50 protein-coding genes and 1 pseudogene (2 of these 51 only partly in view) are annotated in these 57,494 nt (G+C 63.3%); 37 read left to right on the forward strand and 14 right to left on the reverse strand.

The features are described from left to right. From RFM40_RS13580 to RFM40_RS13610, 7 genes are all read left to right on the forward strand, one after another. Positions 1-846: the 3' portion of an alpha/beta hydrolase gene (locus RFM40_RS13580; RefSeq protein WP_320277666.1), read on the forward strand. It extends 183 nt beyond the left edge of the window; 846 of the gene's 1,029 nt are visible here — the last part of the coding sequence; its start codon lies off the left edge, out of view; its stop codon occupies positions 844-846. Positions 847-2,160: 1,314 nt separating this feature from the next. After that, entirely contained in the window at positions 2,161-4,533 is a 2,373-nt protein-coding gene (locus RFM40_RS13585) for an arylsulfatase (protein WP_320277667.1), read from the forward strand. A 73-nt stretch (positions 4,534-4,606) separates the two neighbouring features. Continuing rightward, the gene (locus RFM40_RS13590; RefSeq protein WP_320226088.1) at positions 4,607-5,017 is read left to right on the forward strand and encodes a hypothetical protein; all 411 of its coding nucleotides are present in this window, start codon (positions 4,607-4,609) and stop codon (positions 5,015-5,017) included. A 66-nt stretch (positions 5,018-5,083) separates the two neighbouring features. Continuing rightward, positions 5,084-5,527 (forward strand): YidH family protein, encoded by a 444-nt coding sequence (locus RFM40_RS13595; RefSeq protein ID WP_320223864.1) that lies wholly within the window; start codon positions 5,084-5,086, stop codon positions 5,525-5,527. A 144-nt stretch (positions 5,528-5,671) separates the two neighbouring features. Continuing rightward, complete coding sequence (locus tag RFM40_RS13600; protein ID WP_320226200.1) at positions 5,672-6,586, forward strand: formylglycine-generating enzyme family protein; 915 nt, start codon at positions 5,672-5,674, stop codon at positions 6,584-6,586. A 7-nt stretch (positions 6,587-6,593) separates the two neighbouring features. After that, positions 6,594-6,950 carry a DUF1622 domain-containing protein gene (locus tag RFM40_RS13605; RefSeq protein WP_320226090.1) on the forward strand — a complete coding sequence of 119 codons (357 nt, stop codon included), beginning with the start codon at positions 6,594-6,596 and terminating at the stop codon, positions 6,948-6,950. 236 nt (positions 6,951-7,186) lie between these two features. Continuing rightward, on the forward strand, positions 7,187-8,350 hold the full coding sequence (locus RFM40_RS13610; protein WP_320277668.1) for a hypothetical protein: 1,164 nt from the start codon (positions 7,187-7,189) through the stop codon (positions 8,348-8,350). A 341-nt stretch (positions 8,351-8,691) separates the two neighbouring features. Here RFM40_RS13610 and RFM40_RS13615 read toward each other — a convergent pair whose 3' ends face one another. The 4 genes and pseudogenes from RFM40_RS13615 to RFM40_RS13630 all read right to left on the reverse strand — a co-directional run bounded on the left by RFM40_RS13615 (position 8,692) and on the right by RFM40_RS13630 (position 12,427). Continuing rightward, a complete protein-coding gene (locus RFM40_RS13615) occupies positions 8,692-9,762 on the reverse strand; it encodes a DUF5681 domain-containing protein (protein WP_320226092.1) in 1,071 nt (356 codons plus the stop codon). A 17-nt stretch (positions 9,763-9,779) separates the two neighbouring features. Beyond that, positions 9,780-10,250, reverse strand: coding sequence for a DNA methyltransferase (locus RFM40_RS13620; RefSeq protein ID WP_320226201.1), 471 nt, complete (start codon positions 10,248-10,250; stop codon positions 9,780-9,782). Then, a pseudogene (locus tag RFM40_RS13625) lies at positions 10,237-11,115 on the reverse strand (DNA methyltransferase); the annotation flags it as partial. The gene RFM40_RS13620 and the pseudogene RFM40_RS13625, both read right to left, overlap by 14 nt. Positions 11,116-12,250: 1,135 nt before the next feature. Beyond that, positions 12,251-12,427 carry a hypothetical protein gene (locus RFM40_RS13630; RefSeq protein WP_320226093.1) on the reverse strand — a complete coding sequence of 59 codons (177 nt, stop codon included), beginning with the start codon at positions 12,425-12,427 and terminating at the stop codon, positions 12,251-12,253. Here RFM40_RS13630 and RFM40_RS13635 point away from each other — a divergent pair. The 3 genes from RFM40_RS13635 (at position 12,417) to RFM40_RS13645 (ending at position 16,729) form a co-directional block, all read left to right on the forward strand. Further along, the gene (locus RFM40_RS13635; protein WP_320277669.1) at positions 12,417-15,260 is read left to right on the forward strand and encodes an autotransporter outer membrane beta-barrel domain-containing protein; all 2,844 of its coding nucleotides are present in this window, start codon (positions 12,417-12,419) and stop codon (positions 15,258-15,260) included. The genes RFM40_RS13630 and RFM40_RS13635 overlap by 11 nt on opposite strands. Positions 15,261-15,555: 295 nt before the next feature. After that, positions 15,556-15,891, forward strand: a complete 336-nt coding sequence (locus tag RFM40_RS13640) for a hypothetical protein (protein ID WP_320226096.1) — start codon at positions 15,556-15,558, stop codon at positions 15,889-15,891. Between the two features lie 121 nt (positions 15,892-16,012). Further along, the gene (locus RFM40_RS13645; protein WP_320277670.1) at positions 16,013-16,729 is read left to right on the forward strand and encodes a DUF2161 domain-containing phosphodiesterase; all 717 of its coding nucleotides are present in this window, start codon (positions 16,013-16,015) and stop codon (positions 16,727-16,729) included. 41 nt (positions 16,730-16,770) lie between these two features. On the opposite strand, the gene RFM40_RS13650 is transcribed toward RFM40_RS13645, so the two are convergent. Next, entirely contained in the window at positions 16,771-17,718 is a 948-nt protein-coding gene (locus RFM40_RS13650; protein WP_320226098.1) for a GlxA family transcriptional regulator, read from the reverse strand. Positions 17,719-17,805: 87 nt separating this feature from the next. On the opposite strand from RFM40_RS13650, the gene RFM40_RS13655 reads away from it, so the two are divergent. The 7 genes from RFM40_RS13655 to RFM40_RS13685 all read left to right on the forward strand — a co-directional run bounded on the left by RFM40_RS13655 (position 17,806) and on the right by RFM40_RS13685 (position 24,932). Next, positions 17,806-18,513: a DJ-1/PfpI family protein gene (locus tag RFM40_RS13655; RefSeq protein ID WP_320226100.1), complete on the forward strand. Its 708-nt coding sequence runs from the start codon at positions 17,806-17,808 to the stop codon at positions 18,511-18,513. A 124-nt stretch (positions 18,514-18,637) separates the two neighbouring features. Continuing rightward, entirely contained in the window at positions 18,638-19,369 is a 732-nt protein-coding gene (locus RFM40_RS13660; RefSeq protein WP_320226101.1) for a FadR/GntR family transcriptional regulator, read from the forward strand. Beyond that, positions 19,366-20,568 (forward strand): PLP-dependent transferase, encoded by a 1,203-nt coding sequence (locus RFM40_RS13665; RefSeq protein ID WP_320277671.1) that lies wholly within the window; start codon positions 19,366-19,368, stop codon positions 20,566-20,568. Before RFM40_RS13660 ends, RFM40_RS13665 begins: the two co-directional genes overlap by 4 nt. Positions 20,569-20,595: 27 nt before the next feature. Then, positions 20,596-21,873, forward strand: coding sequence for an ABC transporter substrate-binding protein (locus RFM40_RS13670; RefSeq protein ID WP_320226103.1), 1,278 nt, complete (start codon positions 20,596-20,598; stop codon positions 21,871-21,873). Positions 21,874-22,089: 216 nt separating this feature from the next. Next, positions 22,090-23,013: a carbohydrate ABC transporter permease gene (locus tag RFM40_RS13675; RefSeq protein ID WP_320226104.1), complete on the forward strand. Its 924-nt coding sequence runs from the start codon at positions 22,090-22,092 to the stop codon at positions 23,011-23,013. Then, on the forward strand, positions 23,013-23,861 hold the full coding sequence (locus RFM40_RS13680; RefSeq protein WP_320226105.1) for a carbohydrate ABC transporter permease: 849 nt from the start codon (positions 23,013-23,015) through the stop codon (positions 23,859-23,861). Before RFM40_RS13675 ends, RFM40_RS13680 begins: the two co-directional genes overlap by 1 nt. 3 nt (positions 23,862-23,864) lie before the next feature. Next, positions 23,865-24,932 carry an ABC transporter ATP-binding protein gene (locus RFM40_RS13685; protein WP_320226106.1) on the forward strand — a complete coding sequence of 356 codons (1,068 nt, stop codon included), beginning with the start codon at positions 23,865-23,867 and terminating at the stop codon, positions 24,930-24,932. A 9-nt stretch (positions 24,933-24,941) separates the two neighbouring features. On the opposite strand, the gene RFM40_RS13690 is transcribed toward RFM40_RS13685, so the two are convergent. From RFM40_RS13690 to RFM40_RS13700, 3 genes are read right to left on the reverse strand one after another with little or no spacing between them, the layout of a single operon-like run. Further along, a complete protein-coding gene (locus RFM40_RS13690) occupies positions 24,942-25,787 on the reverse strand; it encodes a TIGR01459 family HAD-type hydrolase (RefSeq protein ID WP_320226202.1) in 846 nt (281 codons plus the stop codon). A 2-nt stretch (positions 25,788-25,789) separates the two neighbouring features. Continuing rightward, positions 25,790-27,064, reverse strand: coding sequence for an FGGY-family carbohydrate kinase (locus RFM40_RS13695; protein WP_320277672.1), 1,275 nt, complete (start codon positions 27,062-27,064; stop codon positions 25,790-25,792). A gap of 4 nt (positions 27,065-27,068) precedes the next feature. Then, positions 27,069-28,109 carry a class II aldolase/adducin family protein gene (locus RFM40_RS13700; protein WP_320226109.1) on the reverse strand — a complete coding sequence of 347 codons (1,041 nt, stop codon included), beginning with the start codon at positions 28,107-28,109 and terminating at the stop codon, positions 27,069-27,071. A gap of 208 nt (positions 28,110-28,317) precedes the next feature. On the opposite strand from RFM40_RS13700, the gene RFM40_RS13705 reads away from it, so the two are divergent. From RFM40_RS13705 to RFM40_RS13745, 9 genes are all read left to right on the forward strand, one after another. Then, positions 28,318-29,100: a DeoR/GlpR family DNA-binding transcription regulator gene (locus tag RFM40_RS13705; protein WP_320226111.1), complete on the forward strand. Its 783-nt coding sequence runs from the start codon at positions 28,318-28,320 to the stop codon at positions 29,098-29,100. Then, positions 29,097-30,473, forward strand: a complete 1,377-nt coding sequence (locus RFM40_RS13710) for an FGGY-family carbohydrate kinase (protein WP_320226112.1) — start codon at positions 29,097-29,099, stop codon at positions 30,471-30,473. Before RFM40_RS13705 ends, RFM40_RS13710 begins: the two co-directional genes overlap by 4 nt. Beyond that, entirely contained in the window at positions 30,470-32,014 is a 1,545-nt protein-coding gene (locus RFM40_RS13715) for a sugar ABC transporter ATP-binding protein (RefSeq protein ID WP_320226114.1), read from the forward strand. The genes RFM40_RS13710 and RFM40_RS13715 overlap by 4 nt, the downstream gene beginning before the upstream one ends. After that, positions 32,011-33,015, forward strand: coding sequence for an ABC transporter permease subunit (locus tag RFM40_RS13720; protein WP_320226116.1), 1,005 nt, complete (start codon positions 32,011-32,013; stop codon positions 33,013-33,015). The genes RFM40_RS13715 and RFM40_RS13720 overlap by 4 nt, the downstream gene beginning before the upstream one ends. Positions 33,016-33,098: 83 nt before the next feature. Then, on the forward strand, positions 33,099-34,037 hold the full coding sequence (locus RFM40_RS13725; protein ID WP_320277673.1) for an ABC transporter substrate-binding protein: 939 nt from the start codon (positions 33,099-33,101) through the stop codon (positions 34,035-34,037). Positions 34,038-34,105: 68 nt separating this feature from the next. Continuing rightward, positions 34,106-34,999, forward strand: a complete 894-nt coding sequence (locus RFM40_RS13730) for a sugar phosphate isomerase/epimerase family protein (protein ID WP_320277674.1) — start codon at positions 34,106-34,108, stop codon at positions 34,997-34,999. Positions 35,000-35,180: 181 nt separating this feature from the next. Beyond that, positions 35,181-35,666: a hypothetical protein gene (locus tag RFM40_RS13735; protein WP_320226119.1), complete on the forward strand. Its 486-nt coding sequence runs from the start codon at positions 35,181-35,183 to the stop codon at positions 35,664-35,666. A 232-nt stretch (positions 35,667-35,898) separates the two neighbouring features. Beyond that, complete coding sequence (locus RFM40_RS13740; RefSeq protein ID WP_320226120.1) at positions 35,899-37,338, forward strand: aldehyde dehydrogenase family protein; 1,440 nt, start codon at positions 35,899-35,901, stop codon at positions 37,336-37,338. A gap of 11 nt (positions 37,339-37,349) precedes the next feature. Further along, on the forward strand, positions 37,350-37,931 hold the full coding sequence (locus RFM40_RS13745; protein WP_320226121.1) for a DUF1349 domain-containing protein: 582 nt from the start codon (positions 37,350-37,352) through the stop codon (positions 37,929-37,931). Between the two features lie 64 nt (positions 37,932-37,995). Here RFM40_RS13745 and RFM40_RS13750 read toward each other — a convergent pair whose 3' ends face one another. The 3 genes from RFM40_RS13750 to RFM40_RS13760 all read right to left on the reverse strand — a co-directional run bounded on the left by RFM40_RS13750 (position 37,996) and on the right by RFM40_RS13760 (position 40,245). Beyond that, positions 37,996-38,394: a glycosyltransferase gene (locus tag RFM40_RS13750; RefSeq protein ID WP_320277698.1), complete on the reverse strand. Its 399-nt coding sequence runs from the start codon at positions 38,392-38,394 to the stop codon at positions 37,996-37,998. Further along, complete coding sequence (locus tag RFM40_RS13755; RefSeq protein ID WP_320277675.1) at positions 38,319-39,092, reverse strand: glycosyltransferase; 774 nt, start codon at positions 39,090-39,092, stop codon at positions 38,319-38,321. The genes RFM40_RS13750 and RFM40_RS13755 overlap by 76 nt, the downstream gene beginning before the upstream one ends. Positions 39,093-39,465: 373 nt before the next feature. Then, the gene (locus RFM40_RS13760) at positions 39,466-40,245 is read right to left on the reverse strand and encodes a helix-turn-helix transcriptional regulator (RefSeq protein WP_320271703.1); all 780 of its coding nucleotides are present in this window, start codon (positions 40,243-40,245) and stop codon (positions 39,466-39,468) included. Between the two features lie 110 nt (positions 40,246-40,355). Between RFM40_RS13760 and RFM40_RS13765 the strand changes: the two genes are divergently transcribed. The 8 genes from RFM40_RS13765 to RFM40_RS13800 all read left to right on the forward strand — a co-directional run bounded on the left by RFM40_RS13765 (position 40,356) and on the right by RFM40_RS13800 (position 51,109). Continuing rightward, the gene (locus tag RFM40_RS13765; RefSeq protein ID WP_320277676.1) at positions 40,356-42,497 is read left to right on the forward strand and encodes a hydantoinase/oxoprolinase family protein; all 2,142 of its coding nucleotides are present in this window, start codon (positions 40,356-40,358) and stop codon (positions 42,495-42,497) included. Positions 42,498-42,510: 13 nt separating this feature from the next. After that, positions 42,511-44,706: a hydantoinase B/oxoprolinase family protein gene (locus tag RFM40_RS13770; RefSeq protein WP_320277677.1), complete on the forward strand. Its 2,196-nt coding sequence runs from the start codon at positions 42,511-42,513 to the stop codon at positions 44,704-44,706. 6 nt (positions 44,707-44,712) lie between these two features. Continuing rightward, positions 44,713-45,219, forward strand: coding sequence for an acetone carboxylase subunit gamma (locus RFM40_RS13775; RefSeq protein WP_320271700.1), 507 nt, complete (start codon positions 44,713-44,715; stop codon positions 45,217-45,219). Positions 45,220-45,227: 8 nt separating this feature from the next. Further along, entirely contained in the window at positions 45,228-45,998 is a 771-nt protein-coding gene (locus RFM40_RS13780) for a glucose 1-dehydrogenase (protein WP_320277678.1), read from the forward strand. An 18-nt stretch (positions 45,999-46,016) separates the two neighbouring features. Beyond that, positions 46,017-46,844 carry an SDR family NAD(P)-dependent oxidoreductase gene (locus RFM40_RS13785; protein ID WP_320277679.1) on the forward strand — a complete coding sequence of 276 codons (828 nt, stop codon included), beginning with the start codon at positions 46,017-46,019 and terminating at the stop codon, positions 46,842-46,844. A gap of 81 nt (positions 46,845-46,925) precedes the next feature. After that, a complete protein-coding gene (locus RFM40_RS13790) occupies positions 46,926-47,864 on the forward strand; it encodes an ABC transporter substrate-binding protein (RefSeq protein ID WP_320277680.1) in 939 nt (312 codons plus the stop codon). Between the two features lie 93 nt (positions 47,865-47,957). Then, on the forward strand, positions 47,958-49,019 hold the full coding sequence (locus RFM40_RS13795; protein ID WP_320277681.1) for a quaternary amine ABC transporter ATP-binding protein: 1,062 nt from the start codon (positions 47,958-47,960) through the stop codon (positions 49,017-49,019). Further along, positions 49,016-51,109, forward strand: coding sequence for an ABC transporter permease (locus RFM40_RS13800; RefSeq protein WP_320277682.1), 2,094 nt, complete (start codon positions 49,016-49,018; stop codon positions 51,107-51,109). The genes RFM40_RS13795 and RFM40_RS13800 overlap by 4 nt, the downstream gene beginning before the upstream one ends. Before the next feature lie 130 nt (positions 51,110-51,239). Here RFM40_RS13800 and RFM40_RS13805 read toward each other — a convergent pair whose 3' ends face one another. From RFM40_RS13805 to RFM40_RS13815, 3 genes are all read right to left on the reverse strand, one after another. Further along, on the reverse strand, positions 51,240-52,727 hold the full coding sequence (locus RFM40_RS13805) for an amidohydrolase family protein (RefSeq protein WP_320226140.1): 1,488 nt from the start codon (positions 52,725-52,727) through the stop codon (positions 51,240-51,242). Further along, the gene (locus RFM40_RS13810; RefSeq protein WP_320271693.1) at positions 52,720-53,385 is read right to left on the reverse strand and encodes a flavin reductase family protein; all 666 of its coding nucleotides are present in this window, start codon (positions 53,383-53,385) and stop codon (positions 52,720-52,722) included. Before RFM40_RS13810 ends, RFM40_RS13805 begins: the two co-directional genes overlap by 8 nt. A 112-nt stretch (positions 53,386-53,497) precedes the next feature. Continuing rightward, positions 53,498-54,226, reverse strand: coding sequence for a GntR family transcriptional regulator (locus RFM40_RS13815; protein ID WP_320218448.1), 729 nt, complete (start codon positions 54,224-54,226; stop codon positions 53,498-53,500). A gap of 232 nt (positions 54,227-54,458) precedes the next feature. Here RFM40_RS13815 and RFM40_RS13820 point away from each other — a divergent pair, with 232 nt between their 5' ends. From RFM40_RS13820 to RFM40_RS13830, 3 genes are all read left to right on the forward strand, one after another. Next, on the forward strand, positions 54,459-56,036 hold the full coding sequence (locus RFM40_RS13820) for an ABC transporter substrate-binding protein (protein WP_320271692.1): 1,578 nt from the start codon (positions 54,459-54,461) through the stop codon (positions 56,034-56,036). Positions 56,037-56,133: 97 nt separating this feature from the next. Beyond that, positions 56,134-57,123, forward strand: coding sequence for an ABC transporter permease (locus RFM40_RS13825; RefSeq protein WP_320226143.1), 990 nt, complete (start codon positions 56,134-56,136; stop codon positions 57,121-57,123). A 4-nt stretch (positions 57,124-57,127) separates the two neighbouring features. Continuing rightward, positions 57,128-57,494, forward strand: partial view of an ABC transporter permease gene (locus tag RFM40_RS13830; protein ID WP_320277699.1) — the 5' end (the start) only. It continues 575 nt past the right edge of the window; 367 of the gene's 942 nt are visible here — the first part of the coding sequence; it begins with the start codon at positions 57,128-57,130; its stop codon lies off the right edge, out of view.

Consider the following 57,494-nt stretch of genomic DNA (forward strand, 5'->3'; position numbering starts at 1 on the left):
TCGAAGCCGGGAAATGCTCAAACGGATTTTGTCACGCGAGATGGCGAAGTCCTGCCGAACGAAAAGCAGTTTCTGGCCGAGCTGAACCAACGTTTGAAGGCTCAGCCCAAGGGCCAGCGCAAGGTCCTGCTCTTTGTCCATGGTTACAACACGCTGTTTGCCGAAGGGCTCTATCGCTTCGCGCAAGTCGTTCATGATTCCCATGCGCCTAGCGTTCCCGTCTTCTTCAGTTGGGCCTCGCGGGGCAAGACGCTGGACTACGTATATGACAACAACAGCGCGACCATCGCTCGCGACAGATTGGAGCGGACGCTGCGCCTTTTGCTGGCCAGCGATGCCGATGAAATCAACGTCCTCGCGCATTCCATGGGCAACTGGGTGACCGTCGAGGCATTTCGGCAAATCAAGATATCGGGAAACGTCGCTTCCGCCAGCAAGCTTGGTACGGTGATACTCGCCGCCCCCGATATCGACGAGGACGTATTCAAATCGGAAATGCAGCGAATTGGGAAACCAAAAAAGCCGTTTTTGATCATTGTCTCGCGCGACGACAAAGCATTGGGTCTGTCGAGACTTATCGCTGGCGGCAAAGATCGGATTGGGGCGAGCAGCGACACGGCGGAACTCGCAAATCTCGGCGCCATCGTGGTCGATTTGTCGAATGTCAAAGCCATGGACGCGACAAACCACAGCAAGTTCGCCCAAATCGCAGAAATGGCGCCGGATCTTCGCAAGGTCCTGGCGCAGGGTATTCCAGAGCAGGAAGAGGGCGGGCTGGCCGGCGCGACGACCCGCGTCCTCACTTTGCCAGTCGCGGCGCCGATAGCGATCCTGACGGCCAAGTAGCACTTGCTGCAGCGCTCCCCTGGTTCGTCGGCGAGGCGCAGGTGCGAGTTGGTCATCCGCTCACGCCCGGCAGCCGTCGCAGCGCAGCGCGCGCATGGCAAAGACCGCAAGCTTCTGGGGGCGCATCGATGAGCGGCGCGACGGCAGTTGGATCGCATGGTGCCCGCATGGTTACGGACTTCCTATCGTCACGCATTCCTGCGGCTTGCAACGGCGACTTGATCCTTTATTCGCCGGTCGCGCGTCGTTGATCTAATGCTTTCCTGGGCTCAGCGCCGCCACCGCGCGGACGATTTCGGCCACCTGCATCGAGCTCAAAGCCCCGAGAGTCGTTCTATCTGCCGCTGGCGTGATAGAGCTCGAGGGATACGCGAACTCGGTGGCGGAGGACAGGCGGTTGTCCAATGGGTACAACAAAGAAGTCGCTTTCCGGCTTCGCTCCTATCCCGAAGGGCGCCACAGTCGTAGCCGCCACGATCCTTCCAGTCTGACGGGCCTCGTCAGCCTACCGTAAGCCAACGATACGTGGAGGGTCCGCCACTGGGATTTTGGCACATCGTGATGCCGAGCGACGACCCAGACTTATCAAAATCGGAGGCGCCGGTGGCTCCTGTCATTCATGCTGTAATGAACACGTGTGGGCTTTCTCACGATAACACATTTCCCCACGTAACTTACGTTCCCCCAGTGCCTTGAAGCAATATTCTGACCCCATGCTGACAAGGATCGGCAAGACGATGTTGGTTGTTCAAAGGCTCAACATTGCCATCCAACGGGAGAACGGACATGAAATCGATCAAATGGTTTTTAGCGATTATGGCGGTTGTGGCTGGACTGGAGATTGACAGCAGTAGCTCAGGCATCACGGGCCTCCTCGTATCGCAGGCGCAAGCAAGAGTCGGTCGGCCTCTCACCCCAGGAAGCGTTGCGGGCGTCGCGAGACGCACGACTCGGCGCGCTCTACGCCGCTCCACGATCTATGTCGCGAGGCTGCCGGCAAGCTGCAGCAAGGTCGTTCTTTATGGTGTTCATGTCTGGCACTGTGGGCACACATACTACCAGGCGACCGGCGGCCGGTACGTGGTTGTTTATCCCTGAACGTGAAGGACGATGTGGCGCGCCTCAAGGCTTCGGCGCCACGAAGACACTATTGTTCCGGAGTTCACGCCTCCACCACGACCCTCCTTTGCCAAAGGCGACGTGCCGGGACTGGGAGCCGAGCCCTGTGAACTAGAATTCTCAGATCGCAGCGTTTTCGGATGCTGCTGCCAAGTCAGCTAACCGGAAACTGAGTCCGCATGAAGGAGATCACCCATGAGCAAAGCGACAGCCAACATCAATCGTAGCGTCCTACCTATTCCGGATCATCAGCAACACGGACTGGTGACGTACGACGCCAAGGATCCCGACACGAGATTCCCGCCTATCAGGGATGTGCGGCCGCCCCAGGGCGCGCCTAACGTATTGGTCATCCTCATAGACGATGTAGGGTACGGTGCTACCAGCGTCTTCGGTGGTCCGTGCAATACCCCCAACTTCGAAAAACTGGCGGCAGGCGGATTGAGGTATGCGCGGTTCCATACAACCGCGCTTTGCTCGCCAACACGGCAGGCGTTGCTGACCGGCCGGAACCATCACTCAGTCGGCATGGGCGGAATCACAGAGATTGCGACGGCTGCTCCTGGCTACAGTTCCGTGTTGCCGAACACCAAAGCTCCGTTGGCGATGACCCTCAAGCTCAACGGTTATTCCACCGCGCAATTCGGCAAATGTCATGAGGTGCCGGTATGGCAAACGAGCCCGGCCGGGCCGTTCACCGCATGGCCGACCGGAGGCGGCGGCTTCGAATACTTCTACGGCTTCATTGGCGGCGAGAACAACCAATGGGATCCCGCGCTGTATGAAGGGACAGTCCCCATCGAACCCCCCAAAACGCCTGAAGAGGGGTACCACCTGACCGAGGATTTGACCGACAAGGCGATCAGTTGGGTTCGCCAGCAGAAGGCGCTGCTGCCTGACAAGCCATTCTTCATGTACTTCGCGCCAGGCGCGACGCATGCGCCCCACCACGTGCCGAAGGAGTGGATCGATAAGTATAAGGGCAAGTTTGCTCATGGTTGGGACAAGCAGCGAGAAATCACTTTCAAGCGGCAGAAGGAACTCGGCGTCATCGCTGCCGACGCGGTGCTTACGCCCCGCCACCAGGAAATTCCGGCTTGGGAAGAGATGGATCCCAAGCTCAAGCCTGCTCTGGAGCGCGAGATGGAGGTCTATGCCGCGTTCATGGAGCACACCGACCATCACGTCGGCCGGTTACTGGATGCGCTTGGGCCTGCCATCGAAAACACGCTGATTTACCTCATCATCGGCGACAATGGCGCTTCTGCCGAAGGGACCTTGCAAGGCGCTTTCAATGAGATGGCCAACTTCAACGGCATGGCTGCCATCGAAACCCTCGAATTCATGATGTCCAAGCTGGACGAGTTCGGCGGTGAACACTCCTATGGCCATTATGCGGTCGGCTGGGCCTGGGCGATGAACTCGCCCTACCAGTGGACAAAGCAGGTGGCCTCACACTGGGGTGGCACGCGTAACGGCACCATCGTCCACTGGCCGAACGGGATCAAGGAAAAGGGAGGCTTGCGCAACCAGTTCTGCCACGTGATTGACCTTGCGCCGACGGTCTTGGAGGCTGCGGGCATTCCGGAGCCGCTAAGCGTCAACGGCGTGCAGCAGAGCCCCTATGAAGGCACAAGCATGCTGTACAGCTTCAACGATGCCAAGGCGGATGAGCGGCACCAAACGCAATATTTCGAGATGTTCTGCAACCGGGGCATCTACCACAAAGGGTGGAGCGCGGTCACCAAGCACCGTACCCCGTGGATGATGGGCGGGCAAAAGATGCCTGCCTTCGACGATGACGTCTGGGAACTCTACGACGGCAGCAAGGACTGGACCCAGTCCAAGGACCTCTCGAAGGAGAACCCGCAAAAACTCCATGAGCTGCAACGCCTCTGGCTGGTCGAAGCCGTTAAGTACAACGTTTTGCCCCTGGATGATCGCCAGATCGAACGTATCGACCCCGATCAGGCCGGTCGTCCGACTTTGATCAAGGGCAACTCGCAGATGCTGTTTGAAGGTATGGGACGTCTTTCCGAGAACAGCGTCGTCAATATCAAGAACAAGTCGTTCTCGGTGACCTCGGAACTGGAGGTACCTGAGAAGGGCGCAGAAGGCGTGATCATCGCCCAAGGCGGCCGGTTTGGCGGATGGAGCCTCTACGCCAGAGATGGCAAGGCCAAGTTCCACTACAACGTGCTGGGCATCAAGTCTTTCGGAATTGAGGCTAGCAAGCCCATTCCGTCCGGAAAGACCCAGGTGCGCATGGAGTTCGCCTACGACGGCGGCGGCATGGGCAAGGGCGGATCGGTCACTCTGTATTGTGACGGCAAAGAAGTCGGGAAAGGCCGCGTCGAGCAAACGCAGGGGTTCATTTTCTCGGCGGACGAGACGACGGACGTCGGCCGGGAGACCGGCACTACGGTGAGCCCCGACTACACTGCTCATACCAGCAAGTTCAACGGCAAGATCAACTGGGTACAGATCGACCTTGGCGAAGATGCTGCCGACGCGGATCACTTCATCGATGACGAAGAACGCGTGCGCGTGATCATGGCGCGTCAATAGGCGAAGAACGCCAGATGGGCGACCCCCCGCGGGGTCGCCCAATGAATGAGCGCCACAACAAGGATGAGCCAGGATGGCAATAGAAGAGATTATACAACGTTTCTGGGAAAACATTCTTGAGAGGCCGAGCGGGCCGTTGGCACTTCGGTTCCTCCTGCAGCCCGCAATGGCCACGTTGTTTGCGATACGCGACGGCATCAAAGACGCCCGTCAGGGACGGTCGCCATATTTCTGGACGGTCCTGTCAAAGCCCGACGAACGCCGCTCCAGGCTGAGCGAAGGCCTGAAGTCGACAAGCAAAATCATGGTGCTCGCGCTGATCCTGGATGGAGTCTACCAGTTCATCGAACTCGGCACCTTCTACCCCTTTGAAGCAATCGCCGTCGCGATTGTCCTCGCCTTCGTACCCTATCTTCTGATCCGAGGCCCCGCGGCTCGTGTCGCACGCTGGTTGAGCGGCAGCGTCCAGGGCCGCGAATGGTGAGCGTTCGAAAAGATTAGAGGGGCCGAGGGGAGGGCGCGGACAATCTCAAAAAGAAGGGTACCAGAAATGACGAGCCAGAACGTGAATAGAGATCAACAGAGGTTCGACGTCCATGTCACGGCTGAAAGCCATTTTTCTTGGCTGCGCACGCGCCTCAGTCTCGAGCGAACAATGATGTCCTGGCTTCGAACGTCGATTGCATGCATAGGCTTCGGCTTCACGATCGTTCAGTTCTTCGATCGTCTTGGAACGATGGAAAGTGTCGATGCTGCCCTTCGCCCACAAGCTCCGCGATACCTTGGACTGACCCTTATCGCGGCTGGGATTTTGGCGCTCGCGATCTCGCTTGTTCAGTATCGCTGGGGCGTCCGTTACCTTTGGGGCGGACCGTATCGCGCCATAGCAGGAGCTCAGGCCCACGAAATGCAAACCCCAATCATGGCCTTGGCGATAGTGCTGATGATTGCCGGGCTGACTGCCTTCTTCGCCGTACTTTTCCGCGCGGTCTAGTCCTACAAGGAGCGCAGACATATGAAAACCGCTGGCAGCAATAGCGACCTTGGCAATGCGGAAGTCCACGCAACTGAAGCTCTGCACGGTTCCGTCGGCATACACGATCATGACCGAGATTTCCCGCAGCCGCTTTTCAAAGACATGGTTTGGGTTCCCGGCGGCAATTTTCTGATGGGGTCGGACCGGCACTATCCCGAAGAGGCTCCAGCGCATCGCGTGAGGGTGGATGGTTTCTGGATGGATTGTCACACCGTAACGAACCGCGAATTCGAGCGGTTCGTGGTAGAAACCGGCTATGTGACGCTAGCTGAGCGTCCAGCCGATCCTGCCCAGTATCCAGGAGCAAAGCCGGAACTGTTGGCGCCATCGTCCGCTATGTTCAAGAAACCTACTCAGCCAGTCGACACCCGGAACCCTTACAATTGGTGGGTCTATGTGCAGGGAGCAAACTGGCGCCATCCACGTGGTCCAGCGAGTTCCATTAAGAAGCTGAAGGACCATCCCGTCGTCCACGTCGCATTCCAGGATGCCGAGGCCTATGCGAAGTGGGCCGGCAAGGAATTGCCCACTGAGGCGGAGTGGGAGTTCGCCGCTCGCGGCGGGCTGGACGGTGCCCAATTCGTCTGGGGCGACGAACTCACGCCAGGCGGGAAGCATTTCGCCAACACCTGGCAGGGTGAGTTTCCCTATGAGAACCGAAATGAAGATGGCTATGAGGGGACGGCTCCGGTCGGTTCGTTCCCAGCCAACGGCTTCGGTCTTTACGATATGGCCGGCAACGTTTGGCAGTGGACGAGTGACTGGTACCAGGAGCACTCCCGGATCGAGAGCCCATGCTGCACCGTTGAGAATCCTCGCGGGGGTGAACGCGACGCTAGTTATGACCCCCGCACGCCGGATATTCGCATTCCCCGCAAGGTAACCAAGGGCGGCTCTTACCTGTGCGCTCCCAACTACTGTCAGCGCTATCGACCTGCAGCGCGCATGTCGCAACCGATCGACACCTCGACCGGACATCTCGGATTTCGATGCATAATTCGCAATGCGAAGTTGTGAGGTGGCCATGGAAGCGGCATTCACCGAGGTAACTGGCTATGCGGTTCTGCTCATCGACGCAATCGCGCTCATCACCGTCGTCTACGGGACGATCGAGGCATTCGTCGGAGCTCTGGGCGGTATGTTCATACCGTCGGCGCCCGACCAGTTGCGCGGCATTTGGCTGCGATACGCGCGTTGGCTGGTGGCCGGCCTCACGTTTCAGCTCGCTGCAGACATCGTTGAAACGATGACGCGTCCAGAATGGGATGAAGTCGGGCGCCTGGCCGCCATCGCGGCAATCCGCACGTTTCTCAACTATTTCCTCGAGCGAGACATGTCCGAGGTCCGCGAGGATCAGCTCAACTACGAAAAGAAAGCCTGAGATTGACGTGGGAAGAACAAGGTGAGCGACAATTCAGCGGCGGGTGATTTTACCGCACTCACCACGGCCCTTGCGGAAGTTTCGGGACGCCTCGCAGAGGGCGCGCGCGGGCGATACATGGCTTGGTTTGAAGCTCCCGCCGAGTTCGACAGCTTACGGGCGTCACTTGCTGCGGCGATGCTGTTCATGTCCGTCAGTCGATGGCGGGGTAGCATAAAACAACGGTGCGTATGCTAATGAGCGAAACGTTGCGGGTGGGCCAAGCCCTGTTTGAGAATGGTCCGCCTGCAAGGCTGCAGCGCTATCTCGGTTTGACCAAGGGTGATCAACGCAACATCGGTCGCCGCGCCTTCATTGTCGCCATGCTAGGTTGGGTCCCTCTGATCGTTTTGGCCGGAATTGACAGATCCGACGGGGTCAAGTCGCTGCTTTTAGGGATAGATGTGCACGCGCGGTACTTAGTCGCCGCGCCGCTACTTGTTTTGGCAGAAGCGGAGTGCGGGCCAAGGCTGAATGCCATTGTCCGGCACTTTACCGATGCCGGGCTTGTGCCCGAAAGTGAGCTTGGGCGATATAACGCTGCCGTGGGATTCACCGGTATCCTTCTCCACTCGCGAGCTGCAGAGATAATTGTATTTGCGCTAGCCTATCTCCTGGTCTGTGCGGCAGCTTTTTCGCTGCCCTTCGACCAGCTACCGCTGTGGCACAAGGCAGGCAACGCGATCACCATCTTTTCTCTGGCCGGGTGGTGGCACGTGCTAGTGAGCCTCCCTCTGCTCCTGGCTCTGCTCTTAGGCTGGGCTTGGAGGTTTGTCCTATGGGCACAGCTGCTTTGGCGGATTGCGCGGATCAAGCTTCGCATATTGGCATCCCATCCCGATGGCGCAGCCGGCCTTGCCGTGATTGGATATTCCTTGCGGGCATTTTCCCCCATAGCGATGGCGCTTGCCACGATCATTGCTGGGCGTTCCGCACAGATTGTTTTGGTCGAGGGTGCGCTGCCGAGAGGCACGACGGCGTTTAGTGCCGGCCTCTTGGTGGTAATTGGTGTCTCGTTTGCTGTCCCGCTGTCTTTTTTCACGCCAATTCTGATGAAGGCGTTGCAGCGCGGTTCGTTTGAATACGGAGCCCTTGCCAATCGAGCTGGAACAGTCTTCGAAGAGAAATGGGTTGGACCAAATCGGCTTATCGATAGTTCTGTCCTGGAGCAGCCAGACTTCTCGGCGACCACTGATTTATATGCAATCGTGGCGAATGTTTATTCATTGCGTTTGGTTCCGATCGACCTGAAGAGCGCCGCTGCCCTCGGAACCGCCCTGCTGCTGCCGTTCATTCCTGTCGTGTTTCTTGCGTTACCCGTCGAGCAAATCTTGGCAGAGCTAAGAGGGTTGCTTTTCTAACGCCACCGCCTGGGTATGGCGCTGGACATCGGGCCAACACCAAGGCAAAACAGTCGCTCGTCATTTCCGAGATTGTCGGGATACACACCCCGATCATCATCGATGTCGGAGGCAGCGTTCGAGCCGGTCCAGAAAGCAAACGGGTTTGAAGAGGCCAGTTGGCGAGGGCAAGCTGTGCTTTTGAGATGAGAACCTGCCGGTCCAGTCTCGCCCGATTCTGACTCCAAAGTTGATACTTGCGCTGATAGAGCACCTTCGGTGCTCTGAGCACTCGCGCGTGCGCGCAATGCTGCGAATGTCAAGGCCGCGCCAGCTGCCAGCTGGCATAGTTGCGGTTTCTTTCAGTGCCTTGGGTGCGCCTGCATCCACCGCCCACCACGCTGGAGATGCACCGTGCTAGACGGGAGCAAACCCTGCGGTTGATCTTCCATTTTGAATGAGGAAGTGAGGAAGTCGAGGAAGTTGTCATCAAACTCGCCGCGGGAGATGGCTTCAAGGTCGATGTCGCCGTCGATTGCGGCTCTATGGAAAGCAAAGATGAAGTCCAGATGCTGTACCATCACTGCTTTGCCTGGGAATACGAAGCCCCGTGGCCTCGGACGGCGGATCGCCTTCCAGGCATGATAGAGGGCCTTGAGCAGTTTGCGCTTTGATATTCTTTGGTACCGCATCTGCGTATGCACTAACTGGGCATTGCTGAGCCGCAGCCGGGGTGGCACCGTGCGATCAAGCGTCAAGGCTAAGATGAGGGCGCCACCGGGGTCGCGTAACGGGGTCCCGTCGAGCCGTGTCGGCGACCGCTGGTCTAACTCGTCTTGCATGATCAGGACGTCGCGCAACGCAATCGCCTCTTCCATTCGTCTGTGCCAGTCCTCGTCGACAGGTCCAATGAATCGGACGCCCACCTCGTCGTCGACGATGACGTCGTCGGGGTGAGGCATGATGGTAGGCAGTGATAGCCCGTTGCATTCTGCGTCCCTAAGAGCCTCAGCATAATCGTCTTTGTATTTCCTCCAGGTCGCCTGGATCTCCTTCACTTCGCGCGCATGCGCCTGACTGGCGCTTCGCATAAGATCGAACACCAAACCCAAAGTGCGAGCATTGCCCTTGAAGGCGTCATTGATGGCCGACTGGACCAGCGCGGCCGGAATTGACACCGTCGACGCCTTGCCGCCTTCTCGGATAGTCACCGTCTTCTTGGTCGCCTCGAAGGCTGCCTTGAGAACCGGCTCGTCGGAGAGCGATAAGTCGGGTGCTACTCCGCGCGGTCGCCCTTTGGGATTGCCGGATTGACCTTTCTTGAACCGCGAGGCTTTCGGCGGCCGCTTGTAGCCGACCCCATAGATATCCTGCTTGATGTGGTCTGCTGAGCCGGGGGGAAAGCCCTTCGGCGGCTCCTTGTCATCTTCCATAGTTCAGGACCCTTCTCTCATTCGGTCGAAGGCAGATCGCGGGCTACGGATCGGATCTCGGCTACCATTTCAAAGTCCTGATTGGCGTCGGCTAGGATGGCGCGCTTGCCGGTGTAGGCTTGCCAGCGCATCAGGATCGTGTCGCAGTAACAGGGGTCGAATTCTATGAGCCTGGCGTGACGGCCACAGGTCTCGGCCGCGATCAAGGTGGACCCCGATCCACCGAAGATGTCGAGCACTCTCTCGCCGCGACGCGAGCAATCGCGGATTGCGTCTGCCACTAGCGCGACGGGTTTGACGGTTGGGCTGCATGGCAAGTTCATCGGCACGACTGGCGCTGAGGCTGCTGATGCCTGCATAGTCCCACACATTCGTGCGGTAGCGCCCGGTGTCTCCCAAGCCGAAGCTGTTGGTGTGAGGGCTGGTCCCCATCTTGAAGACGAACACCAGTTCATGCTTGGACCGGTAGAAGGTCCCCATGCCGCCATTGGTCTTGTTCCAGACGCAAAGGTTCTTCAGTTCGCTAAAGGCCGCTTCGCCTGCGTCGAGAAGTTCGCGCATATGGCGCCAGTCCATGCATACAAACGCTACCGCGCCATCCCTGGCGACAGATGCCGCATTCGACAAGGTCGTTGTCAGGAAGCGAGTGAATTCGCTCTTGGTCATCTCGCCTGAGGCAAAGGCAAACTCCCGATGGTGCGTGGCACCCAGTCCGCCCACATGACCATTGATAGGCACATTGTAAGGTGGATCGGTGAAAATGAGATCCACCTTCGCGCCTTCGGTCACGCGCTCGATATCGGCCGCTGACTGTGCGTCGCCACAGAGCAGCCGATGATTGCCGAGCATCCACAGATCGCCAGGACGCGTCACCGGGCGAGCTGGCACATCGGGGATTTGGTCGGCGGCAGCGTCGCCGACCTGGGCCGAAGCCTCGCGAGCGCGGTCAAGCGTAAGATCGACTTCGGCGAGTGAGAATCCGGTCAAGGTAACGTCGAAGTCGAAGTCGATCAGGGCCTGCAACTCGATCGCCAGAACTTCCGTGTCCCAACCGGCGTTGATGGCCAGTTTGTTGTCGGCCAGGACGTAGGCACGTCTCTCTTCTGCGCTTAGGTGAGACAGCTTCATGGTCGGCACGGAGGCAATGCCCAGCTCCTTCGCCGCCATCACACGGCCGTGTCCGGCAATGATCTCTCCGTTGTCGGAGATGAGCACGGGGTTGGTAAAGCCGAACCGCCTGATGCTTTCGGCGATCTGGCGCACCTGTTTCCGCGAGTGTGTCCGGGCATTGCCCTTGTATGGGCTCAGAGCTGTTATCAGCATCATTTCCAGCTTTGGCGCTGGCGCGTTCATGTTCTCATCTCCTGCGTTCGGCGGCACTATTTGAGATGCCCCAAACGAGACGATGAGTGAAGAAACCCACCGCCGGCAAGGACTTTCGGCAGAAAAATGGCCGTCCAATAATAGGTTAGCCGGCTATCATTTTAAGAGCCCTTCAAAGGGCGTTCAAAAGCCGTTTTAGGAACTCGCGGTTTTGAACGGCAGTCCACTTTGCCGCTTTTGGCCGATCGGCGGGGTCCGAGATTGCCGAGATGCCCGAATCACTTATCGCGTGATTCGGCCTACGGGCAGCTCGTTCGGAGTCCCGGACGCCGGCCGAGCAATCGGAACTAGCAGCGGCACAAGGCAGCTAGTTGTTGCCCTCTGCTTGGCATCTCTCGTTCAACCCAGCTGCATCGAGCACTCCAGGCGCGTTCCATTCCGTGTTTTGGGGGATCAGCGAACGGCTCTTTTCGACGCGACCGATGGGCCCCGTCTTCTAGCAATCGCATCCCGGCAATCGGCACGGCCGTCCGAAACTACGACAGAGTGCTCCCAGTCGAAGCCAAACCGGTATCGCCTTGTCGCACCCGTTTCTCAGCTAATGGCAATCGCTTCCCGGCCAGCGACAATCGGTTCCCGCCTGGCGGCAATCGGATCCCGTTGGTCGGCAGCGAAATTCCCTGTTAGCCGCGCGGCTGTTGGGTCTAGTGTTTAGACATCGGCTCGGTATGCTACCCTGTAAAGTGCTGGATCGAATGAGAAACTAGCAAATGTGGCTATAGTGACCGCAAAGTTCGCAACTTCCCTGTTTTGCAGCCGAAAACAGGGAACTCTCACCGAGAGACGGGTTCTCTCCTGCCTGTTTCCACCACCAAACAGTCCTTCTCCAACAACGAAGTTGTAGAGTACGAAAAATAGTTGTGCCCTTTGCGGGTTTAGCTGCGCATTCCGAAAAGCCTGGAACGAGTGACTTAAAGCGTGTCGCCTGAATACATTTTCGCCGTGACCCGCTTTTAATGCTGCTGTGCCCGACATTTCCCCGACAGCTCTGAAGATCGCGGCTCGCAGCTAGTCTCACGCCAAATCCGTTAAAGTGTAGGGTGAAAAGCTCCGGCTTGACGCCCCCCGAAGCTCGATGCGATATCTCATTGAGGCTTGGGGGGATTTACATGAATTTATTCGGAAATTCTAAAATAAGGTTGGCGAAGAATTCGGTTCTTGCAAGTAGTTTATTTCGCTCTTCTGCATCCTTGATTGCAATTGCTACCGGCCTATGGGCCAGCCAGACCCAGGCCGAGACGATTACCATTTCGACCGCAAGCACCGTCCCGGTGTCTTCCATCGTAGACCCGACGGGAACCATCAACGTGACGCAGACGGGTTCCGTCACAACGCAGTCGGGAGGCAATCACGCCATTCAGCCCTACATGTCTCCGGGGCTGGGCGCGTGGACGGTCAATGTGGACGGCTCCGTCAAGGTCCTTGACGCGGACAACGAGGTTTACGGCATCTGGCTGCGCGCGGGCGGAACGGTCAATGTGAGTTCGACCGGCAAGGTTGAAGGCTCACGCAAGGGCGTCGTGATCGAAGGTGGCACGGCAAACGTAGAGAACGACGGGTTGATCGCGGGCAGTCGGATCGCCGTGCATGTTCTTGCCGGAGGCGCGGTCGAAAACCGGAACACCATGCTGGGGGGCGTGGTCTTTGCGACCTCGGCTACGCCCGGAAGCTTCGTCAACAAAGGGAATGTTTCAAGCAACGGTGGCGGCTTCGGCGTCATCATGAACGGCGGCGGATCGCTCGACAATTCGGGAACCGTCGCGTTTACGAACATCGGCCAGGGATTCTGGAGCCAAGGGAACACCACCTTCACCAACAGCGGCACCTACACCGCCAAAGGCGACAGTTCATTCTCCACCCCCATCTATGCGGTGCTGCTGCAAAACGGCAACGCCGTGGCGATCAATTCGGGGACCATCGAGGGCCGCGATGTCGGCCTGTTCGTTTCCCAGGGAACCGCCGACGTCACCAATTCAGGCACGATCACGGCAACGAATGTGCATGCCGTCGCCCTGCAGACCACCGGTGCGGCGTCCTTCAAGCAGACGGCGGGCGCGCTTAACGGCGGCACGCACGGCCTGTCCGTCGTGACATCGGGAGACACCAGCGTCTCCATCAGCGGCGGCTCCGTCACCGGCGGGCTTTCGAGCGCCAACGGTATCGGCGTCCGCTTCGGCGGCGGCGGCAAGACGCAGATGAGCGTGGCGAATGCGTCCATCACCGGAGCGGCGGCCGCGATCCAGGGCGGAACGGGATCGTTCGACCTGTCCCTCCTTCAGGGGAGCATCATCAGCGGCGATGTGAAGCTCGGTTCGGGGAACTCGAGCCTCAAGCTGGAGACCGGCGCGTCCGTCGACGGCGACATCGACGCCGAGGCCGGAACCAATACGCTGCTGCTGACAGGTTCGGGCAGCGGCAGCTTCCAGGGAGACTTCCTGAATTTTGCGTCGGCGCAGGTTGATGCCGCCGGCGGAAATTGGGTCCTCGGCGGTGACGCCACCTTTGTCAACGGAATGGAAGTTGTCGGCGGGTCGCTTGCCGTCAACGGCAGCCTGACCGGCAGTGTGACTGTAAGGGCGGGCGCCAGGCTGGGCGGCACGGGGACAGTCGGGGCGACGACGATCGATACCGGGGGCGTGCATGGGCCGGGCAATTCGATCGGCACGCAGACCGTTGCCGGAAACTACGTCAACCATGGCACGCTGCAGATCGAGGCTACGCCCGATGCGGCCGACCAGGTCAAGGTCTCCGGCACAGTCGACATCACTGGCGCCACGCTCGAGCTGCTCATGTCGCCGAACTCGGCCTCCAGCTGGAATATCTCCAACGGACCCTTCGTCATCATCGACAACGACAATACGGATGCGGTGACCGGCGCGTTCGGCGCCGTCAGCAAGAACCTTCTGTTCCTGGACGAGAAGCTCGACTATGCGGGAGGCGACGGCAACGACGTGACGCTGGAACTGGTGCGCAACGACGTCCAGTTCGGCGAAGTCGGCATCACGCCCAACCAGCGGGCGGTCGCGGGCGCCATCGACAGTCTCGGTTCCGGCAATCCACTGTGGAACGCCATCGGTCTGCAAACCGACGTCGAAGCCACCCGCGACGCCTTCGACCAGTTGACCGGCGAGATCCATGCTTCGGCCAAGACAGCCCTGGTCAACGATACGCGCCTCGTTCTCGACGCGATCAACGAGCGGCTGCGCGCAGCCTTCTCCGGAACTGGCGTCACTGTTTCATTGCCCGTGATGGCTTTTGGCGAGGGCGGGCCGGAACTTGATCCCGCCACGACCGATCGTTTTGCCGCCTGGAGCACCGCCATCGGATCATGGGGCCGCGGGGAGGCAGACGGCAATGCGACGCTCAAGCGCTCCACCGGTGGGGTCGTGGTCGGCGTCGACGGTCTTGCTTTCGATGCATGGCGCATCGGTGCGATAGCCGGATACAGCCATACCAATTTCGACGTGAAGGACCGTGCCTCGTCCGGCGACAGCGAGAACTACACTCTCGGACTCTATGGCGGCACACAATGGAACCAGTACGGCCTGCGCGCCGGCGCGACATACACATGGCACAACATCGAGACAGGCCGAACGGTGGCCTTCCCCGGCTTCGCCGATAGCCTGCAGGCAAAATACGGCGCGGGAACCTTCCACACCTTCGGTGAAGCCAGCTACCGTGTCGATACCGTCCCGGCTGCCTTCGAACCCTTCGCCAACCTGTCCCATGTGAGCCTTCGCACCGATGCCTATTCGGAAAGCGGCGGCGCCAGCGCGCTTCATGCCGAGGGCCAGACCACGCAAGCGACCTTCACAACGCTCGGGCTGCGAGCCTCGACCGGTTTCGACCTTTCCGGCATGCGGGCCACGGCGCATGGGACGGTCGGCTGGCGTCATGCCTATGGCGATACGATCCCGCTTTCCACATTCACCTTCGGCGGCTCCGACGCGTTTGCCATAGAAGGCGTGCCGATCGCCAGGGATGCCGCTGTTGCCGAGGCTGCCATTGACCTGAACCTTACCGACGATGCCGTTTTCGGCGTGACCTACAGCGGACAATTGGCTTCAGGCGGCCAGGATCACGCCTTCGGCGCGAGAGTAGGCGTAAATTTCTAATACGTCGGCCAAAAGTGAGCAGCGGTTCGTGCTAGGATTTTTCGCAAAGAAAGTGGGACTGATCGCTGAAATGCCGAAAATTCGTCGTTCTTCCGCCCCTGTCAGGGAATTTCGGCAGGGACCCGTTCTCTCTCGACTGCCGCCAAACAGTCCTTCTCTGATCCTCGGATTTGCGGCATTCGCCCTCGTTGCCTGCCAATCGGCATCCGAGGCACCACCTGCTCCTCCACCCCAACCAGCCCCGGCTGCGGTTGCGGCTCCCGCTTCTCCGAATTTGGCGGTGTTGGACCAAACCGTGGCGATCACGCCTCCCGGCAGGGGCGTTCCGGCCAGATATGCCGCATTTTCAGGCATATGGGCCGGACGGCTGGATGGCATGTATGAAGGCAAGCTGGCCGTGCTGACGATTTCTTCGGGCGGGCAGGTGACGGTCAGCTATGCGTGGGGCGATGTGGCCGACTACAAGCCGGGGGTCGCCGACGGCGCCGGCAGGATTGTCGGAAACACATTGAAGCTTGGGCGCCTGCCGAATGGCGCTGACGCCACCTTTACGATGCAGCCCGACGGAACGCTGGCCGCCACCTATGCGCTCGCCGGCCAGACCTATAGGGGCCAGTTCGCCAGGCAATAGTCCACGCAACGGTAGTCGACGAGATTGTCACGGGCCGCACCTCGATCGCGGGAATTACCCTGGCAGTCCGCACGTCACCCTGCGACGTGCCGGCCAGGCTCGAATCGGCTATGCCTCCCCCATGCAGGAAACATCCCTCTACGCCCCGGTGAAGCGGTTCCTCGAGAGCCTGGATTTCACCGTCAAGGGCGAAGTCGGCGGCTGCGACATCCTCGGGCTACGCGACGGCGAGCCGCCCGTGGTCGTCATCTGCGAGCTGAAGCTGCAGTTCAATCTCGAGCTCGTCCTGCAGGGTGTCGATCGCGCGGCTGCCTGCGACGAGGTCTGGCTTGCCGCCCGGATGTCGGCGCGCGGCAAGGGCCGCGAGCACGACCGCCGGTTTCGCGCGCTCTGCCGCAGGCTCGGCTTCGGCCTGCTGGCGGTCGACGGAAAAGGCAAGGTCGAGCTGCTCCTCAGCCCCGCCGCCGTGCCGCCGCGGCGCGACCCGAGGCGGCGCTCGCGGCTGGTCGAGGAACATCACCGCCGCAAGGGCGACCCGTCCATCGGCGGCAGCACGCGAAAAAAGCCCATCATGACCGCCTACCGGCAGGAGGCGATCGCCTGCGCCGCCGCCATGGCCGATGGCCCGAAACGGCCGCGCGACCTCAAGGCCCTCACGCCACGCGCGGCCAGCATCCTGCTGCACAACTATTATGGCTGGTTCGCCAGGGCCGAGCGCGGCATCTACGTATTGACCGAAATCGGTCACACCGCCGTCCAGTCACATCGGCTCCTTGAGGGCCCGCTGGAGGTCGCTCCGTATCAGGCCGACCAGCTCGGCGTGAAGGTCGGCGCGTGAGCGGCTGCCGCCATTCTCATCGACTGAATAGGTTGGTGCGATCAGAAACGTTCGCGATAGTCGCGCGGGTTCGTGCCGAGGGCGCGCAGGAAGCCGCGTCGCATCGTCTCTTCCGAGCCGAAGCCGCAGCGCCGTACCGTCTGGTTCACGGCCAGTCCCTGTTCCAGCATCCGCCGCGCCGCCTCGATCCTTATCTCTTCGACCGCGCGGGCGGGTGTCCGGCCGGTCGCCTTCCGATAGTGACGGGAGAAGCTGCGTGGGCTCATATTGGCGCGTTCGGCTAATCTCGTCAGCGAAAGGTCGCCGCCCAGATTTTCGAGGATCCAGCCATGCAGTCTGTCGAAGCGCCCGTCGCCTTCCTGCAGCTTGAGGGTCTGGCTGAACTGCGCCTGGCCACCGGGACGTTTCAGAAAGACGACCAACTCGCGCGCCACCGCAAGCGCCATGCGTCGGCCAAGGTCGGCTTCGACGAAAGAAAGGGCGAGATCGATGCCCGCCGTCACGCCGGCGGAGGTCCAGACATTGTCGTCGCGAATGAAGATCGGGTCGGGTTCCAGGCGGACCGCCGGAAAGCGTTGGGCGAACTCCGCGCAGCGTCCCCAATGTGTAACCGCGCGGCGGCCGTCGAGCAGGCCCGCCATCGCCAGCAGCATCGCACCGCTGCAGACGGAAGCTGTGCGGCTTGCATCGCGCGAGCGGCCGATGATCCACTGGACAAGCTGAGGATCCTCGCATGCCGCGTTGACTCCCCATCCGCCAGGCACGAACAGCGTGTCGATCTCCAGCCCGCGCGTCGGCAGCGCCGCGGTCTCCAGCACGAGACCGGCTGACGTCCTGATCCTGGGGGAAGCGGCGACGACCACGACCTCATAGGCAGCCGGCTCGCCGGCCTGCGTCCTGAAGTCGTTGGCGCTGGCGAAAACTTGGAGCGGTCCGCTGACATCGAGGAGCTGGACGTCGGGATAGGCAAGGATTTCGATGCGGCGCATTGGTTTGGCCTGAAACGAGGGATGATTGGCGATCTCGCCAAAGCATGATGCCGTAAATTGGCCGAAGTCAACCTGCGGGAGATTTCCATGACCCTTCGTTTCGGCATTCTCGTATTCCCCAATGTCCAGCAGCTCGATCTCACCGGCCCCTACGAAGTCTTGGCGTCGGCAAAGGACGCCGAGGTGGAATTGATCTGGAAGGATCGCGATCCGGTGGTCTCATCGACGCGTCTTTCCCTCACGCCGACGGCGACCTTCGACGATTGTCCGCCTCTCGACGTGCTGTGCGTTCCGGGCGGCGGAGGCGTCAACGCGCTGCTGGAGGACCAGGCGGTTCTCGACTTCGTCTGGGAGCGCGCGGCGCAGGCGCGTTATGTCACCTCGGTGTGCAGCGGCGCCCTGGTGCTCGGCGCGGCCGGGCTGCTCAAGGGCAAGCGGGCGACGACACATTGGTATGCGCATGATTTCCTTGAAGAGTTCGGGGCAATTCCCGTCGATGAGCGAATCGTGGAGGACGGCAAGCTGATCACCGCCGGCGGCGTCACCTCCGGGATCGATTTCGGCCTGGCGCTGGTCGCAAGGCTGCTCGGTCAGGCCGAGGCCGAAACGGTGCAGCTCTCGCTCGAATATGCGCCGGCGCCTCCCTTCCGCTCCGGCACGCCCGCGGAGGCTTCGCCTGCTGTGCTGGCTGAGGCGAAAGAGCGGCTTGCGGCTTCGCGGCGGGCCCGCGAGGAAATGTTTGCCCGTTGGCGCAGCGCTCGCGCGGCCACCGCACCGGCGCGTATTCACGGCTGATAGAATCGGCTCGAACAGTGCGATATCCGCACCGCTCGGCCCGGCCTCGTTTCGGCGGTTGACTCCGCCCTCGGTCTATGCAGAAATTGGTTGGACCATTGAACCACTTTCGGTGAACTCCGGCGTGACCGACAGCCTGCCGCCCATCCAGACGACGGCCCGCGATGATGCGGTGCTGAAGGCGTTGGCCAGCTTCGTCCGGCAGGAAGCGCTTGGCCCGGGCGAAAAACTGCCGACCGAGCGCATTCTGGCCGAGCGCCTCAAGGTCAGCCGCAACACCGTGCGCGAGGCGCTGACGCGCTGGGAGGGGCTGGGCCTCGTCGAGCGGCGCCAGGGCAGTGGCACCTATCTCAAGGCGGCGGTCTCGCCGGACATGCTGCACATGCCGCTGACATTGGCCGGCGGCAACGACTTCGCCGGACTGATGCGCACGCTGGAGATCCGCCGCGCGCTGGAGGCCGAGGCGGCAGCACTTTGCGCCGTCCGCGCCGGCAAGGCCGAGATCGCCGAGATCGAGCGCAAGCTCGACATCATGGAAGAAGCCTTCCACACCCGCGCCGGCATGTCTTCGGAGGAGGACTGGGAGTTCCACCAGTCGGTCTACCGCGCTTCCGGCAATCCTCTCTTCGAGCAGATCATCAGCGCCATGCATGAGCTGTTCCACCGCTTCTGGGAGCATCCGCTCGGCGTGCGCGACTTTGGCCATGCCAGCTTCCCCTATCATCGGACGATTTTCGATTGCATCGCCGCGCGCGATCCGGAGGGGGCCAGGCGCGAAGCTCTGAAGCTCATCGCCACGGTCGAAAACGACCTGAAGCGCGGCGCCGCCAACCTCAAACTTTCGGACGGCAAATGAACGAGCACCCGACCGCTTTCGACCCGGCCGCTTTGGCCAGCGACTACCTCGGCGAGGCGGCGACGCTTCTGGCGCATGACGATCCGTTCCCCGGCGGCGCCGTGGTGCCGCCGATCTACCAGACCTCGCTGTTCACCTTCGCCAACTATGCCGATATGGCCGACACTTTCGCCGGCCGCCGTCGCCAGCCGATCTATTCGCGCGGCGACAACCCGACGGTGATGGAGTTCGAGGCGCGCGTCGCGGCTTTGGAAGGCGCCGAAGCAGCTCGCGGCTTCTCCAGCGGCATGGCGGCGATCAGCGCCACGGTGCTCGCCTTCGTCGGCGCCGGCGAGCGCATCGTTGCCGTGCGCAACTGCTATGGCGACGCCTACCGGCTGTTCGAGCGGCTGTTCCCGCGCTTGCAAATCAAGGTCGACTATGTCGACGGCTCGGACCCGGACGCGGTGGCCGCGGCGCTTCCCGGCGCCAAGCTGCTCTACCTCGAAAGCCCGACCTCGATGATGTTCGAGCTGCAGGACATCGCCCATCTGACGCGGCTGGCGAAAGAGCAGGGCATCGTCACCACCATCGACAATTCCTGGGCCACGCCCGTCTTCCAGAAGCCGATCGCGCACGGCGTCGATCTGGTGCTGCATTCGGCCTCGAAATATCTCGGCGGCCACAGCGACACCGTCGCCGGCGTGGTGGCGGGCTCCGCCGCCCACATCAAGCACATCAACGAGCAGACCTATTCCTCGCTCGGCGGCAAGCTGTCGCCCTTTGAGGGCTGGCTGCTGCTGCGCGGCCTGCGCACACTGCCGCTGCGCTTGCCGCATCACATGAAGAGCGGGCTGACGCTTGCCGAGCGGCTCAAGGCGCATGGCAAGGTCGAGCGGGTCAATCACCCCGCCTATTCCAATCATCCCGGAAAAAAAACATTAGCCGGCTATGCCGGGCTGTTCTCCTTCGAGGTCACGGAGGATGTCGACATTCCGGCTTTCGTCGATGCGCTGAAGCTGTTCCGCATCGGCGTCAGCTGGGGCGGCCATGAAAGCCTGGTCGTTCCGGCAAAGGCCTCGCTCGAGCAGACGCCGGGTCTCAATTCGATGGCGCGCTTCGGCGTCAGCCCCCGAACCATCCGCTTCAATGTCGGGTTGGAAAACGTCGAGGATCTCTGGGCGGACGTCGTCCAGGCCTTCGACAATGCAAAAAAATAACGGGTGTTCAAAATGGGAGTACCGAACATGAAAAGACTGACAGTCATGCTGGCCGCCGTCGCCGGTCTGGCGATTTCCGCCAGCGGCGCGCTGGCCGATACCACCGTCAAGATGGTCGAGGTCATCACCAGCCCGCCGCGCACCGAATTCCTGAAGAAGCAGATCGCCGAGTTCGAGCAGGCCAATCCCGGCATCAAGGTGGAGCTCGTCTCGCTGCCCTGGGGCCAGGCCTTCGAGAAATTCCTTACCATGGTCCAGGCCGGCGACACGCCCGACGTCGTCGAGATGCCGGAGCGCTGGATGGGCCTCTATGCCAATAACGGTCAGCTCGAGGACCTCGGCCCTTATATGGCCAAATGGGACGACGCCAAGACGCTCGGCGACCGCGCCAAGCAGTTCGGCTCGACCGTCAACAACACGCAGTTCATGATCCCTTACGGCTATTATGTGAACGCGCTGTTCTGGAACAAGAAGCTGTTCAAGGAAGCGGGCCTCGATCGTCCGCCGGCAACCCTCGACGAGTTCGTCGAGTTCTCCAAGAAGATCTCGGCCATCCCCGGCAAATATGGCTACTGCCTGCGCGGCGGCCCCGGCGCCTTCAACGGCATGCACATGTTCATGAACATCGCCGACGGCAGGGGCGGCTATTTCACTGAGGACGGCACCTCGACGATCAATGACGAGGGTTCGGTCAAGGGCCTGCAGATGCTGGCCGACATGTACAAGAACGGCCTGGCGCCGAAGGACTCCGTGAGCTGGGGCTTCAATGAGACGGTGACGGGCTTCTATTCCGGCACCTGCGCCATGCTCAACCAGGATCCGGACGCGCTGCTCGGCATCGCCGACAAGATGAGCGCCGACGATTTCGCCGTGGCGCCATTGCCGGTCGGTCCGAGCGGCAAATCCTATCCGACGCTGGGCTATGCCGGCTGGGCGATGTTCGCCAACTCGCAGCACAAGGACGAGGCCTGGAAGCTGATGGCGACGCTCTTGTCGCCCAAGGACAATCTGGAATGGGCCAAGGAAGTCGGCGTCGTCCCGATCCACAACGGCGCCGACCAGGACGCCCATTTCAAGACCGAGCAGTTCAAGGGCTGGTTCACAGAGCTCAGCGACAGCTCCAAATATGAAATGGTGACGCCGCCGACGCATCTCGAGAACCTCGGCAACTTCGTCGACCAGGTGGCGATCAAGAACTTCCAGGAAGTGCTGCTCGGCCAGAAGCCGGCCAAAGACGTGGCCGACGAATGGGCCAAGTTCCTGACCAAGGAGCAGCAGGACTGGATGGCCAAGAACAAGAAGTGACCTTCCTTCTCCCCGTTCACGGGGAGAAGGTGGCCCCAAGGGCCGGATGAGGGGCGGCGCCAGACTTTCGTGAGCTCGCGCTGCCCCTCATCTGCCTGCCCTCCTCCGCAGCAGCTGCGCTGCTCCTACGAAGGGTGAACCGGCATCTTCTCCCCGTAGAACGGGGAGAAGGAACTTGTTGCCACGCCGGCCCCCAACTCCCAACGCGAGCACCGTATGACCTACGCAGTGTCCGAAATCCGATCCGCCGGCCGGCCGCGAAAGAAGCGGCTGACCAAGGCCGCGATCGAGCCATGGCTCTATCTTTCGCCGGCTATCGTCCTGCTGGTCGTAGTGCTCTTGGTGCCGCTGATCATCGGCATCAGCTATTCCTTCCGCAAATTCTCGGCCTTCAAGTCGGAATATATCGGGCTCGGCCAGTACCAGGCGATGCTCTCCGACGCCGTGCTCGGCCAGGCGCTGATCAACACGCTGTGGTGGACGGTCGCCAGCCTGTTCTTTCAGTTCTTCCTTGGACTTGGCCTGGCCCTGCTTCTCGACAAGCCGTTCTACGGCCGCAGGATAGTGCAGGCGGTGGTGTTCCTGCCCTGGGCGGTCCCGTCTTTTCTCTCGGGCCTCACCTGGGCCTGGCTGTTCAATCCGATCATCGGGCCGCTGCCGCACTGGCTCTATGCTCTTGGCCTGAAGGCCGAGCCGACCAATGTGCTCTCCGATCCGGCCACCGCCATGTGGGGACCGATCGTCGCCAACATCTGGTTCGGCATTCCCTTCTTCGCCATTACGCTGCTCGCCGCACTGAAGTCGATCCCGTCCGAACTGCATGAGGCGGCGGCCATCGACGGCGCCTCGCCCTGGCAGCGCTTCACCAAGGTGACGCTGCCCTTCCTGGCGCCGACCATCGTCATCACCGTCATGCTGCGCACCATCTGGATCGCCACCTTCGCCGACCTGATCTTCGTCATGACCGAGGGCGGGCCGGCGGGCTCGACCAGCACGGTGCCGGTCTACATCTACGTCAGCGCCTTCAAATCGTTGGATAAAGGCTATGCTTCGGCCGTCGCCGTGTTGTTGCTGGTGCTGCTCATTGCCTACGCCATTGGTCTGATTGCCATCCGCCGCACGCTTGTGAGGCACGTCTGATGATCGCCGGACGCTCCACCTCCTCGCGTATCGCCGGCGGCATCGGACTTTACCTGGCCGTCGCGGCATTTGTGGTCTTCGCGCTGTTCCCGATCTTCTGGACATTGAAGATCTCGGTGACCCCGGAGCGGCTGCTCTATTCCGAAGGCATCACCTTCTGGCCGTCGCAAATGACGCTCAAGAACTTCGCCACCGTGCTCGAGGCCTCCGACTTCCCGCGCTATTTCCTCAACAGCGTCATCGTCTCGGTGTCGACCGCGGCTCTGGTCACCGTCATCGCCACGCTGGCCGGCTATGCCATGTCGCGCTTCACCTTCCGCGGCAAGGCGACTTTAGCCATCCTGCTGCTGCTCACCCAGACCTTCCCGCTGGTCATGGTCATCCCGCCGATCTACCGCATCATGGGCGACCTCGGCCTCACCAACAGCCTGATCGGGCTGATCATCATCTACACCGCCTTCAACACCGCCTTCGCAACCTTCCTCATGCAGTCCTTCTTCGACGGCATCCCGAAGGACCTGGAGGAAGCGGCGATGATCGACGGCTGCACGCGCGCTCAGGCCATGCGCAGGGTGATCGTGCCGCTCACCTTGCCGGGCATGGGCGCCACGCTCGGCTTCGTCTTCACCGCCGCCTGGAGTGAATTGCTGTTCGCGCTGATGCTGATTTCCAGCGACGAGCAGAAAACTTTTGCGGTCGGCCTGCTCACCTTCATCGGCAAGTTCGCGGTCGACTGGGGGCAGATGATGGCGGCGTCCATCCTGGCGCTGATCCCCGTCTGCATCTTCTTCGCCTTCCTGCAACGCTATCTCGTCACCGGCCTCACCGCCGGCGCGGTCAAAGGATAATCGATGGCCTCCGTCACGCTGCAACATGTCGAGAAGGATTACGGCGCGCTGCGCATCCTGCATGGCGTCGATCTCGAGATCGCCGATGGCGAATTCGTCGTGCTGGTCGGCCCGTCCGGCTGCGGCAAGTCTACGCTTTTGCGCATGATCGCCGGCCTCGAGGAGGTCACCGGCGGCGAGATCCGCATCGGCGAGCGCCTGGTCAATGATGTCGCGCCCAAGGATCGCGACATCGCCATGGTGTTCCAGTCCTACGCGCTCTACCCGCATATGGACGTCTCCTCCAACATGGGCTTCAGCCTGATGCTGAAGAAGGCCGAGAAGACGACGATCGACGGCAGGGTCGGCGCCGCCGCCAAGCGGCTTGGGCTGGAAAGCTTCCTCGGCCGCCTGCCGCGCCAGCTCTCCGGCGGCCAGCGCCAGCGCGTCGCCATGGGCCGCGCCATCGTGCGCGACCCGAAGGTCTTCCTGTTCGATGAGCCGCTGTCGAACCTCGACGCAAAATTGCGCGTCCATATGCGCGCCGAGATCAAGGCGCTGCATCAGCAGCTCAAGACCACCTCTGTCTATGTCACCCATGACCAGGTCGAGGCCATGACCATGGCCGACCGCATCGTCGTCATGCATGACGGCTATGTGCAGCAGGTCGGGCATCCGCTGGAGCTTTACGACCGGCCGGCCAACACCTTCGTTGCCGGCTTCATCGGCTCGCCCGGCATGAACTTTTTGCCGGCAAAAGTCGCCAAGGCCGGCAAGGTGGATGCAGTGCTGGCCGACGGCCAGAAGCTCCGTCTGCCCGACGGCCTGCCTTTGACGGACGGCGATGCGCTCACTGTCGGGTTGCGGCCGGAGCACATCAGGCTCGTCGACGACGGCGCCCTCAAGGCCGAGGTCGAAGTGGTCGAGCCGCTCGGCCTGTCGACGCAGTTCTATGTCAGGCTGGCCAACCAGCAGGCCTGCATCTTCGTCATGGGCCGCAGCAATGTCAGGCCAGGCGACACGGTCCGGCTGTCAGCCGACCCGGCGGCGCTGCATCTGTTCGATCCGGCGAGCGGAAACCGGATCGGGTAAGCCCGCGGATCAGCGCCAGCGGAAGGCATCCAGAGTGTAGTCGGGCCACGCGCCGAGCTCTTGGAAAAGCCCGGTCAGGTCGCCGGCATCGGCCAATATCCCCGACTTGACCAGCGCGGTCGCCACGCCGGCAGCGCGGCCTCCCGCGATATCGTGCTCGACGCTGTCGCCGACGCAAATCACGTTGCCGCGCGCCGGATATCCCGCCAGCGCCAGCGCCGCCTCATAGATCGCCGGATCGGGCTTGCCGATACGGGTGACGCTGCCGCCGAGTCTCTCGTAGAGATCGGCAATTTCGCCGGCGCCGAAGCGCGGCCCAACCGCGGTCAGCATGATCCGGTCGGGATTGGTGCAAAAGCATGGCACCCGTCGCGCCGCGATCGGGCCCAGCAGCGTGCTGTAATAATCGAAACCGTAGCGGTCGCCCTCGCTGGCGGCGAGCAGCACCAACTCTGCGTCGTCGCCGCGTTCGGTCAGGGTCAAGGGCAAGCCATCGATCGCCGAACGGTCGCCGTCGCGGCTGATCAGCAGGCATTTTGTCCCCGCTCGCAGCGCGCCCGAGCCCACCATGTCCTTGAAAATGCGCCAGGCGACCTCGCCGGACGAGACGAAATAGTCCCAGCTTCCCGGCTCGAAACCGAGCTTCAGCAGCCGCCGTTCGTTGGGCTCCGCCCGCCTGCCGGAATTGGAGACCAGCACCACCGTCTTGCCGGCGCGCTTCAGTGCTGACACGGCTTCGACCGCGCCCGGATAAGCCCGCTGCCCATCGTGCAGCACGCCGAATTGGTCGAGTAGGAACACGTCGTAGCGTTCGGCGAACGCTCCGATCCCATCGAGATGCCTGGCTTGCGTCATGCTCACAGCAGCCCGGCCTCCGTTGCGCCCATCAGCGCCAGCCGCGCCGTACCAGCGGCCGCCTCGTCGGAGAGCGCCGGCAGGAAAGCCACACCAAGTTTGCGTCGCCGGATCTCGGTCCAGGCGGCATTGGCGGCCCCGCCGCCGACGCTGCGTACCGATGTCAGCCGGGGCGCGCCGAGTTCGGCAAGCCTCTGGTAGCCGAGCGCTTCGATAGCCGCGATGCCTTCAAGCATAGCCTTCAGGTAATCGGCATCGGATTCCGGCCTGGGCAGAAGGCGCGGCTTGAGCGTCGGATCGGCAATGGGGAAACGTTCGCCGGCCGAGCCGAGCGGATAATAGTCGAGGCCGGTCTCGGTCGCGGCGTCGATCGCGGCGCTGAGCTCGATGATGCGCGCGAGAGAAAAATGCTGGGCAAGCGCCCTGCCGCCGGTGTTCGACGCGCCGCCGGCCAGCCAGACGTCGCCGAGCCGGTGGCTGTAGATGCCGTAGCGCGGCGCGAAGATCGGCCGGTCGGACAGGATCTTGATGGTCAGCGACGATCCAAGCGCGGTGACGCCGTCGCCCGCGGCGGTGGCCCCGGTCGCCAGGAAAGAGGCGCAGCCATCCGTGGTGCCGGCAACCACCACCACGTCGCGCGGCAGGCCGAAAAGGCCGGCGGCGGCAGCCGTGAGCCTGCCTGTCACGCTGCCTGGCCTGGCGACTGCGGGCAGCAGATCCATGCGCATGCCGAGCTCTGCGATCCAGTCAGGCCAGCGGCGCTTCTCGGCATCATAGCCGGTCTTCAGGCTGTTGTTTTCGTCGCTGACGTCGAAGCGGCCCGAGAATTGACCGGCGATCCAGTCGGCCTGGTGCAGCACCGCATGGATGCCGGGCAGGCGCTGGAACCGGAGCGCCTTGGCAAGGCCGGATGTCGCCCCATGCGCGGCGCTCGCTTCCGGCGCCGCGCCCGCGATCGCGGCGAGGATGGCGTCGTCCGAGACCTTGTCGTTGTACATCAGCGGCTCGGCCAGCGGCCGTCCGGCGCCGTCGGTCGGCAGCAAGGTGCCCGACGTGCCGTCGACGGCGATCGCGCGCACCGCTCTGCGATCGATGTGCGAGAAGAGCGCTTTCAGCATCGCCTCGACCGCGGCCCGCCAGACAAAGGGATCGCGGCCGTTCGCGCCAAAGCGCTCGAGCGGCACGGCGGCGCGCGCGGCGATGGAAAAATCCGCATGCATGGCGACGGCGCGCGACCCGGAGGTGCCGATGTCGATGCCTATGACGAGCGGCGCCATTCGCCTAACCCGCGGTGTTAAGTTTCTGGCGATACTGCTCGGCATCCCAGTTGATGAGCTCGTCATTCTCGGCGGCGGTGAGATAGTTCAGCCGCGCCGCGGTGTCGATCCGGGCGGTGACATCGGCAAGGCAGCGCTGCATGGCGTCAGCGCCGGAGCTGGCATCGCCGCGCATCAGCACGCCGACACCGGGAAAGAGGATCGCGGCCGGGTTCGCGCGCAGCCGGGCGACGACGTCGGCAACCTGCTCGCCGAGCCTTGCCACCGCCGACCCCTGGCCGAGGAAGATGACATGGTCGGGATAGAGGCTGCCGGCTTCGGCCATGCGGCGGCTGTCCGCATCGAGCGCCACCGCATGCGCCTCGACATCCGCCGGCACTCTGTAGCCGCTGCCGCCGGCAAGCGCCGTCAGCGCCGCGACATCCGGTTCCGCCGCCATTCGCGCCGGGCGCGCCAGGAGCGATCTGACCCGATGCAGCAGGCGCTCCGCCTCGGCCACGGTCTCCGCGGCCACGACCAGCCCGTGATTGCCGAGGATCAGCACGTCGACGCCGGGTCGAAGCCGTTCGGCAATGCCCTGGGCAAGCGGCAGTCCCGGCCGGCGATAGGGAACATAGGCCCATTCGATGCCCTCGAGACGCCGCGCGGCCTCGCTTTCGCAATCGGCCTGGACTGCAAGCGAGATCGTGTCGACGCAGTGGACATGCAGCACGACCCGCTGCGGCATCAGCGCGTGCACGGTGGTCTCGATCGACGGACGCAAGCCGCGTGGATTGAGGGCGCCGATCGCAAAAGCCTGCGGCTTGTCGGCGGCCGGATCGCGCCGTTCGACGGCCTCGATGAGGGAGCCCATCGCCACCGGCACCATGATGTCGTCCGACAGCGCGTCCCTCAGCCAGGTGCCGGAGGCCTTGATCCACAGCGTGTCGCCGGCCTTCAGCGAGGTGTTGCCGCCGGCCGCCTGGGTCAGATGCGGGTTGCCGCCGATCCTGGCCGAAAGCGCCCGCAGGGCGACCAGTTCCTGTGCGTCAGCTTCGGTCGCCATGGCGCTTCTCCTCCAACGGCTTGCCCTGGTTCTCTCGGGCCTGGTTCTCGCACGATCTCCCGTCCTCGGGAGCAATGGCGCTGATATCGCAGATGCGAGCGATCTACGTCAACTGTGATCTAGTGTCGTCACAACCGGCTTGCAATCTGGCTAATGTTGAGTAAGTTGCACCAACTGCCGTGGAAAACGGCATTTAGGGAGGAAAGAGTTGAGCGATTCCGGCCGCCAGCGTCAGATCGTCGAGCTTTTGCGGGATCGCCCCTTTGCATCGGTGCGCGAGCTGCAGGAGCGGCTTGGCGTTTCGGCCGCGACGGTCAGACGCGACATCGACAAGATCGACGAGGCCGGTGAGGCGCGGAAGGTCTATGGCGGCATCTCTGCTCTCGATGGCGCTGCCCATGCCGGGGTCGCCTATGCCAGGCCCTATGACGAGAACCGCGATCTGGCGGTGGACGCCAAGCGGCAGATCGCCGCCGCCGCCGCCACCATGGTGCGCGACGGCGACGCTGTCATCGTCCATGGCGGCTCGACCTGCTTCCATCTCGGCGTCAAGCTTGCCGACCGCAACATCCGCCTCTTTACCAATTCCATGCCGCTCGCTGCCTATCTCAGCGACCACGGCCATTGCAGCCTGACCATCGCCGGCGGCGATCTGCACCGCGAGCCAGGCATCATCCACTCGCTTACCCAGGCCGTGCCTTTCTACGCCTCGAAATTTTTTCTCGGCGCACAGGGCCTCGGCCATGAAGGCGTGCTGGAATCGCATCCGCTGCTGGTGCGCTCGATCGTCGATCTCAGCCTTTGCGCCGACCAGATCGTGGTGCTGGCCGACAGCCGCAAGCTGTCGATCCACGCCCGCAATGTCGCGCTGCCGCTGTCGCGCGTCGGCACGCTGGTGACCGATGACGGCCTCTCCGATGCCGATGCGCGCATGCTGGAAGATGCCGGCGTCACCGTGCGCATCGCCTCGTCCTTGGGAGCCGTCCAGTGAAGATGGCGGTGCTCGATTTCGGCAAGACCAATTCGAAGCTGTTCGTCTTCGGTCAGGACGGGCGCATCGTCGACGAGCGGCGCACGAAGCCCGACTGGGTGCGCAAGGGCGGCCTCAGCGTGCTCGACGAGTCGGCGCTGCATGATTGGGCGCTCGATGCCGTCAGCGAAGCTGCCGACGGTCATGGCATCGAAGGCCTGATGGTGTCGGGCCATGGCTGCACCTTCGCTCTGGTCGATGAGACGGCGCTGACGCATCCGATACTCGATTACGAACAGGAGCCGCCGGCCGAAATCGCCGCGCGGATCGACCGCCGCATTCCCGATTTCGCCGAGACCTTCTCGCCGCGCCTGCCGCTCGGCTTCAACTACGGTCGCCACATGCTCTGGCTGAAAGAGGTCGAACCCGGCGCCTTCACCGCGGCGACGGCGATCCTCGGCTATCCGCAATATTGGAGCTGGCGCTTCGGCGGCCGTGCCGTTTCGGAAGTGTCCTATCTCGGCTGCCACTCTCATCTGTGGGCGCCGCGCAAGCGCGACTTCTCCTCTCTGGTCGACGCCGAAGGCTGGCGCGGCAAGATGCCCGCCTTCGCGCGCGCCGGCGCCGTCACCGGCGAGCGACGCCTTGGTCAAGCCGGCAGATCGGTTGCCATCCACAATGGCGTTCACGACAGCAACGCCGCGCTCCATACCTATCGGCGGCAGGAACTCGGGCCGCTCACCGTGGTATCGACGGGCACCTGGGTGATCGTGCTCAATCCGGACTGCCCGATCGATGCGCTCGACGGCGACCGCGACATGCTGGTCAATGTCGATGTCGATGGCGGTCCGGTTCCCACCGTCCGTTTCATGGGCGGGCGCGAATTCGCCGTGATCAGCGGCAACTGGCAGGGCGCGATTGCGCCGGCCTCGATACAGCGCGCGATCGACGTCGGCGTCATGGCGCTGCCGAGCTTTGCGCCGGGCGGCCCGATGCCCGGCCGAACAGGTGAAATTGTTGGGCGCGTCTCTGATGCCGAGGAACGCGCGGCTGTGGCGCTGCTTTATGTGGCGCTGATGATCGATCTGTCGCTCGACCTGATCCGGTCGCGAGACGCCGTCATCGTCGACGGCGGCCTGAACGCGGGCGGCCTTCTTGCCGGCCTGTTGGCCGCGCTGCGTCCCGGCCAGTCCTTCCTGCAGGGCGCCACGCTGGAAGGCAGCGCCACGGGCGCGGCCGCTCTCGCCTTCGAAAGCGTCGGCCGCGAGTTCGCCGCCGACACGCCGGAGCCGGTGCGTGCCGCAAGCTTCAAAGGCCTTGCCGGCTACCGCGACGACTGGCGCGGCCTCCTTGCCGAGCGCGGCATCGCCGCTTCGGCGGGAGGCGCGCCATGACCGCCGTCGCCCGCGTCGAGGCAACGCAGCGGCCGGTCTTGGAGATGCGTCACATCTCCAAGACCTTCGGTCCCATCCGCGCCCTGCAGGATGTGTCGCTCGCCGTCAATGCCGGCGAGCTGCATGCGTTGATGGGCGAGAACGGTGCCGGCAAGTCGACGCTGATGAAGGTGCTGTCCGGCGCCTATCGGCCGGACGCCGGCGGCGAGATCCTGATCGATGGCGCGCCGGTCGCCACCGGCGATCCGATCAAGGCACGCGCCCATGGCATCGCCGTCATCTACCAGGAGCTGTCGCTGGCGCCGAACCTCACCGTGGCGCAGAACATCTTCCTCGGCAACGAGCCGCGCAGGTTCGGCATCGTCGATCGCGACCAATGCAACCGGCGCGCCAAGGAAATCGTCGAACGGCTTGGCGTCTCCTTCTCGGCGCGCGCCCTGGTTTCCAGCCTGTCGCTCGGCGAGCGTCAGCTGGTCGAGATCGCCCGCGCGCTGTCGACCAGCGCCCGCATCATCGTCATGGACGAGCCGACAACCTCGCTGACGTCGCGCGAGACCGACAGGCTGTTCGAGGTGATCGCGACGCTGAAGGCCCAAGGCATCGCCATCATCTACATCAGCCATCGCATGGAAGAGGTCTACCAACTCGCCGACCGCGTCAGCGTGCTGCGCGACAGCGGCTATGTCGGCACGCTGGAGCGCGCCGATCTCAACGCATCGCGCCTGGTCTCCATGATGGTCGGCCGCGATTTGTCGGCCTTCTACAAGAAGGACCACCGGCCGCCGGACAGCAAGCGCAAGGTGGCGCTGTCGGTGCGCGGTATGTCGGACGGCAGGCTGCTGAAGAATTGCTCCTTCGACCTTTACCACGGCGAGGTGCTGGCGCTGGCGGGGCTGGTCGGCTCCGGCCGTACCGAGCTCGCCAGGCTGATCTTCGGCGCCGACCGGCGCAGCGCGGGTGAGCTGGAGCTTGACGGCAAGCCGATGGCCATCGCCTCGCCGCGCGAGGCGCTCGATGCCGGCATCGCCTATCTCACCGAGGACCGCAAGGAGCTCGGCCTGTTCCTCGACATGTCGATCTCGGACAACATCAATATGGGCGTGCTGGCCAAGGATGCGCGCCCCGGCGGTTTTCGCGATTTCGCCGCCGCCGACCGGCGTGCCGCAAAGGCAATCGGCGACCTCTCGATCCGCACCGGGTCAGCGCGGGCCAATGCCGGGTCGCTGTCGGGCGGCAACCAGCAGAAGGTTCTGCTCGCCCGCCTGCTGGAAACCGAGCCGAGGGTCGTCGTCCTCGACGAGCCGACGCGTGGCGTCGACGTCGGCGCCAAGTCGGAGATCTACCGGCTGATCGACAATCTCGCCAACAAGGGCATCGCCATCCTGATGATCTCCAGCGAACTGCCGGAAGTGATCGGCGTCGCCGATCGGGTGCTGGTGATGCGCGACGGCGCCATCGCCGGCGAGGTCACGGCGTCCGCGGGCGAGCCGCTTCGCCAGGAAGCGATCATGGAACTTGCGACGGGAGCGGCCCAGGAATGATCGACAGGATGACCGACGGCACGACGGCGACGGCGGACCAGGCGGCGGTCAGGAGCCGGCGGCTGCGCACGGCCTTCGCCGCTCTCGGCATGCTGCCGGTGCTGGTGCTGCTTGCAGCCGCCTTCCAGCTCATCAATCCGCGCTTCCTCACCGGCACCAACCTGCTCATCGTCACGCAGCAATCGTCAATCAACATCGTGCTTGCCGCCGGCATGACCTTCGTCATCCTTACCGGCGGCATCGACCTCTCCGTCGGCTCGATCCTCGCCGCCTCGGCGATGGTGGCGGTGCTGGTATCGCTGGTGCCGGACTGGGGCATGCTCGGCATTCCCGCCGCCATTCTGATCGGCCTCGGCTTCGGCGTCGTCAACGGGCTGCTCGTCGCCTATATCAGGCTTCCGCCCTTCATCGTCACGCTGGGCTCGCTGACCGCGGTGCGCGGCGTCGCCCGCCTGCTCGGCGAGGACACGACGGTCTTCAATTCCGACCTGCCGTTCGACTTTATCGGCAACGGCTCGCTGTTCGGCATTCCGTGGCTGGTCATCATCGCGCTGACGGTGGTGGTGCTGTCCTGGCTGGTGCTCAAGCGCACCGTGCTCGGCACGTGGATCTACGCCGTGGGCGGCAATGCCGAGGCGGCGCGCCTCACCGGCATCAAGGTGCCGCTGGTATTGCTCTTCGTCTATGGCGTCTCCGGTCTGCTCGCCGGTCTCGGCGGCGTCATGTCGGCGGCGAGGCTCTATGCCGCCAACGGCCTGCAGCTCGGCCAATCCTACGAGCTCGATGCCATCGCCGCCGTCATTCTCGGCGGCACCAGCTTCGTCGGCGGCGTCGGGTCGATCTGGGGCACGCTGATCGGCGGGCTGATCATCGCGGTGCTCTCCAACGGGCTCATTTTGGCCGGTGTCTCGGACATCTGGCAGTACATCATCAAGGGATTGGTCATCATCGTGGCGGTCGCCCTCGACCGTTACCGGCTCCAGGCCGGAGCAAGAACGTGATTGACCTTGGTCGCCGGCCCAAACGAGCCGGGTTGTGTGTAACGCACCGTGAGAGGCGCGGGGCAATCGGAGGAAGCAAGTAAATGAAGACCATCGCCAAACTGCTCTGCTGCGCTGCCCTCGCGGGCCTCGCCATTGCGCCGGCATCGGCCAAGGACCTTAACAAGGTCGGCATCTCGGTCGGGCTGCTCGGCAACCCCTTCTTCGTCGCCACCATCAAGGGCATCGAGGACGCGGCCAAGAAGATCAATCCCAAGGTCGAGGTGACGTCGGTGTCGGCCGACTACGACCTCAACAAGCAGGTCTCCCAGGTGGACTCCTTCATCGCCGCCGGCGTCGACGTGATCATGCTCAACGCCGTCGATGCCAAGGCGATTGCGCCTGCCGTCAAGAAGGCCCAGGCAGCCGGCATCGTGGTGGCGGCCTTCGACGTTTCGGCGCCAGGAGCGGACGTGACCGTTATGACCAACAACGTCAAGGCCGGCGAGGAGGCTTGCCAGTACCTGGTCGACCAGACCGGCGGCAAGGGCAACTACGTCATCCTCAACGGCCCCGCCTCGTCGTCGATCCTGGAGCGCGTCAAAGGCTGCAAGAACGTTCTTTCGCAGTATCCGGATATCAAGGTTCTGTCCGACGACCAGAACGCCGAAGGCTCGCGCGACGGTGGCCTGAAAGTGTTCCAGTCGCTGCTCACCCGCTTCGACAAGATCGACGCGGTGTTCGCCATCAACGACCCGACGGCGATCGGCGCGCAGCTCGCGGCCAAGCAGCTCAACCGCTCGGAATTTATCTTCACCGCGGTCGACGGCGCGCCCGATATCGAGAAGGAGTTCGCCTCCGGCACCTCAATGATCAAGGCGTCGGCCTCGCAGGATCCGTATGTCATGGCCGGCCAGTCGCTGACGATGGCGGCGGAGGTGCTCGCCGGCAAGAAGCCGGCCGAGCCGACTGTGCTGCTCGACCCGAAGCTCATCACCGCCGAGAACCTCAAGGACTACAAGGGCTGGACGGCGGCCCGCTAACGCTGCTCCCAAGGCTGGCGCGGCCGGGTCGACCCGGCCGCGCCATATCCCATCGGACGGAGACGATCATGTCGCGCATTGGAATCCACTCTTTCGTCTGGTCGGCGAGCTCGGCGCAGGCGGACCTCGAACGCACGCTGGCCAACACCAAAGAAGCCGGCTTCGACCTGATCGAGTTCTCCTATCTCGACCCGGCCAATGTCGATATCGGCAAGCTGGCCGGGCGTATCGCCGATCTCGGCCTCGGTGTCGCGATCAGCATCGGCCTGCCGGGCGACGGCGACATCTCCAGCGCCGACAAGGCGGTCGCCGCGCGCGGGATCGATATTCTCAACCGCACCATCGCGCTCACGCGCGATCTCGGCGGCCAAAAGGTCGGCGGCATTCTCTCGACCAGCCACGGCTTGCAGACCGAGGCGCCGACGCGCGACCAGTGGAACCGCAGCGCCGCGATGCTCGCCAGGGTCGCGGAGACCGCCAAGGCGGCCGGAGTCACGCTCAACCTCGAAATCGTCAACCGTTTCGAAAGCAACCTGCTCAACACCGCCGCGCAAGGGCTCGCCTTCATCGAGGACACCGGCTCCGACAACATCTTCCTGCACCTCGACACCTTCCACATGAACATCGAGGAGGCCGATGTCGGGCTGGCCATCCGCCATGCCGCGAAGAAGATCGGTTATGTCCATATCGGCGAGAGCCATCGCGGCTTCCTCGGCACAGGCAGCATCGACTTCGCGGCGATCTTCGATGCGCTGACGGCCATCGGCTATAGCGACGATCTCAGCTTCGAGTCCTTCTCATCGGAAATCGTCGACGAGAACCTGTCGAGAAAGACGGCGATCTGGCGCAATCTGTGGACCGACAACATGGAGCTCGCCCGCCACGCGCGCCGCTTCATTGGCGTCGGCCTGGAGACGGCACGCCGCAAGGCCGAGCTCGCTTCAGCATCGCAAAAGCCCTGAGGCCTTCGAGAACGTCGAGAGGTGAATTGCGGCATTGGAGCGCCATGCTCTGCTCAAGCAATTCCAGGAAAGTGTGAAACGGTTTCCGTACGGAGTTGCGTCAAAACAAGAGCGGTTCATTGTTTCCGCGAAACAATGAACCGCTCTAGACTCCGGTTGATTCGCTTCGACAGGGAACGGCATGAGCAAGGCTCTCGGCACTTTCGCGTTGGTCACGGTGTTGAGCGCCCTGCTGATGGCGCTTTCGCTGGCTGTCGCCAGGCATGGCTACCCATACGGCGCCTTCGGCATGAAGCGTCTCGACGGCATTGCGGATGCGGGTTCCTTCCTCGCCATTGCCGCCATCTATTTCTTCAGCGCGCTGCTGATGATGATCCTGCCCATCCGCGCTGCCGGCATCGTGCTCACCCATGCCGCCGACGCGATCTTCTGGGCTGCGATTGTGTTGTTCGCCACCATCGTTGGCTCGCTTCTCGCCCGATTTGCTTTCGGCCAGGGAAGCGCGCTCTGGGCGCTTCTCAACTGGCGCTTTCTCTTCGTCGCGGCGATCGTGGTGGCGCATCTCACCATGAACGAGCTTCGTCGCAACATCCTGCTCAGAAGCCTGTTCTTCGTCATCTTCGCCGCGGCCACGCTCGCCTGCCTGTTCTGGTCGTTCTCCGTGTAACGGTTTTCCGTCCGGGATGGCGTAAAAACAGACAGGGCGGCCCATCTGTTTATGTCGTGACAGGTCGTCGCGGTCGAAGCCGATGGACTTCCACCGCCGCGCGCCTACCTTTATCGAAAGCTCTCGGGTAGACCTTTCGGCGGACAATGCGTATATCATTTGTCTGACAAATGAGCGGCGCTTGCCGCCCCGCCAATCTCGAAGAAATAAGCCAATCTCGAAGGAAAAAAAGATGACCGTGCTCCGCAAGAACCTGATCGACGGCGAGTGGCTGGGCGAGGCCGGCTCGCGCAACATCAACCCGTCGAACACCAACGATGTGGTCGGCGAATACGCCTCGGCCGGGCCTGAGGAAGCAAAACAGGCGATCGCGGCCGCCAAGGCAGCCTTCCCCGCATGGTCGCGCTCCGGGCCGCTGGCCCGCCATGCCGTGCTGAAGAAGACCTCCGACGAGATCATGGCGCGCAAGGACGAGATCGGCCGCTCGCTGGCGCGCGAGGAAGGTAAGACGCTGGCCGAAGGCGTCGGCGAGACCATCCGGGCAGCGCAGCTCTTCGACTTCTTCGCCGGCGAGACGCTGCGGCTGTCAGGCGAGCTGGTGCCGAGCGTGCGGCCGGGCGTCGGCGTCGAGATGACGCGCGAAGGCGTCGGCGTCGTCGGCATCATCACGCCGTGGAATTTCCCGATCGCTATTCCCGCCTGGAAGATCGCCCCGGCCCTCGCCTACGGCAACACAATCGTCTTCAAGCCGGCGGAGCTGGTTCCCGAAAGCGCCTGGACCATTGTCGACATCCTGCATCGCGCCGGCCTGCCCAAAGGCGTGCTGAACCTCGTCATGGGCAAGGGCTCGGTGGTCGGCCAGGCCATGCTCGACAGCCCCGACGTCAATGCCATTTCCTTCACCGGCTCGGTCGGCACGGGAAAACGCGTCGCCGCCGCAAGTGTCGAGCATATGCGCAAGTTCCAGCTCGAGATGGGTGGCAAGAACCCGCTCGTCGTGCTCGATGACGCAGACCTGGCGGTTGCTGTCGACTGCGCGATCAACGGCGCCTATTTCTCGACCGGCCAGCGCTGCACGGCGTCCTCGCGCCTCATCGTCACCGAAGGCATCCACGACCGCTTCGTCGACGCCGTGAAGGAGCGCCTGGACAAGCTCGTCATCGGCGATGCGCTGGACGCCAAGACGCAGATCGGTCCGGTCGTCGACCAGACCCAACTGAAGCAGGACGAGGACTATATCGCGATCGGCCGCCAGGAAGGCGCCGAGCTTGCTTTCGGCGGCGACCGGCTGGAGCGCGAGGCGCCGGGATTCTACCTGAGGCCGGCGCTGTTCCTCGGCTCCACCAACGCCATGCGCATCTCGCGTGAGGAGATTTTCGGCCCGGTCGCCAACGTAATCCGCGTCAAGGACTATGACGAGGCGCTGGCTGTGGCCAACGACACGCCGTTCGGCCTGACTTCCGGCATCTGCACGACGAGCCTGAAGCACGCGACGCACTTCAAGCGCAATTCCGAAGCCGGCATGGTTATGGTCAACCTGCCGACGGCGGGCGTCGATTTCCATGTTCCGTTCGGCGGCCGCAAAGGCTCGAGCTATGGCCCGCGCGAGCAGGGCCGTTACGCCATGGAGTTCTACACGACCGTGAAGACGGCCTATACGTTCGCCGGCTAACGGGCGGCTCAATGATGTCGGACCTTGCCGGAATGGCCTGGCTCAACCCGCCGCCGCACCATGTGTTCGGCGACGGGACGCTCCATGTCCGCACCGGCAAGGAGACCGATTTCTGGCGTGAGACCTTCTACGGCTTCCGCCGCGACAACGGCCACTTTCTCTACCGGCCGGTCGCGGGCGACTTCAGCGCCGAGGTCACGATCAAGGGCGAATACGAGGCGCTCTACGATCAGGCCGGGCTGATGCTGCGCCTGAGCGAAACGCACTGGATCAAGGCCGGCATCGAATACACGGACGGCCTCGCCTATTTCTCCGTCGTCGTCACCAACGACAGGTCCGACTGGTCGCTGGTCGCTATTCCCCCGGGCCCGAACGGCGTCCGGATACGCCTGACCCGTCACGCCGAGGCGATCCGGGTGCAATATCTCGATGCGTTGGACGGCCATTGGAAACCGGTGCGGCTGGCCTATTTCCCGACCTCGCGCAGCGTCGATGTCGGGGTGATGTGCTGCTCGCCGCAGCGCGAAGGCTTCGAGGTCACCTTCTCCGACTTTGCGGTTGGTCCGCCGATTTCCAGGGACTTGCACGGCTGATTGCGCCAAAACCAATTCCAGGAAAACCCGTAACCGTTTTGGGCCGGAATTGCGTGAGAGCGGCTCAGCGGCTCGCGGCTTGGAACCGGCCACGGTCGGCGTCTCCCAGCCCTTGGCGCACCGCATCGCGGATCGCCTCCGGCCCGAACCGGGACCACGCGCCGTCATAGGCTCGGGCCCGCAGGCTGGCCATGCGGACGCGGTCCAGGCACAGCTCGACCGCCAGGCGGGCAAGATCTTCGTTGCTCTCGGACAACAGCACCTCTTCGCTGTCGATCAGGCCGAGGCCTTCCACAGCCAATGGCGTTGCGATGACCGGGACGCCCCAGGCCATCGCTTCGAGTATCTTGATGCGCGTGCCGCCGCCCATGGCGAGCGGGACGATCGTCAGATGGGCGGCGGACAACAACGGCCTGGTGTCGTCCGGGTCCTCGACCAGGCTGACCCCGTCCAGCCGTGCCAGGGCACGAACGGGCGGCCGGCGAGAACGAGCTTCGCGGTCGGCAACGCCTGCCGGACGCGCGGCAGGACGGCGAGGGCCAACCGCTCGGCGGCGTCGATGTTCGGCGCATAGCCCAGATGGCCAACATAGAGGATGACTGGAAAGCTATCGGAGATGGCCGGCTGTGGCGGCAGCGTCCGTGGCATCAGATCGGCTCGCGGGATACCGTTTGGCACAAGGTCGACGGGTATTGCGGGCCCGACAAATGCCTCCAGCCGCTCGCGGTCCAGCTGCGAGCAGATCCAGATCCGGTCGACGATGGCAGCCGCCCTTCTTTCAAGTGGCCTGACGCCGGACGAAAACGGCCGCCACCTCTTCTTGCGCGGCAACTGATCGGCGAGGTCGGATTCGACATTGTGCATGTCGAGAATGAGTTGCCGGGCCATCGGCCGCAAGGGAGCGAGAAGTTTGAACAGCGCAATGCCTTCGACGATGATCGTGTCCGGTTGGAAGTCCTGAACCAGCGCCTTGAGGCGCGCCAGGGCCGGAAGCGCTATCCGGCTCTCGCCCTGCATCCTGCGCCAGCCAAGCGAAGGCGCCCGCCGCTCGGACAGACTGGTTAGCTGAGCCACGCGGATGTCCACGCCGGCTGGGTGGGCTTCGCCGATGCGCGGCGCAAGCGAGGCCAGGCAGACCGGGCCGAAGGCGGCGGCAGCCATGGCATTGCCGAAATTCCTGAGATCACCGCCGGATGTGGGCGGAAAGGGCGGGTCGTGGCAGACAATCAGTGTTCGTCGCAAACCGGTCCACCCTCACTCCATAGCCCGGCGGTGTCGTTGGAACCGGTGCTCTTGAGACCCGCCCCCCTGTGAACTCCTCTGGCCAGGCCGTCAAGCTGTGATGCCAGTCTCGCTGCCGGTACCGGCTGGCCGGCGTCGCAAACGTTGGACAGCTGCATGCCCGCGTTCCATTGATGGTGCCCGGACGCTAGAGCATGTCTCCCGAAAGTGGGAACCGGTTTCGGGACAAAGACATGCGTAAAATCAGAAACCTAAAGCGCACGGAGCGAAATCTGAAAGATCGCGACGCGCTTTAGATGTCCATCCGGTGCTGGAAGAACTGCAGGAACAATTCGCGCTCGGTGGTGATGTCGAGCTTCTCATAGATGCGGCGGCGGTGGTTCTTCACCGTGCCGACGGTGATGCCGAGCCGCCCGGCGATATTGGCGGTCGGATGGCCGGCGAGGATAAGCTGCACTAGCTCGCGCTCGCGCGATGAAAGCTCCGGCCAAAGGCCTGCTGGGATGCTCGGCTTCTGCTGCGGCGAGGCGCCGGGGCCGCTCGGCGCCGAGGTGCGCGAAAAATCGCTGCCGCGCGCCTTTATGTCGAGCGCATGCAGCGCCTCGAACACCGGCAGCCGCTCGGTGAGCAGCGCGATCTCGCTGTCCCTGAACGATATTTTCGAGCGATCGAGGAAGATGCCGAGGCACCAGTCGCCACCATCGGCAAGCATGATGCCGACCTCGTCGCAGATTTCCGATTGCGCCAGGAAGCCGGCAATGTACTGGCCGCGCTTGGCCTCCTCGTCGGCAAGTCCCTTGAGCGGCATGATGCCGAGCCGTCGCTCGCGCCGCCACGAGGCGTAGAAGGGATCGAAGACGTAGTAATTGTCGAGGTAGCGCCGCACCATCTCGTCGGAGAAGCGCCGGTGCTTGACGAATTCCGGCGTCCTGGTCGCTGAATAGCGTGTCACCGTCACCAGGTCATGCGCGATGTCGGCGCCGATCAGGTCGATCAGGCAGTCGACATGCCTGTCGGTGCCGGTGGCGGCGATCGCCTTGGCCAGCGGCGCCCAGATATTGCCCATGCGCATGCCCTTTTCTCGGCGAACCGTGCCGCGCGGTCATTGTGCCTTTAGGCATATGGCGCGGTCCGGCTCGTCGAATCTAGCCTGTGGTCATTCTCGGCAAGGGAAAGCGACCCGTGGACCAGATCACCACCAATCCCATCGTCATCGGCATCGACGCCGGCGGCACCATGACCGACACGATCCTTGTCGATCAGGACGGTCACTTCAAGATCGGCAAGTCGGCGACGACGCCGAAGAACGAGGCCGAAGGTTTTCTGGCTTCCGCCGAGGACGCGGCCGACGCCTGGGGCATCTCGCTTCAGGACCTGTTCTCGGGCGTCAACGTGGTGCTCTATTCCGGCACCGGCATGCTCAACACGCTGTTGTCGCGCACCGGCCGCAAGCTCGGGCTGATCACCACCAAGGGCCTCGAGGACATGATCCTGATGGGTCGCGGCCTGCAGGCCTGGGCGGATTATTCCTATGCCGACCGCCTGCACGCGGTCACCCACCATCACCCCGATCCGCTGGTGCCGCGCCGCCGCACCCATGGCGTCACCGAGCGCATCGACCAGTTCGGCGACATCATCCTGCCGCTCTACGAGCACGAGGTGCATGCGGCCGCCAGAAAGCTGATCGCCGACAAGGTCGAGGCGATTTGCATCATGACCGTCTTCTCGCATGTCAATCCGGCGCATGAGAAGCGCATTGCCGAGATCTGCCGCGAGGAGATCGCCGCTGCCGGCGCCGACATCCTTGTCTACAGCAGTCACGAGGTGCGTCCGGTCATCCGCGAGCAGTCGCGGCTGAATTCGGTGCTGATCGAGGCCTACGCCACCTCGCGCGGCCGCAGGCAGCTCAAGGGCATCGAGGACGTCTCGAGGAAATACGGCTTCAAATATGGCGTGCAGACGCTGCTGTCCTTCGGCGGCCTGACCTCGATCAACCATCCGCGCCTGCATGAGACGATGATCTCCGGGCCGATCGGCGGCATCCTGGGCGCCGCCTATGTCGGCAAGCTCATCGGCAACGATTCGCTGATCTGCTCGGACATGGGCGGCACGTCCTTCGACATGGGCGTCATCACGCGCGGCCAGACGCGGATCGAGAACGAGCCGCTGATGGACCGCTTCAAGCTGAACGTGCCGACGCTGCATCTCGACACGATCGGCGCCGGCGCCGGCATGATCCTGAAGGTCGATCCGCTGACCAGGAAAGTCTCGCTCGGACCGGAAAGCGCCGGCTCCGATCCCGGACCGATCTGCTTCGCCAAGGGCGGCACAGAGCCGACCATCGCCGACTGCGACGCCATTCTCGGCCGCCTGAACCCGCATTACTTCCTCGGCGGCAAGGTCGTGCTGCAGGTCGACAAGGCGCGAAAAGCCTTCGAGGAGAAATGCGCCCGCGTGCTCGGCGTCGGGGTCGAGGAGGCCGCCGAAGGTATGATCGACATGCTTGAGGCTGACGCCAACAACGCTCTGCGACGCGTCATCTCCGGCCAGGGCATCCATCCATCCGAATTCACGCTGCTCTCCTATGGCGGCTCGGGACCGCTGCATCTGGCCGGCTGCTCCAGGGGCATCGGCTTCAAGGACATCATCACCTTCCAGTTCGCCGCAGCCTTCTCGGCCTTCGGGTGCACCACCGCCGATTTCATGCGCCGGCATTCGGTGTCGACGCAGATCGACATCGGCGCCCGCGCAGGCGACGACGAGCTGCAGGCCTTCGGCGCGAAGGTCACCGGCGTCTGGGACGACCTGACCAAAGCTGCGGTCGAAGAAATGGTCGCCGACGGCCATGCGCTCCCCAAGATCAAGACCGTGCCGTTCCTGATGATGCGCTACACCGGCCAGCTCGAGGACGTCGAGGTGGTGGCGCCGCTGTCTGCCATCAGTTCCGCCGACGACATGCGCAAGGTCATCGCCGAGTTCGAGGCGGTTTATGCCAAGGTCAACCACCGCGTTTCGCGCTATGGCGAGGCCGGCTTCTCGATCACCGAACTGGGGCTCATCGCCACGGCGGACAAGGTGAAGCCCATGCTGGTCAAGCGCCCGCTCGGCAAGTCCGACCCGGCATCCGCCCATAAGGGCGTGCGCGACGCCTATATCGGCGGCCGCTGGCACAAGGCCAATCTCTACGAGATGGACCTGCTGCAGCCCGGCCACGAGGTGACAGGCCCGGCCATAATCGAGCATCCCGCGACGACGCTCGTCGTCCATCCGCAGGACCGCGTCTTCGTCGACGAATGGACGCTGCTCCACTATTCCCATGCTTGAGAGGGCGAACGCCATGCTGGACAAACCCGCCTCTGCGCTGCGCATCCGCGAGCGGCTGATCGAATCCGAACGGCTGATGGAAGAGACCGGCTGCTATGACGGCACCACCGAGCTCGAGCTGCGCAACCAGGACCCGCTGAAGTTCGAGACGCTGCATACCAAGCTGCGTGCCTATTGCGTGTCGGCGCGGGAAATGGCGCGCCGCATCTCCGCCTCGCCGGGCGTGCGCGAGGTCGGCGAGATGGTCGTCGCCATCTACACGCCGGAGGGCGACGCCATCGCGCTCTCCAACGGCATCATGGTGCATGTGCACACGATGAGCCGGTTCATCAAATGGATGATCCGCAACGGCTATGAAGAGAACCCGCAGATCCGCGATGGCGACATCTTCGCCAACAACGACGCCTTCATCGGCACCGTGCAGGTGCCTGACGTCATGGACGTCATGCCGATCTTCCACTCGGGCAGGCTGGTCGGCTGGGCGGGCGCCGTCTGCCACGAGTTGGAGGCCGGCGGCATCACGCCGGGCGGCGACGTGGCGCTGGCGCAGGAGCGCTTCACCGAGGGCCTGTTCGTCTGCGCCGAGAAGGTCGGCGAGAATGACGAAATCCGGCGCGACTATGTCATCCGCTGCGAGCGCAATCTCAGAATGCCGATCTACTGGGTGCTGGATGAGAAGGCCAAGGTCGCCTCCTGCATCGACATGCGCGAGAGCGTCAAGGCGCTGATCGACGAGATCGGCCTCGACTACTGGATGCAGGTGTCGAAGGAATTCATCGAGGAAGGCCGTCGCGCCCAGCTCGCGCGCACCCGCCAGCTCACCGTGCCCGGCATCTATCGCGGCCACACTTTCTACGGCCACGTCACCGCCGGCAAGCCAGGCTACCAGCCGCTCGGCGACCCCGATTGGCTCTACAACATCCCGATCGAGATGGAGATCACCAGCGACGGCAAGATCATCATGGATTTCGAGGGCACCCAGCCCTGGGGCTACCATTCGATGAACTGCACGCCGGCCGGCATGGATGGCGGCATGTTCGTGACGCTGACCCAGCACATGAACTTCGAGGGCCTCGTCAATGACGGCGCCTGGATGGCGACCGAGCTGAAGCTGCCCGCCGGCACCTGGACCAACCCGGACAACGAAATGGTGGCGACGGCGACCTCATGGGCCTTGCTGCTGCCGGCCTACGGCGTTTTCCAGCGGCTCTTGTCGCGCTCCTTCATCGCCCGCGGCTTCGTCGAGGAAGCCTTTGTCGGCCAGGTCAACAGCCCGATGATCGAGATGGGCGGCCAGAGCCAATACGGCACGCCGTTCGGCATGGCGCATTTCGAATGCGCCGCCGCCGGCTCCGGCGCTTTGGCCATCAAGGACGGTTTGGACACCGCCTATGTCGGCTGGAACCCGGAATCAGACATGGGCAACATCGAGATCTGGGAACAGAACATGCCGATGCTCTATATCGGCCGCTCCATCGTTCCCAATTCCGGCGGCGCCGGCAAACATCGCGGCGGTTGTTCCTTCTTGTCGACCTGGCTGGTCTCGAAGACCGACCATCTGAGACTGGTCACATCCGAGCACTCCTCGCGCGTCTTCGACAATGGCGGCCTGTGCGGCGGCTATCCGGCGCCGACCTGCCAGAAGCACCGTGCGGTGCGCGACAGCAATATCTTCGAGCTGGCCGAAAACCGCGCGCCGCTGGCCCATCACACCGGCACCAATCCCTATCGCTCGGAACTCGAGGTCCGGCTGGAAGGCGAGCATGTGACGCTGGAAGGGCCCTACATCACCGCGCCGCACAAGACGGGCGACGTCTTCACCCACTCCTACAATGGCGGCGGCGGTTACGGCGACGTGCTGGAGCGCGATCCGGTCAAGACCGCCTGGGACGTCGAGAACGGTTTTCTCACGAAGGAAGCGGCCGTGGGCATCTTCGGCATCGTGCTGGATGAGGACGAGGAGGGGTTCCCGGTCGCCAATCTCGAAGCCACCGAGCGCCACCGCGCCGAGATGCGGTCCAGGCGCCTGGCGCGCGCCAAGCCCGTCTCGGAGTGGATGGCCAAGGAGCGCGAGCGGGTGAAGGCAGCCGATTTTGCGCCCGAGGTGAAGAAGATGTACGCCAGCGCGATCAAGCTCTCGCCGCGCTTCACCAAGGATTTTTCGACTTTCTGGGACGTCGATGCCAAATCGACCTTCGGCGTGGAGTAAGGGACCATGAGCTCCTACAGCAAGGAAGTCATCGCCGATCTGGTTGCCGGCACGCTGCCCTGGCCGCAGACGCGCCGCATCATGAGCGCCTACAAGGACGATGATCGTTTCTTCAAATATGTCGCGGTGCTGCAGGACCGCGTCGGCTGGAGCGATCCGATCCTGTTGCCGGTCGGCGATCACCTCTTCATCTGCCAGAGCGGCGGCGAGCGGGTGACGAAATGCGAATGCGGCCATTCCTTTGGCGACTACCGCAAGAACTGGAAGCTCAAGGCCGCGATCATCGTGCGCGACACGGAGGAATCGCTGCGCGAGATCTACCCCAACAGCGATCTGCCGGATCCGGAGTGGATGGAGATCCGCGAGTTCATCTGCCCGGAATGCGGCACGCTTCATGAGGTCGAGGCGGCCGCCCCCGGCTATCCGATCGTTCACGACTTCGAACCGGATCTCGAAGGTTTTTACCGCGATTGGCTGGGCAAGCCGCTGGAGCCGTCGAACAAGGGAGGCTGATGGCACGAATGGGCCGCGTCGCAGGCAAGGTATCGCTCGTAACCGGGGCCGGGCTCGGCCTCGGGCGGGCGTCGTCGCTTCTTCTGGCCTCAGAAGGTGCAAGGCTGGTAGTCAGCGACATCGACGAAGATCTCGCCAGCGACACGGCGGCGGAGATCGTCAAGGCGGGCGGCGAGGCACTTGCCGTTCGCCATGACGTCTCGAACCCGGACGACTGGCACTCCGTCATTTCGGCGATCGAGCAGCGCTTCGGCCGGCTCGACGTGCTGGTCAACAATGCAGGCATAGCCGTCGCCAAAAACATCGAGGACACCACGCTTGCCGAATGGCGGCGCACCATGGCGGTCAACCTCGACGGCGTCTTTCTCGGCTGCCAGGAAGGCATCGGGCTGATGAAGAAATCCGGCGGCGGCTCGATCATCAATCTTTCCTCCATCGACGGCATCATCGGCGAGGCCGAGCTTGCCGCCTATTGCGCCTCCAAGGGCGGCGTCCGCACCCTGACCAAGGCGGTCGCGGTGCACTGTGCCGAGCAGCGCTACGGCATTCGCTGCAACTCCATCCATCCCGGCTACATCTGGACGCCGCAGACCGAGAACTACCTGCGTGACCTCGGCACGCTCGAGCAGGAAAAAGCGAGGGCCTTGTCGCGCCACCCGATCGGTTTCCTCGGCGAGCCGAACGACATCGCCTGGATGGTCCTCTACCTCGCCTCGGACGAATCCAAATTCGTCACCGGCTCCGAAATGGTCGTCGACGGAGGCTATCTTGCAGTGTGAACACGGAGACCGCTTGCGATGACCAATCTTACCGGCCGTAGCGCGATCGTCACTGGTGGCTTCTCCGGCATGGGCTTTGCCATCGCGACGGCGCTCGCCAAGGCCGGCGCCAATGTTGCTGTCGGCTCCTATGTCGCCCCGCCGCAAGCGGGCCGGGCGGACGCCGCCTACTACCCTGGTGCGGACGAGATCGAGCGGGTCCGCTCGGCTCTCGTCGCGCATGGCACTAAGGTGCACGCCGCGCATCTCGACGTGCGCGACAGCACCCTCACCGATCGCTTCATGGCGGAGGCCCAGGCGGCCATCGGCCCGGCCGACATCCTCGTCAACGCCGCCGGCACGACGGCCGAGCAGCCGGTCTGCGGCCATTCCGACGAGCTCTGGGACAAGATCGTCGACACCAATCTCACCGGCGCCTTCCGCGCCATGCGCACCGTTCTGCCCGGCATGATCGAGCGCGGCTGGGGCCGCATCGTCAACATCGGCTCGACCGCGGCTTCCGTCGGCTGGAAGGACAATCCGGCCTATTGCGCGTCCAAGGCCGGCCTGCTCGGTCTGACCCGTTGTGTGGCTCTGGAAGGCGCGCCGCACGGCGTTACTTGCGTGATGATCAGCCCGACCTGGGTAGAAACCGAGCTGATGCGCCGCAACGTCGCGCAGGTCGTCGAGCGCGAAGGCAAGGGGCGCAACGCTGAGGAACTGATGGACGAATTCAGGAAGGGCAACCCCCAGGGGCGCATGATGCAGCCGGAGGAGATCGCGGCGCTCGCGGTCTTCCTCTGCTCGGATATCGCCAAGGGGATCACCATGGAAAATATCCAGATCACGGGTGGCGCGTTGTGGTAGCGTCCATTTGGGATGGCCCCGGCCTTCATGGGAGGAGGCCGGTTTAGAGAAGGAACAATCAATCCGACAGGGGAAACCGACATGAAAACAATAAATGCCTTGAAAGGGGCCGGTCTTGGCCTCGTGCTCATGCTTGCCGCAACGACGGCCGGGCAGAGTGCCGATCTCGGCGCCAAGGACGAGCCGATCAAGCTCGCCATGCTCGAATGGACGGGCGCTCATGTTTCCACGCACATCGCCGGCCAGCTTCTGCAGAAGCTCGGCTATCACGTCGAATACGTCACCGCCGGCAACTTCCCGCAATTCTCCGGCCTCGCCGACGGCTCGCTCAGCGCCTCGGTCGAGATCTGGCTGAACAATGTCGGCGACATCTATCCGAAGGTGCTCGCTGCCAAGCAGATCGAGGACATCGGCAAGCTCGATCTGAAGACCCAGGAAGGCTGGATCTACCCCAAATTCATGGAGAAGGTCTGCCCGGGCCTGCCGGACTGGTCGGCGCTCAACAAGCCGGAATGCGTCCAGGCGCTATCGACGCCGGAAACCGCGCCCAACGGCCGCTTCCTCGACTATCCGGCCGACTGGGGCTCGCGCGCGGCGACCATCCTTGGCGACAACAACATGCCCTACACCGCCGTTCCGGCCGGCTCGGAGGGCGCGCTGGTCGCCGAGCTCGAAGCGTCGGAAGCGGCCAAGACTCCGCTGGTGATGATGTTCTGGGGCCCGCACTACGCGTTGGCCGAAAACGACGTCGGCTGGATCAAGATGCCGCCGTGCAAGGAGCAGACCAACGAGCACTGCATCACCCCACCCGATGTCGACAAGATCGTCTGGTCGGGCTTCGGCGCCAAATGGCCGGCAGCCTATGCCTTCCTCAAGGCGTTCAAGATGGACGCGACCGAACAGCAGAAGATGATGCTGGCCGTGGACAAGCAGGGCAAGGACCTCGACGCCGTCGTCAAGGAATGGATCGACAAGAACGAGTCGGTCTGGAAGCCCTGGGTCGACGCCGCCAAGGGATAATCTGCCGATGTGCCTGACAAGGGCTGAAGGCAATCGAAACCCGGCTCCTGCAATGCGCGGAGCCGGGCGGACAATCGGCACGGGTGGTTATCAATGAACACTGCCGGGCGTCCGATAAAGCTTGCCTGCCGCAATGTCTGGAAAGTCTACGGGCGGCGTCCCGGCTATTACTTCGACTCGCGCGGCTATGTCATCGATCCCGATGCGCTTGCGGAGCGCCTGCGCGCCGAAGCGCATCTGCCGGCCGTCGTCGATGCCAGCTTCGAGGTGGCGGCCGGCGAGATCTTCGTCATCATGGGCCTCTCCGGCTCCGGCAAGTCGACTTTGGTGCGCTGCCTGTCGCGCCTGGTCGAGCCGAGCGCCGGCGAAGTCCTGCTCGACGGCAGGAACCTGCTGCAGGCGAGCGGCAAGGAGCTGATCGAGCTGCGCCGCCACGCCATGGGCATGGTGTTCCAGAATTTCGGCCTGCTGCCGCATTTGAGCGTGCTGGGCAACGTCGCCTTCCCGCTGAAGATCCAGGGCAAGCCGGCGAAAGAGCGCGAAGCCCGCGCCCGCGAGATGATCGCGCTGGTCGGGCTTGAAGGCCGTGAGGCCTCGTTTCCGCATCAGCTTTCCGGCGGCCAGCAGCAGCGCGTCGGCATCGCCCGCTCTTTAGCCGTCGGGCCGGAACTCTGGTTCCTCGACGAGCCGTTCTCGGCGCTCGACCCGCTGATCCGCAGGCAGATGCAGGACGAGTTCCTGCGCCTGCAGCGCATGTTGAAGAAGACCATCATCTTCATTACCCATGATATCGCCGAGGCCTTCCGCCTGGCCGACCGGCTGGCCATCATGCGGGCCGGCAAGATCGTCCAGATCGGCCGCCCGGCCGATATCGTGCTCAATCCCGCCGACGACTATGTCGCGCAGTTCACCGAGGACATGCCGCTGCTGCGCGTCATCACCGCGGGCGACATCGCTAAGCCGGCCAACGGAGCGGCGCTGCCCGAAAAGACCATCGCCGCCGACACCAGCCTGGAGGCGCTGATCCCGCAGCTGGCTTGCGGCGTGGCCGCCTTCACGGTGCCAGGTGCCGGCGACAGCCCGCCCGCGGTGCTCGACGCCGGCGCGGTGCTTGCCGTGCTGGAGCGCGAACAGGCGAGGCGCACGCACTCATGACGGCGCCGGCCGCGACATTACGGTCCTCGTCGAGGTTCGCAGTCGATCCGGCCCTCCTTCCCTGGTGCGGCATGGTGCTGCTGACGGCCCTTTGCCTGCTGTTGAAGACGGAATTCCCTTGGCTGGTCGCTTTCCCCAAGGAATGGACGCTGCCGCTGGCGACTCAAGTCAACGCGGTGACCGACGCCGTCGTCGCCGTCGTCCAGCCAGCGTTCCGGGCGCTGTCGGCTCTTCTCGACGCGCCGATGCGGGGCGCGCGTCTGGCGCTCGCCTGGCTGCCCTGGCCGGCGGTGATGCTAGGCGTGGCGGCGCTTGCGTTGAAGTCGAGCGGCGGCCGGCTGGCGATCTTCGCGCTGGTCGCGCTCGCCTATATCCTTCTCGCCGGCTACTGGCCGCAGAGCATGAACACGCTTGCCCTCGTGCTGCTGGCGGTGCCGATCTCGACGGTGCTCGGGTTCCTGCTCGGCATCCTTGGCCATGCCCGTCCGCGGCTCCGCCCGGTCCTGCTCGGCGCGCTCGATCTGATGCAGACGGTGGCGGCCTTCGCCTATCTTATCCCGCTCTTGCTTCTGTTCGGCTTCGGGCCGGTGGTCGGGCTGATCGCCAGCGCCATCTACGCAACGCCGCCTATGGTGCGCAACACCATGCTCGGCCTCGATCGCGTGCCAGACGCCATCAGCGAGGCCGGGCTGATGAGCGGCTGCACGCGCCGCCAGCAGTTCTGGCAGGTCGAGGTGCCGACGGCGCTGCCCCAGCTTCTCGTCGGCTTCAACCAGACGACGATGGCCGCACTTTCGATGGTGATCGTCGCCGCCATCATCGGCGGCTTCGAGGACATCGGCTGGGAGGTGCTGTCCTCGATGCGCAAGGCCGAGTTCGGCCAGAGCATTCTCTCCGGCCTGGTCATCGCGCTGCTCGCCATCCTCATCGATCGCCTCACTATCGGCTTCGCCAGGGAGCCCGAGGCCGGTCCGACACGCGCCATGCAGTGGATGACGCCGCGCCGGCTGGCGCTGTCGCTGGCGCTCGCGCTTGCTTTCGCTATCGCCGTCCGCCTTGGAGCACCGAGCGCGACGCTTCTGCCGGAAACCGGGTTGCGCATGGAAATGGGCGCCGTCAACCAGTGGCTGCTGGGGCTCGTGCGCGACTATGCCTGGTTCTTCAATGGCATGCGCAACACGGTGCTCTATTGCCTGCTTCTGCCGATGCGCGTCGGCATTTCGGGCTCGGCGACGCCGGCAATGTGGGGCTTTGCACTGCCGCCGTCGGCACTGGCCGTCTATGTCGCCCTGGTGCTGGCCTTGGCCGTGCTGGCGATGCGCCGTTTCGGCTGGCGGGCGGCGGTTGCCGTGCTGGCGGCCGGCCTCGTTCTCTACACCGGTTTCCTCGGCCTGCCCTGGCCGGTCTTCATCCTCGCCGTTGCGCTGCTCGCCGGGCAGGTGGCGGGTTTGCGCCTTGGTCTCTTCGCGCTCGCCGGCTTTGCGCTGATCCTTGTCAACGGGTTGTGGCCGCAACTCGTGCAGTCGCTCTATCTCTGCACGCTGGCGGTTCTGCTTTGCCTGTTGGTCGGGGGCGCGCTGGGGACATGGGCGGCGCACAGCGACCGAGTCTCGCGCACCTTGAAGCCGATCTGCGACGCGCTGCAGACCATGCCGCAATTCGTCTTCCTCATCCCGGCGCTGATGTTCTTCAAGGTCGGCGAGTTCACGGCGCTGATCGCCATCATGCTCTACGCCATCGTGCCGCCGATCCGCTATGTCGAGCACGGGCTGAGGCATGTGCGCGCCGATGTCGTCGAGGCGGTGGAGCAGATGGGCGCGACGCCTCTGCAGACATTGCTGCAGGCCAAGCTGCCGCTGGCGCTGCCGGTTGTCATGCTCGGCCTCAACCAGACCATCATGGCGGCCTTGTCGATGCTGGCGATTGCAGCCCTTGTGGGCACCCGCGATCTCGGGCAGGCGGTTTATGTCGCGCTCGGCAAGGCCGATGCCGGCATGGGCCTGATCGCAGGCCTGTCGATCGCCTTCCTGGCCATGCTGGCCGACCGTCTCATTCAGGCAGCGGTAAGGCAGCAGACGCCACTCCCTTAGAGCAATTCCAGGAAAAGTGTGTAACGGTTTTCCGTCCGGAATTGCGTAAAAACAAATGGTTAGAGCAGTTCAGCGTTTCCGTGAAACGCTGAACTGCTCTAGGAGCGTTTTGTCTGCGTGGTATGCCGCGTCAGGCGGGTGACTTTCGGACAACCCGATAGGCCGACGAAAATATCTCGCTTGCAGGCGGATGGCCGAAGGTGCGCTGCGGATATTTCTGCATCAGCCCCTCGAACTGGCGCTGCGCGCGCACCGCGTCGGCGGCATGGTCGATCCCCGGGATTTGCCGCTGATGCATCACCGTGCGGCCGTCGATCACCACCGTGCATGCGTCGCGCCCCGACGCGGAAATCATCAGCGTCTGGATCGGATCGATGACCTGGCCGAGATCCGGGCCAGCGAGGTCCCAGACCACCAGATCGGCCCGGCAGCCGGGTGCCAGCCGCCCGAGATCGGGCCGCCCCAGCGCATCCGCTCCACCCAGCGTGGCTGCGTCGAAATAATCCTCAGCGCGGCAGACATCGGCTCGACCTTCGGCGATACGACAGACCATCAGGCCGATCTGCATGTTGAGCAGCATGTCCGGCGGCGAGGTGTCGGTGCCAAGGCCGATGCGGATGCCGCGTGCACGATAGGACGCGAAGCTCTCCAACCCGTTGCCGAAGCGGGCGGCGACAAGCGGGCAATGCACGATGACGGCGCCTCTCTCAGCGATGATCTCAAGATCCCGCCCCGGCCCTGGCGCGAAGCGCGAAGGGCTGACATGCGTGCCGTGCGGCAACAGGGTCCTGTCGGTCAGGAAGTCGAGGCTTTCCAGCCATTCGACCGAGCTCATGCCGTGAAGGCGACTGACGGTCTGACGTTCGAACTCGCCTTGCGAGCAATGCAGCCGCACCGGGACGCCGAGCTCGCGACCGGCTGCGCTGGTGCGGCGCAGCAACTGCGCCGTGCACGTTTCGATCCGGTCCGGCGCAAGCATGGTCCGGACCAGCCCGCCATGCCGCCCCTCCATCCGGCCGCAGAAAGCAATCGCGTCGTCCAGCCCCTGCAGGCCGCGCTGTTCGTCGAAGAACAGCCCGATACTGCCGTCCGGCAAGACATAGGGATTGCCGGTCCGGTAGGCGGGACCGAGATAGATGCGCAGCCCGAGTTCCGCCGCCGCGTCCGCGGCCCCTTCAAATTCCTCGACCGTCTCGCCCCACTCCCGATAGTAAAGCGAGGCGATCGGAAGCGCCGTGGTGACGCCGTTTCGGATGAGCTGGCCAAAGGCGTGTCGCTTCTGAAAGACCAGCTCCTCGGGCTGGTACATCTCGTAAGGGCCCGCGTCCATGTAGGACTTCGGCCACACGCGCCCTTTGCGCCATGCCGGATGGTTGTCGAAGGACAGGATCGTGGTGTCGAGATCGGACAAGGCATCGAGGTCGATGAAGCCCGGCGCAATCAATGCCTGTCCGCAATCGATGCGCTCATCGACCTCGCCGGGAAATCCGTGGCCGACATAGAGGATTTCCCTATCCTGGTAGACGACCTCGCCCTGCGGCATGAGGATGTGCCTGCCGGCTTCATGACCGACCACCCAGGCGGCGGTCATCAGTGTGCGTTTGTTCGCGCTATACATCTTCTCTTCTCAATTCCATGGCCCGCTTGCGCTCTTCCCATTGCTCGATGCTCATCGTTGGCAGGTCGAACGTCTCGCTGGTCAGCGAATAGCCATGGCCGCCCATGCGGCCGACGGCATCGAGACCAACGGGGTCCACATGCAGGCGCGGGTTCACGATGTCGGAACGGATGTGCGCCGCGAGCACCTCGCCGAGGATGATCTCGCGCGAATTGCCGATGCCGAGGTTGAGATAGCTGCGGCACTCGAAGGCCGCGGGCGACTGCGCGATATAGGGCGCCTCGATCATGGAGCCGGGCAGGGCGGTGAGGCCTGCTTCCGCGAGTTCATCGACATCCGAGGCGAACGGCACGGCGCATATGTTCATCGCCTCGAGGATCGCCCTCGACACGATGTTGATCGTGAACACGCCGGTCGCGCGAATGTTCCTGGCCGTGTCCTTGAAGGAAAGGTCGTTGTGGTTCTCGACACCGAGCGCCAGAACCGCCGGCTCGGCCGAAAGACAGTTGAAGAAGCTGATCGGGGCGGCGTTTGCGCGGCCTTCCTGGTCGACTGTCGTCACGAGCGCGATCGGCCGCGGCACCACGGTGCCGATGAGCAGTTTGTATTTCTCGCGCTCGCTCAGCCGCATGAAGTCGAAGCTTGTCTTGTCGGTCATGACAGTGCTCGCAGGATCGAGAGGGAGGACGACGGCTCGGTCGGCAAGCAGGCGCGCGTCAAAGCAGCGGCTGAGCCGCCGCGTCCCGCTCCTGCCGACTGTTTGGCAATTCTCAGCTGGCGGTAAGGCGTCCCCGATAGTCCGCCAGAAGTTCCTTGAGGTCGCGTTCGCGCGCCGGCTTCAGGTCGAGCAGTCCTCGCGTGGCGACGGCCATCAAATGCTCGTCCATGAGTTGGACCGCTGTCGCCTCGTCGCCGCGCAGCAACGCATCGATGATCGCTTGATGCTCGTTGACCGAGCATTCGGAGGAATGCGGACGGCCGTAGAGCGCCAGGATCAGCGAGCAGCGGGAGGCCACCTCCTGCACGTAGCGTATCAGGAGTTCGTTGGCCGTCATGCTGGCCAGCAGCGTATGGAAGTCGCCCGACAGCCTGATCGATTCGGGACCATCGCGGCCGTGAGCCTGTTCCTCGGCGGCGATATGCGCCCTCAGCTCCCCGGCCTGCTCCGGAGTAAGCTGTCCGGCAAGGCTTTCGATAACCGTGCGTTCGAGACCGCGCCGCACCTGAAAGACACCGCGCGCTTCCGCCAGACTTGGCGAAGCCACCTCCGCCCGCTTGTTGGGCCGCTGCGAAACCAGCCCCTCGACCGTAAGCCGCGCCAGCACGCTTCGCACCACCGTCCGGCTCACGCCGAAGCTCTCTCCGACCGAATCTTCGGGAAGCTTCGTTCCGGGCGCCAGCGCCTGCTCGATGATGGCGCGCCGCAGTGCCTGATAGACGCCATCCGCCAGGTTCCCGGCGCGGCTTTTCCGTTCTGTCGATGAATTCGGATCGGTCATGGCGTGCTGATTTATCGGTTTGGCTTGTGCGGGTGTCAACCATGGCGCTTCCGGCGTTGGCCCGTTCTGTGACGGTCCGATGTTTTCACTTGCATCGCAAAAGAGTATACACTATTGGAATGAAAGTGAATACAGGATGCACGGAAAAATAATCCCGACGAAAGAATGTGCAGCCGTGAGTGGTGCCCGCAAATCAGGGGTCCGTATTCGCCAACAATGGAGAGGTTAAAAGATGAATCAGTTTCTCAGATTTTCGGTCGCCGCCGCCGCGCTTGCCGCGGCCACCTTTTCGGCATCGGCCGAAAACGTCATGCGGTGGGGTTCGCAGCGCGACATTCTTTCGCTCGATCCGTATTCCTACGGATCCTCCTTCACGATCTCCGTGCTCAATCACGTCTATGAGGGTTTGGTACGCTACGACGACAAATTGCAGATCGCGCCGGCCCTGGCGGAGTCCTGGGAAGTGGTCTCGCCGACGCTTTGGCGCTTCCATCTGCGCAAGGGCGTGACCTTCCACAACGGCGATCCCTTCAGCGCCGACGACGTGATCGCATCGTTGACCCGCGTCAGCGATCCCGCCTCGCCTCTGCGCGGCAATCTGCCGGCCTACAAGGGCGCCAAGAAGATCGACGACCACACCGTCGAGATCACGACGACGCCGAACTATCCGCTGCTTCTCAACGATCTCACCAACATCGTGATGCTCGACAAGAAGTGGCTGGTTGAAAACCATGCCGAGGCGCCGACCGATGCCGGCAAGGGCGTGGAAGGCTATGCGACGACGCATGCCAATGGCACGGGCCCGTTCAAGGTCGTTTCGCGCCGTCCGGACGCCGAAACGGTGTTCGAGGTGAACAAGGCCTGGTGGGACAAGCCCAGGCACAACATCGACAAGATCGTCTTCACGCCGATCACGTCGTCCGCGACCAGGGTCGCCGCGCTTTTGTCGGGCGAGATCGATTTCACCAACGAGGCGCCCCTGCAGGACATTCCGCGCCTGAGGGCGACCCCGGATGTCAAGATCCTCGCCAGCAACGAGCTGCGCACCGCCTTCTTCCTGTTCAACCGCAAGGACAAGCTCGTCGCGTCCGACGTGACCGACAAGAATCCGTTGAACGACCTCAAGGTTCGTCAGGCCATGTACGAGGCGCTCGACCTCGACGCGCTTCAGAAGAAGGTGATGCGCGGCCTCTCCAGGGCCACGGGTTCCATGGTCGCTCCGGCGATACCTGGCTACACGGAAGCGATGGACCAGCGTCCGAGCCATGATCCTGAAAGTGCCAAGAAACTGCTTGCCGAAGCCGGCTATCCGGACGGCTTTTCATTCTCCCTGGTTTGCGACAACGACAGCTACGTGAACGAGGAGGAGATCTGCCAGGCCGCCACCGCCATGTGGGCGCGCGTCGGCCTCAAGGCCGATCTCGATGTCGGGCCGACCAGCCTCCAGACCGCGAAGTTCGAGAGCGGCAAGTTCGACGTCGGCATCCTTGGCTGGGCCAACGAGCCGATGATCGACAGCTATTCCATTCTCGTTCAGGTCGCGCACTCCAAGACCGGCACCTCGGGCGTCTTCAACTGGGGTTCGTGGAGCTATCCGGAAGTCGACGGCCTGATCGATGCGGCGGGCCAGGAGCTCGATCGCGCCAAGCGGTTGGCTCTGCAGAGCGACGCGTTGCTGAAGATCAAGAGCGACGTCGCTTTCATGCCGCTGCATCAACAGCCGATGGTCTGGGCGACCGGCCCGAAGGTGGAAAGCATGGTGCAGCTTTCCGACAACAAGCCGCGCCTGTGGATGGCCAGGATGAAGTGAGGGATCCGCGGCCGGGAACGATCCCGGCCGGGATGCGGCAGCAAGGTTCCGGGGCGTTCCCCGGAACCTTCGGGCTTAATCCGGGAGACATGTGAACATGCTCGCAATCGTCATCAGGCGTCTGGGCAACGCAGCCCTTGTCATGCTGGTGGTGGCGTTCGTCGCCTTCGTCATCTTCCAGTTTCTCGGCGATCCGGTCCAGCTCATGCTGAACGAGCAGGCGAGCGCGGCGGAGCGGGAGGCGCTCAGGGTGCGGCTCGGCCTGGACCAGCCGGTGATCATGCAGTTCTTTTCATTCCTCCTGCGTGCCCTGCAGGGCGACTTCGGCGTCTCCTACCGCAATCAGCAGGACGTCATAATGCTCATCGCGGAGCGTTTCCCGGCGACCTTCGAACTCGTCATGGTCGCGACGGTTCTGGCTCTGGGCATCGGGATACCGCTTGGCGTCCTGGCCGCGATCAATCCGCGAAGCCTCGCCGCCAGGGCAACGCGGCTGATCTCCATGGTCGGGGTTTCCGTCCCGGCCTTCGTCGTCGGCATCGTGCTTATCCTCATTTTTTCAGTCGAGTTGAACTGGCTTCCCGCATTCGGGCGCGGTGATGTCGTCCACATCGGCCGGTGGTCCACGGGCTTGCTGACGCCTTCCGGAAGGATCGCGCTGATCATGCCGGCGATCTCGCTGGCGCTGTTCCAGATCTCTTTCATCACCCGCCTCGTCACCGCCGAGATGCTGGAAGTGCTCCGTACCGACTACATCAAGTTCGCCCGGGCACGCGGCCTTTCCGATCGCGCCGTCAACTTCCATCACGCGCTGAAGAACTGTCTCATGCCCGTCGTGACCATGACCGGCATGATGATCGGCGACCTCATCGCCTTCGCTCTGGTCACCGAGACCGTTTTCCAGTGGCCGGGCATGGGCCTGCTCTTCGTGCAGGCCGTGACCTTCATCGATATCCCGGTCATGGCGGCCTACCTCATGATCGTGTCGTTCATCTTCGTCACGCTGAACACGATCGTCGATCTGATTTACGTGCTGGTCGATCCGCGCCTGCTGCACGGCATGGCTGGAGGTGCGCGTGCTCACTGAGAAACTGGCGGCCGACAAGGCGAACACCCCGCGATTGTCCAGATTGAGGACATTCCTGGACAGCGATCTCGTCTACGATTTCCTGCATTCGCCGGTTGCCCTGATCTCGGCGCTGGTGCTGGTCGCGATCGCCATCTCCGCGGCGCTCGCACCGTTGCTCTCGCCGCAAAACCCCTACGATTTGACGCAGCTCTACCTCGACAAGGCCGAGCTGCCGCCGATCTGGACGGCCGGCGGGGAAGCGCCCTACCTGCTCGGCACCGACGTGCAGGGCCGCGACATCTTCTCGGCAATCCTCTACGGGTCGCGCATCTCGCTGATGATCGGCTTTGCCGGCGTCATCATGGCCGCCACGATCGGCATTACGGTCG

Source organism: Mesorhizobium captivum, assembly GCF_033977165.1.
Taxonomy (GTDB): domain Bacteria; phylum Pseudomonadota; class Alphaproteobacteria; order Rhizobiales; family Rhizobiaceae; genus Mesorhizobium; species Mesorhizobium captivum.

Excerpts from the sequence above, each read along its gene's own strand:
- RFM40_RS13665 (WP_320277671.1), top strand. The coding sequence starts at position 19,366 with ATGAACGAGCACCCGACCGCTTTCGACCCGGCCGCTTTGGCCAGCGAC.
- RFM40_RS13730 (WP_320277674.1), top strand. The coding sequence starts at position 34,106 with ATGTCGCGCATTGGAATCCACTCTTTCGTCTGGTCGGCGAGCTCGGCG.
- RFM40_RS13725 (WP_320277673.1), top strand. The coding sequence starts at position 33,099 with ATGAAGACCATCGCCAAACTGCTCTGCTGCGCTGCCCTCGCGGGCCTC.
- RFM40_RS13610 (WP_320277668.1), top strand. The coding sequence starts at position 7,187 with ATGAGCGAAACGTTGCGGGTGGGCCAAGCCCTGTTTGAGAATGGTCCG.
- RFM40_RS13800 (WP_320277682.1), top strand. The coding sequence starts at position 49,016 with ATGACGGCGCCGGCCGCGACATTACGGTCCTCGTCGAGGTTCGCAGTC.
- RFM40_RS13775 (WP_320271700.1), top strand. The coding sequence starts at position 44,713 with ATGAGCTCCTACAGCAAGGAAGTCATCGCCGATCTGGTTGCCGGCACG.
- RFM40_RS13690 (WP_320226202.1), bottom strand. The coding sequence starts at position 25,787 with ATGACGCAAGCCAGGCATCTCGATGGGATCGGAGCGTTCGCCGAACGC.
- RFM40_RS13655 (WP_320226100.1), top strand. The coding sequence starts at position 17,806 with ATGACCCTTCGTTTCGGCATTCTCGTATTCCCCAATGTCCAGCAGCTC.
- RFM40_RS13755 (WP_320277675.1), bottom strand. The coding sequence starts at position 39,092 with ATGGCTGCCGCCGCCTTCGGCCCGGTCTGCCTGGCCTCGCTTGCGCCG.
- RFM40_RS13650 (WP_320226098.1), bottom strand. The coding sequence starts at position 17,718 with ATGCGCCGCATCGAAATCCTTGCCTATCCCGACGTCCAGCTCCTCGAT.
- RFM40_RS13825 (WP_320226143.1), top strand. The coding sequence starts at position 56,134 with ATGCTCGCAATCGTCATCAGGCGTCTGGGCAACGCAGCCCTTGTCATG.
- RFM40_RS13645 (WP_320277670.1), top strand. The coding sequence starts at position 16,013 with ATGCAGGAAACATCCCTCTACGCCCCGGTGAAGCGGTTCCTCGAGAGC.
- RFM40_RS13790 (WP_320277680.1), top strand. The coding sequence starts at position 46,926 with ATGAAAACAATAAATGCCTTGAAAGGGGCCGGTCTTGGCCTCGTGCTC.
- RFM40_RS13595 (WP_320223864.1), top strand. The coding sequence starts at position 5,084 with ATGACGAGCCAGAACGTGAATAGAGATCAACAGAGGTTCGACGTCCAT.
- RFM40_RS13735 (WP_320226119.1), top strand. The coding sequence starts at position 35,181 with ATGAGCAAGGCTCTCGGCACTTTCGCGTTGGTCACGGTGTTGAGCGCC.
- RFM40_RS13810 (WP_320271693.1), bottom strand. The coding sequence starts at position 53,385 with ATGACCGACAAGACAAGCTTCGACTTCATGCGGCTGAGCGAGCGCGAG.
- RFM40_RS13720 (WP_320226116.1), top strand. The coding sequence starts at position 32,011 with ATGATCGACAGGATGACCGACGGCACGACGGCGACGGCGGACCAGGCG.
- RFM40_RS13745 (WP_320226121.1), top strand. The coding sequence starts at position 37,350 with ATGATGTCGGACCTTGCCGGAATGGCCTGGCTCAACCCGCCGCCGCAC.
- RFM40_RS13675 (WP_320226104.1), top strand. The coding sequence starts at position 22,090 with ATGACCTACGCAGTGTCCGAAATCCGATCCGCCGGCCGGCCGCGAAAG.
- RFM40_RS13670 (WP_320226103.1), top strand. The coding sequence starts at position 20,596 with ATGAAAAGACTGACAGTCATGCTGGCCGCCGTCGCCGGTCTGGCGATT.
- RFM40_RS13590 (WP_320226088.1), top strand. The coding sequence starts at position 4,607 with ATGGCAATAGAAGAGATTATACAACGTTTCTGGGAAAACATTCTTGAG.
- RFM40_RS13740 (WP_320226120.1), top strand. The coding sequence starts at position 35,899 with ATGACCGTGCTCCGCAAGAACCTGATCGACGGCGAGTGGCTGGGCGAG.
- RFM40_RS13605 (WP_320226090.1), top strand. The coding sequence starts at position 6,594 with ATGGAAGCGGCATTCACCGAGGTAACTGGCTATGCGGTTCTGCTCATC.
- RFM40_RS13700 (WP_320226109.1), bottom strand. The coding sequence starts at position 28,109 with ATGGCGACCGAAGCTGACGCACAGGAACTGGTCGCCCTGCGGGCGCTT.
- RFM40_RS13680 (WP_320226105.1), top strand. The coding sequence starts at position 23,013 with ATGATCGCCGGACGCTCCACCTCCTCGCGTATCGCCGGCGGCATCGGA.
- RFM40_RS13685 (WP_320226106.1), top strand. The coding sequence starts at position 23,865 with ATGGCCTCCGTCACGCTGCAACATGTCGAGAAGGATTACGGCGCGCTG.
- RFM40_RS13760 (WP_320271703.1), bottom strand. The coding sequence starts at position 40,245 with ATGCGCATGGGCAATATCTGGGCGCCGCTGGCCAAGGCGATCGCCGCC.
- RFM40_RS13820 (WP_320271692.1), top strand. The coding sequence starts at position 54,459 with ATGAATCAGTTTCTCAGATTTTCGGTCGCCGCCGCCGCGCTTGCCGCG.
- RFM40_RS13615 (WP_320226092.1), bottom strand. The coding sequence starts at position 9,762 with ATGGAAGATGACAAGGAGCCGCCGAAGGGCTTTCCCCCCGGCTCAGCA.
- RFM40_RS13805 (WP_320226140.1), bottom strand. The coding sequence starts at position 52,727 with ATGTATAGCGCGAACAAACGCACACTGATGACCGCCGCCTGGGTGGTC.
- RFM40_RS13785 (WP_320277679.1), top strand. The coding sequence starts at position 46,017 with ATGACCAATCTTACCGGCCGTAGCGCGATCGTCACTGGTGGCTTCTCC.
- RFM40_RS13795 (WP_320277681.1), top strand. The coding sequence starts at position 47,958 with ATGAACACTGCCGGGCGTCCGATAAAGCTTGCCTGCCGCAATGTCTGG.
- RFM40_RS13630 (WP_320226093.1), bottom strand. The coding sequence starts at position 12,427 with ATGGAAGACACCGGGACGGTGCTTGCGGTCGAAATGGTAATCGTCTCG.
- RFM40_RS13585 (WP_320277667.1), top strand. The coding sequence starts at position 2,161 with ATGAGCAAAGCGACAGCCAACATCAATCGTAGCGTCCTACCTATTCCG.
- RFM40_RS13695 (WP_320277672.1), bottom strand. The coding sequence starts at position 27,064 with ATGGCGCCGCTCGTCATAGGCATCGACATCGGCACCTCCGGGTCGCGC.
- RFM40_RS13815 (WP_320218448.1), bottom strand. The coding sequence starts at position 54,226 with ATGACCGATCCGAATTCATCGACAGAACGGAAAAGCCGCGCCGGGAAC.
- RFM40_RS13770 (WP_320277677.1), top strand. The coding sequence starts at position 42,511 with ATGCTGGACAAACCCGCCTCTGCGCTGCGCATCCGCGAGCGGCTGATC.
- RFM40_RS13620 (WP_320226201.1), bottom strand. The coding sequence starts at position 10,250 with ATGGCGGCATGGGGACCTTCTACCGGTCCAAGCATGAACTGGTGTTCG.
- RFM40_RS13715 (WP_320226114.1), top strand. The coding sequence starts at position 30,470 with ATGACCGCCGTCGCCCGCGTCGAGGCAACGCAGCGGCCGGTCTTGGAG.
- RFM40_RS13600 (WP_320226200.1), top strand. The coding sequence starts at position 5,672 with ATGGTTTGGGTTCCCGGCGGCAATTTTCTGATGGGGTCGGACCGGCAC.
- RFM40_RS13780 (WP_320277678.1), top strand. The coding sequence starts at position 45,228 with ATGGGCCGCGTCGCAGGCAAGGTATCGCTCGTAACCGGGGCCGGGCTC.